Below are 56,882 nucleotides of genomic sequence, written 5' to 3' on the forward strand. Positions count from 1 at the left end.
GTTGCGCAGGGTTCCGGAGGGCAGACGTCCGATGAGCGGGGCGGCCAGTTTATCAAGGCGCGCTTTGCCATCGATGGTGTCAAAGTCGACCTGTTGTTTCAGGTGCTCAAACAGAAACTCCGGCAGGTGCAGCGATTCATTCAGGCGCTTTTCAAATCCTGCTTTGCCTTCCTGACGCACCAGGGTGTCGGGGTCTTCGCCGTCAGGCAGAAACAGGAAGCGCGCCTGTACGCCATCGCTCAGTACGGGCAGAACGGTCTCCATGGCTCGTGCCGCTGCTGTGCGGCCAGCGTCGTCTCCGTCAAAGCAGAAAATCACTTCCGGGACGATTTTGAAGAGGCGTCGCAGATGGTGTTCGCTGGTCGCTGTGCCCAGGGTGGCAACCGCGTAGTGAATGCCGAACTCAGCCAGTGCGACGACGTCCATATAACCTTCGACGATGACGAAGCGAGTCAGTTTCTGGCGGATCTTGCGGGCCTCGTAGAGGCCGTACAGTTCGCGGTTTTTCTGGAATATAGGCGTTTCCGGAGAGTTCAGGTACTTAGGCTTTTCATCACCCAACACCCGACCTCCGAACGCAATATAACGGCCGCGGGCATCACGGATCGGAAACATGATGCGGTCACGGAAACGGTCGTAGGTGCGGCCATCTTCTTTTTCAATCAGCATGCCGCAGCTGACCAGCTCTTTGATGGCGTCTTTATCCTGGCCCAGTGTCTGCTGTAAGCCATCCCAGCCGGGTGGGGCGTAGCCAATACCGAAGAACTTCGCTGCTTTGCCGGAAAGTCCGCGTTTTTTCAGGTAGCGGATGGCCTTGTCTTTCTGCTCGTGCTCGCGCAGTTGCGTTTCGAAAAAGCGGCTGGAGGCTTCCATTCGCCTGAACAGCGCCTGGTGCTGCTGTTCCTGCTGGATCTCACGTTGACTGGCTGCTTCGCGGGGCACGTCCAGGTTGACCTGATCGGCGAGCTTCTCAACGGCATCGGGAAAGCTGAGTCCGTCGAACTCCATTACGAATTTGAGTGCAGTACCGGACGCGCCGCAGCCGAAGCAGTAATAGAACTGCTTGTCAGGGCTGACGGTAAAAGAGGGGGTGTTCTCGTTGTGGAAGGGACAGCAGGCGGAATAGTTTTTGCCGGTTTTCTTCAGTTTTACACGGCTATCCACCACGTCGATCACATCGACACGGGCGAGCAGTTCATCAATAAAGCTCTGTGGAATGCGGCCAGCCATCTGTTATCCAGTCTGAATTCGGATCTATTGTCGCCAGAAACGACAAAAGCGCCAATAACTTTCATTATTGGCGCTCTGTTGCAACTACCCTGGGGAGGTATCAGCCGAGTTGTGATTTCACCAGTTGACTGATTTGTGCCATGTCGGCACGACCTTGCACCTGTGGTTTGAGGATGCCCATTACTTTACCCATGTCCTGCATGCCTGCGGCACCGGACTGTGCAATGGCATCAGCCACCAGTCTGGCTAACTCTTCCTCACTCAGGGCTGCCGGCAGGAACTCGCTGATGACATCAATCTCAGCCTGTTCTTTTGCTGCCAGCTCCTCACGCCCGGCATCCATATACTGTGTAATGGAATCGCGGCGTTGCTTGCACATTTTGTCGAGGATCACGAGTGCACGTGCGTCATCGATCTCGATGCGCTCATCCACTTCGACTTTCTTGAACTCTGCCGTAATCAGACGAAGGGTGCCGAGGCGTTCCTTCTCTTTTGCACGCATCGCAGCCTTAACGGCTTCTTTGATGGTGGCGGTCAGGCTCATAGTACTATCCTCTCAGATGAATCGCTGTATCAGTACAGGCGGGTCATCTTACGCTGTTCACGCTGTACCTTTTTCAGGTGGCGCTTAACAGCAGCAGCGGCTTTACGCTTACGAACCCAGGTTGGCTTCTCGTAGTGTTCACGACGACGTACTTCAGACAGTACACCGGCCTTTTCACAAGCGCGCTTGAAGCGACGCAGAGCAACGTCAAATGGTTCGTTTTCTTTAACTTTTACAGCTGGCATCCAATCACCTACTTTTTAGTCAATTCGTTTCAGGGGAAATCACAGCCCCACTCAGAGGGCGGGCATTCTATAGTCTTTGATCCTGAAATGCAAAACTTAATAGCGCACACCATTGGCTGCCAGAAACCGCGGCGCTGAGCCCCTGAGACTGCGCTGGTCAGGCTGGGGTCACGGCAGTATCATTCGCCAATAGAGCGGTATCCCGGTGTTTCATCGGGAAGATATAACGACAGAGGTAGATATGCTGGTTCTGGGACTCGAAACCTCCTGTGACGAAACAGGAATCGCATTGTACGACACAGAGGCTGGGCTGTTGGCCCACCGGGTGTATTCGCAGATTGCAGTACATGCGGAGTACGGTGGTGTTGTTCCTGAGCTGGCTTCTCGGGATCACGTAAGAAAGAGCCTGCCGCTGATCCGTGAGGTGATGGCTGAAGCAGGTAAGCAACTCAGCGATCTCGATGGTATTGCGTATACCAGGGGCCCGGGTCTGGTCGGCGCCCTGCTCGTAGGCGCATGTCTGGGGCGGACACTGGCCTGGTCTCTGCAGATTCCCGGAGTGGGGGTCCATCATATGGAAGGCCACCTGCTCGCGCCTATGCTCGAAGAAGAAGCACCTGACTTTCCATTCCTGGCTCTGTTGGTCTCCGGTGGTCATACCCAGCTGGTTGAAGTGGATGCGATCGGTGAATATCACCTTCTGGGAGAGTCACTCGATGACGCCGCCGGTGAAGCCTTCGATAAAGCTGCCAAAATGATGGGACTGCCGTACCCCGGAGGTCCGGAACTCAGCCGCATGGCGGCAGAAGGCGACCCTGGTCGCTTTTCCTTCCCGCGTCCCATGACTGATCGCCCCGGTCTGGATTTCAGCTTCAGTGGTCTTAAGACCTTTACCCGTACAACGATTCTGAATTGTGCAGAAGATGGTGTGCTGTCTGAACAGGATAAAAAAGACATTGCGGCAGGTTTTCAGGCCGCTGTCGTGGATACGCTGGCGATCAAATGCAAGCGTGCGATGAAGCAGACAGGCGTTAAGCGACTGATTATTGCTGGCGGTGTAGGGGCTAACGCCTCACTGAGGGCGCGTCTGAAGGCGATGGCCGAAGAGCTGGGCGGGCGGGTGTATTACCCACGTCCCGAGCTCTGCACAGACAACGGCGCCATGATTGCGTATGCCGGTGCTCAGCGGTTGCTTGCGGGGGAAAGCTCCGAGTTGGCTGTTTCCTGTGTGCCGCGCTGGCCGATGACTGAACTCTCGCCGGTGCAGCCGCATGGATAAAGTCTTTATCCGGGGACTCAGAGTCGATGCGGTCATTGGTGTCTATGACTGGGAAAAGCAGGTGCGTCAGCCTCTGGTATTTGATCTCGAAATGGCCTGGGATATCCGTGTCGCAGCGCACACAGACGATCTCATGCATGCGCTGGATTATCAGGCAGTCACTGAGTACATCGAGCGTTTCGTCCGTGAGCAGCACTTTCAGTTACTGGAGTCTCTGCTGGAGCGCCTTGCCGAGGGGCTGCGTAAAGAGTTCGGCATGCCATGGCTGAAAATCCAGGTTGAGAAGCCTGCGGTGGTTCCTCAGGCAAGAGCCGTTGGGCTTTGCATCGAGCGTGGGGATAACTGATGGCGCTCGTGTATCTGGGCATAGGTGCAAACCTGGCTCCGGAACAGAACATATCAAACGGCCTGCAGCGCCTTGCGCAGGACGTCACGCTACTGCGGCTTTCCCCCTGTTATCGTTCTCCCGCCATTGGCTTTGATGGCCCTGACTTTATCAATCTGGTTGCTGAGGTGCGCACGGATAAGTCGGTCGGCGAGTTGTCTGCCAGTCTGAAGGCGCTTGAGCAGGAGTTTGGTCGCTCACCCGATGCGGTGAAATATTCTTCCCGCGCGCTGGATATCGATATTCTGATGGTCGACGAGCTGACTGGCGTGGTGGACAGTATTGAGCTGCCCCGTGCGGATATCTGGCGCTTTGCTTTTGTGCTCCGGCCTTTGCTGGATCTTCTGCCGGATGGTGAGTGCCCGCTTCATAAGCAACCGCTTACACACTACCTGCCTGCGGTTTCCAGCCAGGCGTTGTCCGTGTGTCAGGGGGACTGGCTGGTGTTGCCCGACGGATTACTGAAAGCGGATTAACGCTTCTTTCTTCCATGTGGTCAGGCTGGCCGTTCGCTTTTCTGCCAGCGCGGCCCGGATCGCTGGCCCCTGAACTCCCTCAGCGATGACATTCCGCGCGGTTATTTTCTGGGCTTCTGTCAGTGCCTCACGGACATAATCTGCCTGAGGATACGCGCAGTCTTCAAAGCCTGTGCGCCCCCGTGCGTCCGCGATACAGACCAACAGAAACTCCTCAAAGCGCTCAGGTTTGCGCCACACATCCAGTTGGTCAAAAACCTTCAGTAAGGTCTCGGGTCTCAGTTCAAACGCGCGGTGGATATGCGTGTGAAACTCACTGCTGAGCAGCGCGAGACTGGTCGGTTCGTTCGGACACTTCAGGCGCTGACACAGTTGCCTGATGGGCTTTATTCCCTTTTTTTCGTGGCCAAAATGTCTCGGCCACTCGCTGTCGGGCGTCAGGGCTTTGCCAAGATCGTGAATCAGTGCGGCCCAACGCACGCTGAGAGCAGAGCTCATCGGGACAGAGGCCTCCAGCGACAGGAGGGCGTGGCGACCGCAGTCGATCTCGGGATGGTATTTCTCTGGTTGAGGGACGCCAAACAGGGCATCCAGTTCAGGAAACCAGGCCGCCAGTGCACCGCATTCCCTCAATACCTGAAAATAGACCGCAGGCTGATCTTCCAGCAGCGCCCGTTGGGTCTCGGTCCATACCCGTTCTGCGACCAGATGCTCAAGTTCTCCGGCCTCAACCATGGTTTTCATCAGTGTGAGGGTTTCAGGAGCGACGCTGAAGCCCGCGTCGGCAAAGCGGGCGGCAAAGCGGGCTACCCTGAGTACCCGGAGAGGGTCTTCCTGAAATGCAGGGGATACATGCCTGAGCAGGCGGGCGTCAAGGTCGGCCTGGCCGTTATGCGGATCGATAATGCTTCCGTCATCCGCCTGAGCCATAGCATTGATGGTCAGATCACGACGCAGCAGATCGTCTTCGAGCGTCACCCCGGATGAAAAATCGCAGACAAATCCCTGGTAGCCTTTTCCGCTTTTTCTTTCTGTCCGGGCCAGTGCATATTCTTCGTGCGTTTCCGGGTGGAGGAACACAGGAAAATCTGCCCCGACCTGCTCGTAGCCGAGTTTGATCATGTCTTCGGGGGTGGCACCGGTGACGACCCAGTCATTATCTTTGACGGGGCGGCCGAGCAAGTGATCGCGGACTGCGCCACCAACGAGATATACCTGCATGTCTGTTTCTCCAACGAAAAAAGCCGCAGCGCCTCTTCAGACGCTGCGGCTTCAGTGTACCTGCCAGGGCAGAGGCTTAGAAGTAGAAGCCTGTCTCCAGCGCGATGCCCAGTTCTTTCTCGGGCTTGGAAATATCCATCATGGCGGCAAGATCAAAATGGATGCCAAACGGTGACACACCCGCGCCCAGCGAAACAACATTGCTGTCTGCCGCGAGGTTAGTACGCAGACCCGCGCGGACCTGTGCCCAACCAAAGGCGTCCATTTCACCACCGACTGAGAGGTACTGAGTCGGATCTTCAAAGGCCAGAGCCTCGTTTTCTGTCAGGTCGAGGTCAGCCGCGACGTTATACCAACCGCCTTCATAGGCGATACCTGCGCGGAGTTTCGGTTTGATACTTACTTTACCGCCTTCAGCAATCTGGCCATCAGCATCACCGTCAACTGCAACGGCGGCGTATTCAAAATCTTTGCTGATCAGATCCTGAATGACGACGCCAACGCGCATTTTATGCGCGGCGTCGATGTAGAAGGAGGTGCCGATGTCCATATTGATGTGGTTCTCGGTCAGTTCAGAATCTTCCAGCTCAACTTCCTCGGCATTGTCCTCTTCATTCACCTGGCCAACGTAGTGGTATGTCGCGACCTGCTGCAGTTTCGGAGTAACACCCACTGCAAAGGTTTTGCCTGATACCTGGAATTCACGTGACAGGCTCAGCCCGACTTCGGCAATGCCGATTGCGACGATCTCATACTGAGAATCAAAGACTGGCTCGGAAGCGTCGTTCGAGATCTCACCGTTTTCAAAGATGCTGATGTTACCAGCCGCCGTCTGTACCGGATCTGAGGTGTAGGTGTTTACTTCATCTACGGCAGCTTTGGTGTCACTGAGGTCGGCTGCAGTGGCTGACCCGGCGTCTACTTTGTCTGCCAGTTCATCAACGCTGTCAGTAATACCATTTGAGGTGTCGAGGTAACCTGATGCTGCAGTGCCGTATGCGCTCAGAAGGTTGGCATCATTGCCGCTGAACAGAATACGCCCTGAAGCATTAACATCGGCGCGGAAGCTGACAGCAGCAGCCAGCTGTTTACCCGGAAGTGCGACTGCACCGCCCAGTCCCAGGCGCGCCCGCAACGGGTTACCTGAAATACTCTTCAGGCTGTCGATCATGTCGTCTGTGGCTGAATTAACTTCCTGGAGTTCGGTATTTGCTGTGCTGATGCTGTCGCCGAAAGTGGCATTGTCAGCACGCAGGTCTGCGGCCTTTTGGGAGTTGGTCCGGCCATCGACGTCGTCCATACTTTCAATCTGAGCGCCCAGTTGTTCGGCGGCCGCCGTCATATTTTCTACGGCCTTGTTGAAGTTGACGGGCTCTGATGCGCCGCGGTCTTCGAAGGCAGCGTCAATACGCGGAATAATATCTTCATCCAGCTTTGTGGCCTCGTCTTCCAGGCCTGCCTCGTCTGCCAGGTTGACGCCAAGCTGCGGAAACAACAGAGCGAAGTTATCACCCTTACGTGCCTGCGACAGCAGAGATGGGTTGTAAGCTGGAGCGTGGGCCAGCCTGGCGCTTGCAACACCGGTGTTCCCCATTGCCAGACCGCGGGCATCCATCGGCATGTAAGGGGTTGCGTACGACTGGGCACAGAGGGCAGAGACGGTCGCTGCCAGAAGAGAACGTTTTAACATGTGGGGAATCCTTTGAAACACCATAGGAAGATGTAACTAAGCGTAGTCGGGTTTTTTTTGTTTGTTGTAAAAACCTGCAACCACATGTAATGTCATTTAACTCACATATTCTGAACGCTGGAACTAATGCAAAACGCACAACGTAAACCCATGAACATGATGATGGCGACTGCCCCGGCAGCCGTTCGTTGTGTCGTGCGTGCCCGTGCGATTCGCATCTCTATGCGGCCAGAAGAATGAGATAATCAATTACAGAATTCTCAGGAAAAGGCCGCAACAGCGGCCTTTTTTATTGGCCGCCCGCGGTAAACATGGAGCGGACAATGCAACTTATTTCAGCGTATTTAATGGTGGTGTTGATATGGTCATCAACACCTGTCGCTATTCAGTTCAGCCTGACAGGGCTGGAGTTCTTCACTGCCCTCAGTCTGCGTATGTGGGCCAGTGCAGTTCTCTCTCTGTTGCTGGTGGCCGCTTTCCGTCAGCGCCTGACGCTCAGCCGGCAGGCGCTTGTCAGTTATGTCGCGGGCAGTGTGGGCATCTACGGTGCCATGATGGCGGTGTACTGGGGAGCGGCTTACATTCCTTCCGGACTGATTTCGGTCATCTATGGTCTGGCACCTATGCTGGCGGGCGCTCTGGGTTACGTATGGCTGAAAGAGCGTGAACTGACACCTGCCAGAATTATCGCCTTACTGATCGCGCTATGCGGGCTGGCGGTGGTGGTTTCTGCACGCACTTCTCTGGACGGGCTGGCCTGGCGTGGGATTGCCGGTGCTTTACTGTCCGTGATCTTTTTTGCTGTCAGCGCGGTATGGGTCAAACAGGCGAATGCCGGACTGCATCCGGTCGTTCAGACCAGCGGGACCTTGTGGGTTTCATCCCTGATGTATCTTATTACCGTCCCTGTCTTTGGTTTTCACTGGCCAGAGACCTGGCAGCCGCAGGCCGTCGGTGCCATCAGTTATCTGGTGATCTGTGGATCACTGCTGGCATTTGTTCTTTATTTCTACATTCTCCGGCACTTGCCAACGTCCCGGGTGACACTGATTACTCTGATGGCACCGGCACTGGCAATGTTGTGGGGCTATATTCTGAAAGACGAGCGGCTCCAGCTGTCTACCTTTGCTGGTGCGCTGGTGTTGCTTTCTGGCCTGGCGATGTATCAGTGGCACCATGGGTTTGACCGGTTTCTGCGGAAAATTGCCCGTGGCGTTACAAAGAAAGAACAAAAATCTACGACAGAGTGCCCTTAAATTTTCACAGTATCTGCCGATAGACAGGTTATATCCCTGTCTGTCGGAGTTCAGATATGAAATTCAGAGTAACGTTTGCGGGTGTCAGCCTGCTGTCAGCAGGATTGCTGACCGGTTGTGCCGGCCCGGTACTGGAAGAGCAGAATGCGGCCGAGTCCCCCGAGGCATTTTTTCAGCCCGTCGAGCAGGAAATTGATCCTGTTGCCCCTATGGTTCTGCGCGTCGTGGGTTATGGTGCCGTCGATGTTGAAAGTAAAAAGCCGGAGGTGCAGAAGCGCCTGATGGCCATCCGCGCCTCTAAGATGGATGCTTTCCGGGCCATGGCTGAGCGTGTCTACGGCACCTCAGTGCAGGGCAGCACCACCGTTCGCGATATGGTGGTTCAGAATGACCGTTTCCGCAGCTATGTCGAAACCTATATGCACGGTGCCCGCGTTGTATCGACGGATGTTATGCCGGACGGCAGTGTTGAAACTGTGTTGGAAATGATTATCGACCAGGGCTTCCGCAACTGTCTTCAGACCCAGGATAACCAGCGGTTTAATGTTGACTGCCGGGTGCCGCTGGGTGGACAGAGCACCCGTCATTTTGCCGCGTCGCAGCGCAACCGTGTGAAAGGCGAAGCGGCCATGCCTGAGAGCGGATTCTACTTTATTGAGTGATGGAGGTTGCTATGCGCTGGCTAGCTATTTTCTGCGCCATAACTCTGCCGGTACAGGCAGCGGTTGTTGAAGTCACCGGTCGCGCCGCAATCTCTGGTGCGCCGTCTCTTGCCCGTGAAGAGGCCATGAAAGATGCACTGCATCAGGCAAGCCTGCAGGCGACAGCTCAGGTGAGTGGTATGCAGCTGATGACTGATGGTGTTATCACCGAAGAACAGCTATCGGTTCAGACCCGCGCCAGCGTCAGTGACGTAGAAGTTCTCCATGAAGATATCCATGACGGCGTGTACGAGGTCGCCATCAGGGCTGATGTGCAGGAAGCTGATATGTGTCCGGGCCAGACTCAGGCGTACCGTAAGGCAATCGCCGTCGCCGGGTTCGGTCTGGCTCGCCCTGAGCAGGCAACGTATGGACGCCTTGAAAATGTCGAGCAGGAATTACCACGCTGGCTAGCATCGCAGTTGAATGGGCAGGGCCAGGTACATGCTCTTGATGCGACACGCATCAGCCTTTATCAGGACCCCCGCCGTGCGCCCTCAGCAGAAACCGCACAGCAGCGATTGACCACGTCGGTGGCTCTGGCAACGCAGTTGGGTGCGCAGTATGTTGTCTCGGGCGTGGTTCGTGACATGGCAGTGCATAAGGCAGATGACGGGTTTTCGCTGGCCCGCCTCAGTGGGCTGAGCCGCAAGGGGCAGGCCCGGGATTTCGTGATGGATGTGTTTGTTCATGATGGGCTGAGTGGCGCGATGTTATTTCAGCGCACTTATCGCACAGAAGGTGAATGGGACGCCGGTCGCACGCAGAAAGTCGGATTCGCGACGCCGGATTTCTGGGACACCAGCTATGGTGCACAGGTACAGAAAGTCTTAGCCAGAGCGGCGGGCGACGTGAACGAAGCGCTGCGTTGCCAGCCATTTATGGCGCGCATTGTGAAGGCCCGTGGCAACCGGCTGCACATTGAGGCGAGTGCAGGTGCCGGAATCCGTCCGGGAGATACGTTTAAAGTCTACCGCACAGGGACACTCTATAATCTGGATCTGGAGCCACGCACCGAACTTACTGATATGGCTGCTGAGGCAGTGGTCCGTCAGGTGCAGCCACAGTTTATTATTGCTGACCTGAAAAAGCCGGTTGAGTATCTGGCGATTCAGCGGGATGACATGGTGATTGCCTGGTAAAACAGCCTGTAACAAGTAAAAAGAGAAGCGCCCGGTCCGGGCGCTTTTTTTTACAGATCGACGGAGACGGACGGGCAACTCATGCGACTGAGCATTTTGTCGCCATCCCAGCTTTCGAGATGGACGTCGAAGCCCCAGAGGGTGTGCAGATGTTTCAGTACTTCGTAGGTATCCTGTGATAAGGGCATACTGTTCTGTTGAGTGTGCTTGAGTGTGATCGAGCGGTCTCCTTCGACATCGACATAGGTGACCTGAATATTAGGCTCCCTGACGGACAGGTCATACTGACGTGCAAGTGTTTCCCGCAGTTTCCGGTAACCCTGCTCGTTGTGGATGGCCGTAACCCGGTAGTGATCCTTTTCGTCGTCATCATAAATGCTGAAAAGATGGAATTCGCGCATCAGGTTCGGTGACAGATACTGCTGAATAAAACTTTCGTCTTTAAAATCCCGCATCGCAAAATGCAGGGTTTCAAGCCAGTCTTTTCCGGCGATATCGGGAAACCATTCGCGATCTTCATCGGTGGGGTTTTCGCAGATACGCTTAATATCCCTGAACATGTTAAAGCCCAGAGCGTATGGATTGATGCCACTGAAATACGGTGAGTCGAACCCCGGCTGATATACCACGTTGGTGTGCGAGGTCAGAAACTCCATCATAAAACCTTCATTGACCTTGCCTTCATCGTACAGATGATTGAGCAGGGTGTAGTGCCAGAAGGTTGCCCAGCCTTCATTCATCACCTGTGTCTGACGCTGGGGATAAAAATACTGCGAAATTTTTCGCACGATTCTGACCAGCTCGCGCTGCCAGGGTTCTAGCAGGGGCGCATTTTTCTCGATGAAGTAGAGCAGGTTTTCCTGAGGCTCCGACGGAAACTGGCGACGTCGTTTCGGGGCCTGATCCTTTTTCTTGACGGGTAGGGTGCGCCACAGGTCGTTCAGCTGCTGCTGGCGGATTTCTTCTCGCTCTTCCTGTCGCATACGTTCTTCTGCTGCAGAAATAGGCTTCGGCCGGCGATAGCGGTCAACGCCAAAGTTCTGCAGGGCGTGACAGGCGTCGAGTACCTGTTCGACTTCGTCCTGACCGTAACGCTCTTCGCATTTGCGGACATAGTTTTTGGCGAACACCAGGTAATCGATGATTGATCCGGCATCTGTCCAGGTTCTGAACAGGTAGTTGTTCTTGAAGAAGGAATTGTGTCCGTAGCAGGCATGAGCAATCACCAGCGCCTGCATCGGCAGCGTGTTTTCTTCCATCAGGTAAGCAATACAGGGGTTCGAATTAATGACGATCTCATAGGCCAGCCCCATCTGACCGCGTTGGTAGCCCTTCTGAGTTGCCAGAAACTGTTTACCGTATGACCAGTGGTTATAACCGATAGGCATCCCTACGGATGAATACGCATCCATCATCTGCTCTGCGCTGATGACCTCAATCTGGTTGGGGTAGGTATCCAGCCCGTAGTGGGCTGCGACTCTTGCGATTTCCTGGTCATACTCCTGCAGAAGTTCGAACGTCCAGTCGGAATCGGTGGAGATATACTGACTCATACAGCCTCCTCATACTGCTCTTTCGCAAAGAGTTCGCGGAAGACAGGGAAGATATCCTCAGGTCCACGGATCTGAGCCATCGCAAATTGCTTTTTATAACTGCTTCTGACGGTCTGGTAAGCCTCCCAGAGTGCCTGATGTTGGTTCGGGGTAATTTCGATGTAGGAGAAGTACTGAACCAGTGGCAGTAATTCCTCGGTCAGAATTTTTGAGCACAAAGGTGAGTCGTCATCCCAGTTATCACCGTCGGAAGCCTGAGCTGCGTAAATGTTCCAGTCTCCTTGGTTGTAGCGTTCCGTAACGATCTGATGCATGAGTTTAAGTGCACTGGATACTATGGTTCCGCCGGTTTCACGCGAATAAAAGAATTCCTGCTCGTCCACTTCTTTAGCGCTGGTGTGATGGCGGATAAACACAATTTCAATATGTTCGTAGTTCTTTTCAAGAAACAGATACAGCAGCAGATAGAAGCGTTTCGCAATGTCCTTAACATCCTGCGTCATGGAGCCGGATACATCCATTAAACAGAACATCACCGCTTTGCTGGTGGGGGTCGGGACTTTAACCTGATTACGGTAGCGCAGGTCAATGTCATCCAGAAACGGAATCAGTTTCAGGCGGCGTTCAATATCGGCGATGCTCTCCTGCAGCTCGCTGATCAGACTGGCGTTTCCCGCCGCTTCTGCGTCTGCCAGCTGCGCCTGAAGTTCTTTGAGTTTGCGTCGCTTTCCTGCACCCATGCCGATTCTCCGGGCATGAGCATTGCGCATGGATTTGACTACGGAAAGGTTGTTCGGTGTGCCCTCTGAGACAAAGCCTGCCCGCCGTGTCTTGAAATTCTTAGTCTGTGCCAGAGACTTCTTCACCATGTTAGGAAGTGCGAGGTCATCAAAAATATAATTCAGAAACTCGTCTTTGGTGATATAGAAAGAAAAGTCTTCTTCCCCCTCTCCCTGATTACTGGCTTGTCCGCTGCCCTGACCACCGCCACCCTGTTGAGGTTTTTCCAGTTCATCGCCGGTATCAAATTGCTTATTACCAGGATATACGCGGGTCTGTTTACCGCCAGAGCCGTGGCTGATCCGTGGCTCGTGAGTGTTTTTGGTGGGAATACTGATCTGTTCGCCTCTGTCCATATCTGTGATGGAGCGACGGTTTACTGCATCGGCTACCGCTTCTTTGATATGCGAGCGATAACGACGGAGAAAGCGCTGGCGATTGACCATGCTCTTGTTTTTGCCGTTCAGACGTCGATCTATGATATATGACATCTAAATCCCCCTTGTTGAATCCGGAACGCTGCGCAGGGCAGTGGCGGTTGCCCGCCACTGCATCGTATTACTGCGATTTACGTACGCGCAGATACCACTCGGAAAGCAGTCGGACCTGCTTCTCGGTATATCCACGCTCGGTCATGCGGGCAACGAAATCATCGTGTTTTTTCTGATCTTCGTTGGACGACTTGGCCGAGAAGGAAATGACCGGCAGAAGGTCTTCCGTATTCGAGAACATTTTCTTCTCGATGACAGAGCGCATCTTTTCGTACGACTGCCAGCTGGGGTTATTACCATTATTGTTCGCGCGGGCGCGCAGAACGAAATTAACAATTTCGTTGCGGAAGTCTTTCGGATTACTGATGCCCGCTGATTTTTCGATTTTTTCCAGTTCTTCGTTGATGGAAGCACGATCCAGCATTTCTCCGGTTTCCGGATCACGGTATTCCTGATCCTGAATCCAGAAATCAGCGTACGTCACATAGCGATCAAAGATATTCTGGCCGTACTCGGCATAGGACTCGAGGTAAGCGGTCTGAATTTCTTTGCCGATAAAGTCGACGTACTCTGCTGCCAGATACTCCTTCAGATAATTGAGATAGCGGTTCTGTGTTTCTTCCGGGTATTGTTCCTGCTCAATAGCCTGTTCCAGTACATAAAGCAGGTGCACGGGATTGGCCGCGACCTCCGTCGAGTCGAAGTTGAATACCTTGGACAGAATCTTGAAGGCAAAGCGGGTAGAAATACCATTCATCCCTTCATCTACGCCGGCACTGTCACGGTACTCCTGAATCGACTTGGCCTTCGGATCGGTGTCTTTCAGGTTTTCGCCGTTGTATACCCGCATTTTTGAATAAACGCTGGAGTTTTCAGGGACCTTCAGGCGAGAAAGCACGGTGAATTTCGCCAGCATGGAAAGCGTATCCGGTGCACAGGGCGCTTCGGATAATGAGCTGCCTTGCAGCAGTTTTTCGTAAATGCTGACTTCTTCATTCACCCGCAGACAATAAGGTACTTTAACGATATATACCCGGTCGAGGAATGCCTCGTTGTTTTTGTTGTTGCGGAAGGCCTGCCACTCCGATTCGTTAGAGTGCGCAAGAATGACGCCTTCGAATGGCATGGCGCCCATCCCTTCTGTGCCGTTGTAGTTTCCTTCCTGTGTGGCGGTCAGGAGTGGGTGCAATACCTTGATAGGGGCTTTGAACATTTCCACGAATTCCATCAGGCCCTGGTTTGCACGGCAGAGGGCTCCGGAATAGGAATAGGCGTCGGGATCATCCTGAGCAAAGTCTTCAAGCTTGCGGATATCGACTTTACCGACCAGCGAGGAAATATCCTGGTTGTTTTCGTCGCCCGGCTCCGTTTTGGCAACGCCTATCTGATCAAGTACCGATGGATAAAGCTTCACGACTTCAAACTTGCTGATATCGCCGCCCAGTTCATGCAGGCGTTTTACCGCCCAGGGGGACATCACGCGTCCGAGATAGCGGCGTGGGATTCCATAGTCTTCTTCAAGAATCTCACCATCTTCGGTCGGGTCGAACAGACCCAGGGGCGATTCAAAGACCGGTGAGCCCTTGATGGCGTAGAAAGGAACGGCCTGTATCAGCAGCTTAAGGCGTTCGGCCAATGATGATTTACCACCACCCACGGGCCCCAGCAGATACAGTATCTGCTTGCGCTCTTCCAGTCCCTGAGCGGCGTGACGGAAGTAGGCCACGATATTTTCGACCGCTTCCTCCATGCCGTAAAACTCGGAGAAGGCTGGATAGCGTTTAATGACCTTGTTGGAGAAAATTCTGCTGAGACGCAGGTCTTTCGATGTGTCGATGATTTCTGGTTCGCCGATGGCCGTCAGCATGCGTTCTGCTGCCGAGGCATAGACGGTGGGATCCTGTTTGCACAGATCAAGGTAATCCTGAAGGCTCATTACCTCTTCCTGTGTCTGGCGGTAGCGGTCCTGAAAACGGCTGAATACGCTCATGGTGCACCCCTTATCGATAGTTCCGGTGATCGTTCCTGACTACATAAAACCCTGTGAAATTCTTCTGTTCTGTATGACCAGTATGGCCCCTAATGGTTGCTGTTGACCAGATAGTTTCAATTTAGCTGAAATTCTGACGCCTGTTTAACAGTATGCACGGGTCGTGCCTGCTTGCACTCACAGTCGCTGTCCAATGTGATCAAATCCGCGTTTCTGAAAATAAAAAAGCCCGCACAGTGCGGGCTTTTCATGGGGGCAGACGCGCTCAGGATTCACAAAGCTCAGGTACTGCCATTTTCCACATTTCATAACCCCCATCGAGGCTGTAAACCTCGGTAAAGCCCTGAGCGGCAAAGAACTGTGCCGCCTGTTGGCTGGAGTTGCCGTGATAACAACATACGATCAGGGGGGCATCTTTCTGAGATTCATTAATAAAACTGCCCACAGTGTCGTTATCAACGTTGAGGGCGCCCCGCATACGTCCTGCCTGAAAACTCATGGCATCACGGATGTCTGCGATACGGGTGGCCGGGTTATCGAGCAGGGTTTTCGCTTCGGCTATGTTGATTCTCTGAAACTGCATGCTGAGTCCTCGTTATTCACGTGCGTCGACCTGAAAGCGCTGGCCGTCTTCAAGTCGTAGTGCGGTTAATTTAGCGCCCCAGACGCAACCTGTGTCCAGCGCCCAGACGTTTTCGGTATCGGTCTCACCTTCCAGAGCTGCCCAATGTCCGAACAGCAGGCGTTTATGGCGTGTTTTGCGCGACGGGTGACGGAACCAGGGGAAGAAGCCTTCCGGTGCGGCTCCCGCTCCCTCCTTGGTGACCAGATCAAGCCGGCCAGAGGCATCGATAAAGCGCATCCGGGTCAGATAGTTGACGATAACCCGCAGCCTGTCAGGGCCGGTAAGGGTGTTATCCCAGACGTCTGGCTGATTACCGTACATGTGTTCGAAAAATGACTGGCAGTCGTTCTGCAGGACAGCTTCGACCTCCTGGGCGAGCTTGCGGGCTTTGCGGGCGCTCCACATTGGGGGCACACCGGCATGGCTCATGCACCAATTGAGGGCGGCGTCATAGTGAACCAGAGGCTGATGTCTGAGCCAGTCCATCAATGAGTCGCGGTCAGGCGCTTCCAGTATGTCTGAAATGGTGTCACTCCCCCGGGGACTGGCGTGGCCGAAATGGATCGCCAGCAGGTGCAGGTCATGGTTACCAAGCACTGTCTGGCCACGGTGACCCAGGTCGCGGACGAAACGGAGGCATTCGAGGGATTGCGGGCCACGGTTAACGAGATCGCCACAGAACCAGAGATGATCCTGCGTCGGATCAAACTTCAGTTTACTGAGCAGGCGCTGCAGAGGTTCATAGCAGCCCTGCAGGTCTCCGATCGCATACGTGGCCATGTCAGTTCAGCGCGTTGGGTGCAGCTAACGTGAAGACCGGTATGGTGGCGTGAAAAAGAGTGCCATCGTCAGCCTCCATCACGTAGTAACCGCGCATGCTGCCAACCCGGGTGCTGAGCACTGATCCGGAGGAATATCGATAGGTTTCACCGGGCTCTATGGTGGGTTGTTCACCAACCACGCCTTCGCCTTTTACTTCCTGGACGTCGGCGTTGCCGTTCGCAATAAACCAGTGACGGCTGCGCAGTGTTGCTGCCTGATCGCCGTCGTTACGAATGCGGATGTGGTAAGCAAAAACGAAGCGGTCTTCTTCGGGAATTGACTGCTCGTCAAGGTATTCGGTATCGACGCTGACTACGATGCTGTCATCAAGACTCATTCCGGTTCTCCGCCAGGTTCAGATCGACGACCTTGTCGGCAATACGCACGTAGTCTGCCAGCGTCAGATTTTCGGGGCGCAGACCGGTATCAATACCAATTTCCTGCAATAGCTCAGCGCTGATGAGGTTTTTCAGGGTATTGCGGATCGTCTTCCGTCTCATGTTAAACGCTTCCCGGACGACGCGCTCAAGGGTTTTGTGATCTTTGGCCGGGTGCGGTAACTCATTGTAGGGCACCAGGCGGACGATCGCAGAATCAACTTTCGGAGGTGGATTGAAAGACCCCGGGCCGACGATAAACAGAGGTTCGACCTTACAGAAGTACTGCGCCATGATACTCAGGCGGCCATAGTCACCGCTGCCCGGCGTTGCTGCCAGTCGTTCTACTACCTCTTTCTGCAGCATAAAGTGCATGTCCTGCACCATGGCGTAATGGCTGAGAAAATGAAAAATCAGAGGGGTCGAGATGTTGTAAGGCAGGTTACCGACAATCCGCAGTTGCTGACCTGGCTCGAGTATCGTACTGAAATCGAACTTCAGAGCATCGCCTTCATGAATACGGAAGTCGGGATAGTTGAAGAACTTGGTGCGCAGGATAGGGATGAGGTCCCGGTCGAGTTCTACAACGTCCAGTTTGCCGCTCGCTTCCAGCAGGGGTTCGGTGATGGCACCCATACCCGGGCCGATCTCCACGAGACAGTCGGTTGGCTTAGGGGAGATGGCTTTCACGATTTTGCCGATCACGTACTGATCGTGCAGGAAGTTCTGACCAAAACGTTTACGGGCTTTGTGCCCATGTGCCTTAGGCGTGTGTTTACTCATGCGGATGTCTTCTGTCTGTGGCTGGCCATCTGTTCGGCCACCCGGATAGCGGTGATCAGACTGCCACTGTCGGCTTTTCCCGATCCCGCAAGATCCAGCGCAGTACCGTGGTCGACCGACGTGCGGATCACAGGCATGCCCAGGGTGATGTTTGCAGCGCGCCCGAAGCCATGAAACTTAAGAACGGGCAGCCCCTGGTCATGATACATGGCCAGAGCCGCATCGGCGTGCTGCAGGTGTTTGGGGGTGAACAGGGTGTCTGCAGGCAGAGGACCACTGAGATTGAGCCCCTCTGCTCTCAGTTCTTCCAGCGCTGGAATAATCGTGTCGATTTCTTCCCGCCCGAGGTGGCCGTCTTCACCGGCGTGAGGGTTGAGCCCGGCTACCAGAATGTGTGGCTGAGCGACGCCGAAGTACTGTTTCAGGTCGTTGTTCAGAATACGGCTGACCCGCTTGATCCGGTCGGCGCTGCAGGCGTCTGCAACGTCGCGTAACGGCAGGTGCGTTGTCACCAGAGCCACCCGGAGATCTTCCGTCGCCAGCATCATCACGACTTCCTCTACGCCGCAATGGTCGCGGAAGTATTCGGTATGACCACTGAAGGGAACTCCGGCGTCGTTAATAACGCCCTTATGCACTGGCGCCGTGACAATGGCATCCCAGCGACCGTCCAGCGCGCCCTCGGCAGCAATGCGCAGGGTTTCCAGTACGTAGCGGCCATTTGCTGTATTCAGCTGGCCTGCTAGGGCGGGAGCTTCCAGAGCGACTGGCATCACGGTGAGCGTGCCTGCTGGGGAAGGTGTGCTGGTACGAGCCTGGTCATAGGTGCGCAGTGTCAGGGGCAGTCCCAACTGCTCAGCCCGCGCCGACAGCAGATCCGGGTCGGCTATCACAACGAGTTCAGAAGTCTGTGCCTGTTGCGCAATGGCAACACACAGGTCCGGGCCGATGCCTGCAGGTTCTCCGGCAGTAATCGCCAGCCGCAGGGTCACAGGCTTTCCTTGAGATCGACGTAGGCTTCTGAGCGGATCTTACGCAGCCAGATAGGCAGTTCTTCATCGAAACGACGCGCATACAACATCTGGCGCACCTGATTTCGTTGCACTTCTTCGCCAATGTCTGCGTCACGGCGTTCTGTTACCTGAAGCACGTGCCAGCCGAACTGGCTGCGGATCGGAGAACTGATATCTCCGGTTGCCGTCGTCTGCATCGCATCTTCAAATTCAGGCACCATCTCGCCCGGAGATACCCAGCCGAGATCGCCACCACTGGCACCGCTGCCAGGGTCATCGCTGTATTCTTTTGCAAGGGCGGTGAAATCCGCTCCCGCTGACAGCTGTTCGTACAGCTGGTCGATCAGGGCTTTGGTCTGTTCTTCGTCGCGGACTTCGTTCGGCTGAACCAGAATATGACGTACCTTCGCCTGCTCAATCATCTGTGTGCTGCCGCCGCGTTTATCTTCCAGTTTGATAATGTGGAATCCACTGGCGGTGCGGATTGGCTCAGATATATCACCGATGGCCATTTTTGGGGTCACCTCGGCAAAAATCGAGGGCAACTGACCTTCTTTTCTCCAGCCCATATCGCCACCATTCAGTGCGGTGCGGCCACTGGATTCTGCCATGGCTACCCGGCTGAACTCAGCGCCTTTGCGCAGCTCTGCAACCAGGTCACGGGATTTCTTTTCCGCCGCCTGATAGTCATCAGCGCTGGCTCCTGACGGGACGGTTATCAGAATGTGACGCAGACGATATTCTGCAGCCGAGGCCATACGGCCGATGTCCGAAGCGAGAAAGTAGTCGACGTCCTGGTCCGTGATCTGAATGCGCTCGCCGACCTGGTATTGTTGTACCCGGCTGATGCGCATTTCGTTACGGATCTGTTCACGGGCAAAGTTGAATGAGACGCCTTCTTTCACCATCGCCTGCTGAAACTCGCCCAGCGTCATGTTGTTCTGACCGGCGATGCGGGACATAGCGTCGTTCAGCTGCGATTCGCTGATGCGTATACCGGCGCGGTCAGCCATCTGTAACTGAACACTCTCTGTGATCATGCGCTCCAGCACCTGCTCACGCAGCGCGGCACTGTCGGGCATGTCTTTATCGCGGTTCTGTACCCGGACGCTTTCCATCCGCTGGCTCAGTTCGCTCTCCATGATGATGTCATCGTCAACGATGGCAACCACCCGGTCGAGCAGTTGGGGAGCGGCATTTACCATACCCGTCAGGAGCATGGCGGTGGTCAGGGTCATCAGTCGTTTAAAAATCATGGTAACGGCGTCTTGTATATCCATAGATGCTTTCGCCCAGCAGTTGGTCGGTGCCACTGCCGAGTGTTGTCAGGCCTTTCAGCTGAATACTGAGCATCCAACCGAAGCGTTTTTCTGTTGTGAACTCACCACTGCTGCGCGGTGAGGTTTCCCGATACATAAACTGAGCGCGCCAGCAGCAGCTCTGATATTCGAGCCCTGCGAGCAATTCCAGTACCTGGTCCTCCGGCTGGGGCTCATCATCACTGTAGGATTTCAGATCCCGCAGCTGACGACCGAACAGGGCCCAGTGGTCATTGAGTGCCCAGAATGCACCGGCATCCAGCTGCTTGGTGTTGTAGTCAACATCGGAGTCACTATCGCGATAGTTTACCTCAGTACTGCTGATGCTCAGCATGTGATTGCTGTCATCGCCGTAGCGCACACCGTAGCGCTGTTGTCGTGCATAGTCCTGATATGGGTCCCACTCAATAAAAGAGAAGACAGACCAGTCGGCCATTGGGTTCCACTCTGCTTCGGCGAGGGTGCTGGACGTGGCCCTGCTGAGGAATTCTGTTTCCGTTTCGTTCAGTGTGACGCGGCGGTCTTCGAAATACCAGATACGGCCCGCCGAGGCCCGGAACTGCTCCAGACCGTCGTCCCGGATGAAGCGGGTAGTTACCCCGGCACTGATCTGATTCAGGTCGGCCAGTCTGTCCCCTCCGGTAAAACGATCACCAGTGAACAGACTGGAGAAGGTGACGCTGGTTGCCTTGGTGTCGAAGCCTGGTACATCGTTCTGGCCGCTAACGTAGGGGCTGTGCACGTAAAACAGCCGGGGTTCCAGTGTCTGGGTATAGCCTTGCTGCAGTGCTGTGAACTCCCGTTCGAACACCAGTGTGCCATCAAGGCTCAGCCGTGCGGCGCCAAAGTCGGGTGCGAGGTCGACGCTGTCGACGTCTTCGTCGTAGAGCCGGTAACTGCGGTAGCGGTATTCCGCTTTCGGCGTCAGATTCCCGAACGGCCAGGTCATAGGGTAGGCGATAGCGGTGTCAGACAGCAGCCGGTCGCCGTTCAGTGCCTCAAAGCCGCTGAGAGTTTGTGTTGAACCATTGATCGTTTCTTCGCTCTTGCGGGCAAAGCGGGTGGTCTGTAGCGTTTGGCTGAATGTCCAGGAGTCGCCTGTGTCTGGTGTCAGGCTAATGGTGGCCTGGGGCAGGCGGCGGTAGGGTCGGTTCACTAGCGCGATGGTTTCATCAATCGTCTGATAGCTTTCCGCGAGCGCGGTAAAGCTGACCTGTGACGCCTTGTAGTTTATCTGTGCGCGACTGGGCAGATGCGTGGTGCGGTCAACCGCAGCCGAAGGATTCATATCACTGAAGTAGTCCTCGTCTGACACCCGGTTATAGACCCAGCTATGGCTCCAGCGGCTGCCGAAGGTGCCTGCCTGCTGGTAGTTGATCAGCCAGCGCTCATCCTCCAGCTCTTCGTCATTACCCAGATAACCGTAATTCAGCTCGCCCTCGCCAAGCAGGCGGGTTTTGTGTCGCAGCTGATTCTCCCAGAGCAATCCGTGATCCAGTACGTGGTGGGGAGTGATGGTTGCGTCCAGATTGGGTGCAAGATTCAGATAGAACGGCAGCTGAATGTCTTCGGCCTGTCCCATGCCATTGATCGCAATGGTCGGGTCTAGGAAGCCGGTCAGGCGGCGATCATCAATCGGGAACCGGTAGTACGGAATATAAAACACCGGTACTTCACGTATGCGCAGACGGGTGTGCCAGGCGGTGCCAAACCCGGAATCCTGGTCCAGAGTCAGCTCACTGGCCGCAATGTCCCAGTCGTTTTTTCCTGGCTCACAGAATGTCAGAGTGGCCTGTTGTAGCTCCAGCCTGCCTTCGGCGGGGGTCTGTATCGCGGCTGCCGTACCGCGGAGGTGACGCTCTGCAATCACGTAGGCGCTGTCGCGTATATTCAGCTCGCCGCCGGCCTCATCGAAATCTGCCTGATCTCCGCTCAGAGTCAGGTCCGGAGTGCGGACGACCACATTGCCGCGGAAATTCGCGCGCCGGCTTTCCGCTTCCCAGAAGGCTTCGTCACTGGTCAGAAGCTGCTGCTTCTGCTGGAACTCGACATTCCCGGACAAAGTCATTCCGCCGTTCAGCACCAGTTCGCCTTCGTCGGCGGTTGCTTCGATGCGATCGCTGTCTAAAGGCGTGATGACTGGCGACAGGTAGTCACCCCGGCAGAACGCAGGCAGCCTTTCCTGGTGTTCAGGAGGCAACTGATCGCGAGGGGTCCAGCCCAGAGCTTCATAGTTGAAGCCCGCAGCGGTAGTCACAGGGCTGAAAAAGGCCAGCCCTGAAATCAGTAGCATTGGCCCGCTTCTCAGGCTGATAATCGGGAGTGCTTTCATGAGCAGCGGCAAGCGCGTATCCGGTCTGAATTGTGATTGTGATATTGTAACGCGCATTATACCTGCTGAAAGGTGCGCATGGGCGCACAATTCTAGAACGACTGACACTGAGAGGCCAGCATGGATCAGCGACGGGAGTCCCTCGCGCTTTGGGCCGCAGAAAATATCCTGCGCCTGACCGGTATTGAAGCCGGCAATCAACTGGAAGTGGTATCGGGTGACGCCAGCTTCCGCCGCTATTTCCGCTTACGTCATCAGGACAGGCACTGGATCTGTGTTGATGCCCCGGCAGACAAAGAAGATAACCCAAGGTTTGTGCGCATCGCACAGGCCTGGCGCTCGGGTGGTGTACACGTTCCTGAGGTTCTGGCTACGGACTACGCGCAGGGCTTTATGTTGCTGGAAGACTTTGGTGATTGCCTTCTGTGGCCCGCCTTACACGCCGATGAGAGCAGCGAAGCGACAGTTGCCGAGCTCTACCAGCGAGCCATTCAGGAACTGTTCAGTATCCAGTCGCTGAACGGCGGAGATCTCCCACTGTACGACCGGGCTCTGCTGGAGCAGGAATGTAACCTCTTTATCGACTGGTTATGCGATAAACAGCTGTCGCTTGATCTCAAGGCAGACGACCGTCGTGTGCTGGAAGGTTTCCGGGAAGTGCTGGTGGCTAACGCCCTGTCGCAGCCTCAGGTTGCTGTGCACCGCGATTATCACTCCCGCAATCTTATGTTGTGTGACGATGGACGTATCGGGGTCATTGATTTTCAGGACGCTGTGAAAGGTCCGGCGACTTACGATCTGGTGTCTTTGTTGCGTGACTGTTACGTCCGTTGGCCTGCCCATCTGGTTGAAGAGTTGGCTGTCCGCTATTGGAAACAGGCAAGAAAGCTCGGTATCTGGCCGGGCGATTGGGAAGATTTTCACCGTGCATTTGATTTCATGGGGATGCAGAGGCACATGAAAGCGGCGGGCATTTTCGCGCGACTGAATCTGCGCGATGGCAAGCCGGTGTATCTTGATAGCATACCTAACACCTGTCAGTACCTGCGCGACGTGGCAGGGCGTTATCCGGAACTGGACGAGTTTGTGCGCTGGTACGATCAACGTTTTGCTCCTGCGCTCCCGGGCCTGAATCAATGAAAGCAATGATTCTTGCTGCCGGTCGCGGTACCCGGATGGCTCCCCTGACAGATCATTGTCCTAAACCACTGATCCCACTCTCTGGTAAGCCTTTGATTATTCATCACCTGGAGAAACTCAGCGCAGCTGGCTTTCGCGAGGTTGTGATCAATCATGCTTGGCTCGGAGAACAGATCGAAGAGGCGCTCGGCGACGGCAGTACCTGGGGGCTCAGAATATGTTATTCGGCCGAAACGGAAGCTCTGGAGACCGGCGGGGGAGTGCATAAAGCGTTACCTCTGCTGGGTGATGCTCCCTTTCTTCTTATTAACGGTGATGTCTGGACGGACTGGGATTATCAGTCAGCACTCAATACTGAGCTCGGACACGCACTGGCACACCTCTGGTTAGCGGATAATCCGGATCATAATCCAGAGGGGGATTTTGCCCTCGAAGCCGGGCAGGTTGTTGATCGCCGGGCAATGACGTTCAGTGGCATCAGTGTACTCAGTCCGGAGCTCTGGAAAGGGGCGTCTGCCGGAGCGTATCCTCTGGCGCCTATGCTGCGTCAGGCCATGGCACAAGAACGGGTGACCGGCGAGCCGCTGAATGCGGACTGGGTTGATGTTGGTACGCCTCAGCGTCTGGCGGCGCTTGAGGTGCGGTTACAGGCAGGCTGAAGATGAAACCCTTGTCAGATTCTAACCGTCAGTGGACGGGTAAAGCGGTTGGAGCCGGCCTTGGTTTTCTCGGGGGCGGGCCATTCGGGCTAATCGTTGGAGCTATTGCCGGACACCTGTTCGACAGAGTCATTGAAAAAAGTCGGCAGGGTGAACGTGGCAGTCTGGCGCAGGAGCATATCAGTGCGCTTTTCCGGATCATGGGGCATCTGGCGAAAGCCGACGGGCGGATCTCGGAAGCCGAAATCGAGGCGGCCGGGAAAATAATGGATGGCCTGAACCTGAACGGTGAGCGCCGTCAGATGGCCATTGCGTTGTTTGGTCAGGGAAAGCAGGCCGACTATCGGCTGAAACCTGATGTCGATCGCCTTGAAGCTACCTTGCCGGTAGCGCAGCATGAGGGTTTTATTGAGCTGCTGCTCCAGGTTGCCTATGCAGACGGAAAGCTGCAGCGTGCAGAGAAAAAGATCCTGCGGGCTCTGACTGATGCGTTTGATATCCCCCCTTATCGGTTCTTCTGGCTGAAGCAGAGGGTTAAGGGAGAGAAAGGCTGGAGTGGGCTGGCGCCAAAAACGGAAAAAGCCCGGAAGCAGAAGGTCAGGATGCCTATCATCAGTCGGGATCTCAGACGGGCGTATTCTGTTCTTGGGCTTCAGCCGGAAGCCACTGATGACGAGCTGAAAAAGGCATATCGTCGTCTGATGAGTGAATATCACCCCGACAAGCTTCAGGCGCGGAGGGCTTCTGAAGCAGAAATGAAGAGTGCGAAAGAAAAGGCTCAGCAGATCCAGAACGCCTACAACCTGATCCGCAAACAGCGTGCTAGTGGTCGTTAACCCGGCCACGTAGCGACTTGATCTGACCGCGTTGGGTCTTTGTATCCACCCGTCGCTTCTGAGACGCACGGGTCGGGCGCGTAGCTACCCGGGGCTTATCGCGATGCAGTCCCTGTCGGATAAAGCGAGCCAGACGCAGCAGTGCATCCTCGCGGTTCTTCTCCTGAGTCCTGAACTGTTGGGCTTTTATTACCAGGCAGCCGTCTTTTGTCAGACGCTGGTCGTCGCTGGCGAGCAGCCTTTCCCGTAACTCGTCAGAAATCTGGGGGCAGTTAAGGTTAAAACGGAGGTGAATGGCCGACGATACCTTGTTGACGTTCTGGCCACCGGCGCCCTGAGCCCGGATCGCTTTCAGCTCAATGTATTGCCATGGGATGATCAGTTGGTTGCTGATCCTGAGTCCTGCTTCATTCATCATGAGGCTACCTTAACATCTGCCAGGTAGAAGGCAATTGCGTGAAAATGGCAGTATGCACCGGCAATTACAAATACGTGCCAGATCTCATGAAAACCCACCCAGCGAGGCCAGGGGTTGGGCCATTTGAGCGCGTAGACGACCGCGCCAGCGCTGTAGGCGACACCGCCATAGAAAACCCACTTAAGTGCGCCATACGGTACGTGTTCCATGGCCGGGCTGTAGGCAAACACAATCAGCCAGCCCATCCCGAGATAGATAACAGTGGATAACCATCGAGGAGCGGTTATCCAGAACACCTTCAGAGCCACACCTGCCAGGGCCAGACTCCAGACGCTGGCAAATAAAATCCAGCCGGTCGTACCATGGAGAGGAATCAGGCAGAATGGCGTATAAGTGCCTGCGATCAGAAGAAAAATTGCAATGTGATCGATGCGTTTCAGCCAGAGAATGACCGGCTCAGGAGCATGAATCAGGTGATACAGGCTGCTGGCAGAGAACATCAGCAGCAGTGTTGTACCAAAGATGCTGAAGGCCACCATATGCCAGATATCACCGTGCACGGCGGCCTGAGCGACCAGTATGCAAAGGGCTACGATAGCGAACAGAGCGCCAGCCAGGTGGCTGAGGCCACTGACGGGGTCACGGAAAACTGAGTGCACGTCGGACACCACACAGATAAAACAATACCTTACGCTATGCTTGATACAGAAGAAACCTCAGTTCAGGAGCGGGCGGTGACCCGCTGGTGGCTGTATCTGATTGAGACCCGGCTTGGCCAGCTCTACTGTGGCATTACGACGGATGTTGAGCGCCGGCTGGCAGAGCATAGCGCCGGGCGGGGGGCAAAGTTTCTCCGGGGGAAGAGTCCGTTGAATCTCCGCTTTTCACTGGAGCTGGGAGATAAGAGCACAGCACTGCGCGCAGAGATTCGGGTAAAGCGCCTGACACGGAGAGAGAAAGACCGGCTGATTCGCGGTGATGTGGCCATTTTAAGGAAAATTCAGGCCACATGACCTGAACTGTAACAATTCCCTGTCACATTACTGTCTTACTAACGTCACAGATTGACCATTATTTACGCCACTGGCGGCATCTGCGATTAAAATTTATCCGGGCTGCAGGTATGATGGTCCACCGATACACGGACAGATACTAATAATATGTTGCGCGCTACATGGGCTGCGAAGTGGTACCTCATACTGGGGCTGCTGGCCTTTCTGATTATTCTGCTGGTGAATACTCCGATTCATTTTGTCTGGCAGTACGTTGAACGTTCGGCGTCCGGGCTGCCTGTGCGCATTTCACAACCCGCGGGTACTCTCTGGGATGGACAGGCCCGTCTGATGACTCCTCAGTCCGGAAATATTGATGTTCACTGGACGTTATCTCCTTTGTCTCTTCTGACCGGCACGGCTGCTCTGAATCTGGTTGCGAGTGGAGAACATCTGAACCTGGAAGGTGAAGCCCGCGCAGGTGGGATCTTCTCAGGGGGGCTGCCCGAAACAATCGCCGTATCAGGCCTCTCCGGGTTCCTTGATGGTGAGGGGTTGTCTCCTTACCTGATGTCTGTCCAGACGACTCTGACAGGCGACTTTACGCTGAGTGGCGTGAATGCGGATTTCTCGCTGGCAGACAAATCGCTGAATTCAGCCTCGGGCCAGCTGGTGTATTCAGGTGGGCGTCTTGAAGCGCCGGTTCAGCGTCAACGGATATCGACAGATCTGCCTATGTTGATCGCTGATGTCGTGACCGAAGGTGACAGATTTCTGGTACCCGTTAAAACGGAAGAAGGCCAGCCCCTGGGCGAGTTGTTCCTGCAGAACGATGGATGGGGTGGCGTCAGCGTTCTTAAGCGTGCACTGGATGTCGTAGGCCAGCCTTGGCCGGATAAGCAGGCTACGGCGGATACCGTTGTCTTTGAAGTGTCACAGAAGATTCTATAATCTGAGCGTTTTTTATCAGGACTATTAAGTGAGTGAGCAGACCCCGGTAATCCTGCCCTGGCAGAAGTGGACACTACGTTTAGGCCGCGTTGTATTGACGCTGGTGGTAGCGTGGCTGCTTGCCCACATCGTCTGGATGCTGGTGGCTCCAGAGCCTGTTTACCTGCCCGAACCGGCGCGTGGCGGTAATCAGCCTGCGGCCGTGGCTACTCTGAGCTCCGCCAGCGTTCATCTGTTTGGTGAGGTGGGGGTCGAACCCGTACAGGCCGTTCAGGAAGTTGATGCGCCAGATACCCGGCTGCGCCTGGAACTGCTGGGGGTTATGCAGGCGAGTATTCCTGAGGTGTCGAGTGCGATCATCGCTCAGAAAGGTGGTACAGGCGAGTTTTACCGCGTCGGTGATGTGATTCAGGGGCGTACTAAGCTTGCCAGTGTGTTTGTCGATAAAGTGTTACTGGATACCGCAGGTAAGCTGGAAACACTGAAGTTTGAGGAGTTTTCCAGTCGCGGAGTCGGCGTGTCTGCGTCAGCAAGAGATGAGCCCGACCCACGGGATGTCCGGGATGCAAAAGTTTCGAGCCTGCGCGACAGGTTCAGCCGCATCCGCAGACCGTCTGATTTTATGAGCATCGCCAGTGACGCCGCTCAGCAGAATCCGGAAGAGGTCATCATGGGATTGGGGCTTGAGCCCATTGGTGTTGGTGAAGGTTATGCCGTGACCCCGGGGTCCGTTCTGCTACAGGCAGGAATGAAGCCCGGTGACGTGCTGCTGTCAGTGAACGGACAGTCGCTGGGGGATTCAGGCAGTGATCAGGCGCTTCTGCAGCAGGTCATGTCAGAAGGCCGGGCACAGATCGAAGTACAGCGTGGTAACAGCCGCTTTATGATTAATCAGAGTTTTGGAGCACAGAATTAATGTTGTTCAGACGTTGGATACTGGCGCTGGTACTGACTTTCAGTACGGTAGCGCCGCTGCACGCTGAAGACAGTTGGCAGATTAACCTGAAAGACGCAGATATTGAGGCGTTTATCAGTCAGGTGGCTGACATCACGGGTAAGAGTTTCGTACTGGATCCCCGCGTAAAAGGAAAGGTCAGCGTACTGTCGAGCGAGCCAATGAATCAGGAAGGAGTGTATGAACTCTTCCTGTCCGTGTTGCAGATTCACGGTCTGGCAGCGGTCCCGGCGGGCGATGTCACTCTGATCATTCAGCAGAACGATGTTAAGCAGGCGGGGCGTAGTCTCGACGACAAGGCGGCGATTGACAGTCAGGAGCTGCTGACCAAGGTCATCATGATCAAGAATACGCCAGCGCTGGATCTGGTGCCTATTCTGCGTCCTCTGGTGGCTAAGTACGGTCATCTGGCCGGTGTGAAGTCTGCTAATGCGCTGATCATCTCTGATCACAGCATCAACATTAACCGAATCGAAGAAATCATTGATCGCTTGGACCGCTCTGGCTCAGAAGAGCTTGAGGTCGTGCAACTGAAAGAAGCCTGGGTTGGTAATGTAGTAACTATGCTTCAGAGCCTCGACCCTTCAAAGGTGTCGCAGGGCAATGCCGATGATAACGCTACCTCAGGCAGTATCCGTGTGGTCGCTGACGAGCGCAGTAACCGACTGATTATCAAAGGCGAAAAGACCGCCCGGGAACGTATCCGTAAACTGATTGAGCAGCTCGATCAGCCTTCCTACTTCAGTGGCAGCGCTCAGGTGATCCGTCTGCAGTATGCCAACGCAGAAAAACTTGCCGAGATGCTGAAGAGTCTTATGAGCGAAGGGACTGCGGGCAAAGATGAAGCGCAGGTGAAAGGCAATGTAGGCATCCATGCGGATACCGAGCTGAATGCGCTGGTAGTTCGCGCCGAGCCTTCCGTCATGAAAGAGATTCAGGAGCTTGTTGGCTCACTGGATGTACGTCGTGCACAGGTGCTGATTGAGTCGGCCATTGTCGAAGTGACGGGTGATGTGACGCAGGCCCTGGGGGTTCAGTGGGCGAAGGGTGACCTGGATGCGCCGGTTGCAGGCACGAATTTCAGTAATGCTGGCCCGTCGTTAGCGAGTATTGCAACTGGCGTTGCCAGTGGTGATTACAGCAGCGCAGTAGGGAGCGGTCTCACCCTTGGTGGTTTCGCAGAATCCGGCGGTGACGTCGATTTCGGCGTCGTTATCCAGGCTCTGAAAAGCAACACGGCGACGAATCTGTTATCAACGCCAAGTATCATGACGCTTGATAACCAGGAAGCTGAGATTATTGTGGGTCAGAACGTACCTTTTGTTACGGGCTCCACCGCGTCCAGCAGTAACAGCAACCCCTTCACCACCATTACCCGTGAAGACGTCGGTGTGACACTGAAAGTGATTCCTCACATTCATGACGGTGAGGCGATCCGCCTTGAGGTGGAGGCAACCGCTGAATCTGTGTCATCGACGACAGTGTCCGGAAGTGCTGACCTCATCACCAACAAGCGTTCGATCAAAACGATGATTCTGTCTGAAAACGAAGAAACGATTGTTCTGGGTGGTCTGATCCGGGATGACGTTCGTGAAGTCGTTTCTAAGGTGCCTCTGCTGGGAGATATTCCACTGCTGGGCTGGCTGTTCCGTTCCAAGAGCGTGGAGTCGGTTAAGAGCAACCTGATGGTATTCCTGCGTCCGACGATCGTCAGTGATGCTGGTGTTGCACGTAATCTGACGCAGGAAAAGTTTGACGGTATCTGGGAATTCACTCTCTCGGGCGAGCTGGCTGAAGAAGATAAATCCGTACAGATGAACAACCTGTTTAAGGGACTGCCTCTTAAACGATAAGCTCTGCTTAGCGGGCCAGAAGCAACGGATTCAGGCCCGCTTGTCTCATCAGATCGCACAGCCCGATCAGTGGAAGCCCGATAAGGCTGTTGGCGTCTCTACCTTCCAATGCAGAAAACAGATTGATCCCCAATCCTTCGACTTTGAAACTACCAGCGCAATCTAACGGCTGTTCAATGTTTATGTAGTGTCTCAGTTCTTCATCCGTCAGCGTTCTGAAATGCACATGAAAAGGCTCCACCATCTGGTATTGTGCACCTGTCTGGCTGTTGTACAGGCACAGGCCTGTCAGAAACGTAACACGCCTTCCCTGAACGGATCTGAGTTGCTCTAACGCTTTTTCGCTGGTGCCGGGTTTTCCTGTGATTTTGCCATCGAGCAGACAGGTCTGGTCACTTCCGATGATCCAGTGACTGGGATAAACAGTCGATAGTGCCCGGGCTTTTTCAGCGGCGAGCCGGTTCACGTAGTCTTCGGCGGTTTCTTCCCTGAGTGGGGTTTCGTCAATGTCCGGCGAGGCCTGAGAAAACTCCAGCTGGAGTTGCTTTAACAGGGCCGCGCGATATCGCGAACCTGATGCGAGTACAAGTGGAAGCGTCATAATCTGTATCCATAAAAAAAGGGGCCGGAGCCCCTTTTTCTGACTGAACTGGTCTGAACTTACTTAGCGAAGTTTTCGTTTGCGAAGTCCCAGTTAACCAGTGCCCAGAAACCTTTCAGGTAGTCTGGACGTACGTTGCGGTAATCGATGTAGTAAGCGTGCTCCCACAGATCCACAGTGATCAGAGGAGTCAGGCCTTCAGTGATTGGAGTCGCAGCGTTGGACGTGTTTACGATATCGAGAGTACCGTCAGCTTTCTTAACCAACCAGGTCCAGCTTGAACCGAAGTTGTTCACTGCCATGTCATTGAACTTGGCCTGGAAGTCAGCGAAAGAACCGAAAGCAGCGTTGATGGCATCTGCAACAGCACCAGTAGGCTCGCCACCGCCGTTAGGGCTCAGGCTGTTCCAGTAGAAAGTGTGGTTCCAGATCTGCGCCGCGTTGTTGAACACACCGCCGGAAGAAGTCTTGATGATGTCTTCCAGGCTCTTACCTTCAAATTCGGTACCGCCGATCAGGCCGTTCAGTTTCTGAACGTAGGTGTTGTGGTGCTTGCCGTGGTGGAAATCCAGAGTTTCTGCAGAAATATGTGGTTCCAGTGCATTCTTTTCGTAAGGCAGTGCAGGAAGTTCAAATGCCATGGTCTCTCTCCATTTTTTGGTCGGTGTGCTTCGGTTTCAGAGTGCGGGTTGTTTTCAACCCCTGGGCACTGATATGCGGCCGTTGATCAGAATTTCAAGCCACAAATGTCATATACAGGGTGAAATAAGCGCCCGGTATGCCGGGGATAATAGCACTGGTGGTCCCGGTGGGCTATTGCTCCATAACCTCATGTTTTATCGGGATTTTTCTATTAACAAATCATACAAAAGTGCTAACTGGTAGACATTTTGTGACGGCAGTGGTTCCCTGTCTGCGCCTGGGTGCGTTACTTTCAGGCGCGCGAGCTTGCCAAAAGCGCCATTTCGCTGAACCATAGCGAGTGCAGATTAAAAACAATTAAGGCAGGCAGAATCAGTTTTCCGGGGGGATTATGGAACAGGACCAGCAATTACCAAAGATGAAGCCATCTGAAGAAGACATCGCGATGCGCCAGCAGCAGTTGCGCCGTCAGGCTCAGCAGCGTCTGGCACAGGCCGGAGCTGCACAGAAGGCGACTCAGGGCGCTCAGTCGGTGCCGCCACAGACTCAGTATCAGCCAGCCCCGGCAAAACCTGCAGGTGGAGCAAACAATACGCTCGGAATTCTTGCCTTAGTCGCAGCACTGACCGGCTTGGGTGGTGCCGGATATATGTATACTGAGCTGCAGAAATCAGGACAGGCGTTAGCCCAGGCTCAGACACAGCTTCAGCAACAGGAAACACAGATTAACGCACTGACTGACAAACTCTCTGTAAATGGTGAGAATGCCAACCTGTCGGTGGATGCTCTGAAAGTGCTTCTGCGGGAACAGGACAACGAAATTCGTAAGCTCTGGGATCTGGCTAATAAAAAGAATCGTTCGGATATTGATAAGAACAGCAGTCAGATTGGCAAACTGAATGCCAGCGTGAAGTCGGTCAGTGCGAAAGCGGACGAAGCCGCAGCTCTCTCTGCCACGGTGAGCGCGCTTAAAAGTACTGATACCACTCTGAAAGGTCAGATTACAGAGCTTCAGTCGGCGGTGGATTCAATTCCTGCTCAGACTGAGTTAGCTATTGCACAGAATAAAGAGTCGATTGAACTACTCGATGGCAGTGTTCAGTCTCTTCGTCAGACGGTAGAGAGCATGCGTTCTACAGGCGGTTACGGTGATCTGGCGGATATGAAACTAGAGCTTGAAGATATTCAGATCCGGCTTGATCGTATCCAGAATGCGATGGGTGGCTCTGCTCCATGACAATGCCTGATAGCTGGCTGCAGGCGATTGCGCAGCCAGCGCTTTCAGTGACTTCACCCTTTACCTTGCGCCTCACTCTGGCGCGCCTGATTCGCTCTTCCCAGTCTGCCGGCGCGGCAATTCAGACCGGCCTGCGCGCCGACACGCCGGCCACTGCCTTTCTGGCGGGATATCAGTGTGCTATGCGCTTTATAGATCCGGCACTCGAACCGGAACAGTGGGGGGCTTTCTGTGTATCTGAAAAAGGGCTGGGTTCCCTGAGTAATATGCAGACAACCTACGATCGTGAAACGTCATTGATTACCGGTGTTAAAAGCCATGCGATGCTCGCCAGATCGGTGATTGACTGGTTCTATGTGGTTGCCAGAGACAGCGCTTCCGGCGATCTGGTATGTGTACGTTGCCGCCGCGACGCTCAGGGAACTGAAGCCGGTCCGGATCCGGTTAATCAGGCATTTGTACCTGAGGTTCCTCATAATAGTGTCAGTTTCGGGCAGGTTCGTGCTGATGATGCGTTTCTCGTTGATGATGCGCACAACAGCCTGAACAAGCCGTTCCGTTTTCACGAAGACTACCTGTGTGCCCTTGCTATTGGGGGGTGGATGTTGCGTCAGGTCGTCAATCGGGAAACGGAAGCGGTAAGACACCTTGTTGCTACTCTGAGTGACGCAAAAGCGCTGTACCCTGCGAGGGCTTGTGGTTATACCGCAGAGTTGATGACTATGTTTGATGCGCTGGCTGCTGCAATTACTGGTGCAGCAAAGTTTCTGGCAGGAGAAGCTGCGTTACAGTGGCAACGCGACCGGGTGTTACTGGTGATGGGGGAGAAGGCGAGAGCTGTGCTGCGCCCGCGCCTGTTTCCTGATATCAGCGACTCTGAATCGTAATGTTGACGCCGTTGTAAGTCACTTCTTCCCGCGGGGCAGACTCAATCGGCGTGAAGCTGTTTCCGCGCAGGCGATCATTCAGTATCAGTCCGAAGTCATTCTCTTTCGGTAGTTCCTCACCAGATTCATTGTCTGGTTGTAACTCTTCAGGCTTTCCTGCAGCAGTTGCACCGAGAGAGAGAGTTTCGATGGCCGTGCTTTCCAGTTCATCATTCTGGAGCCGGGGAAACTGTATGCTCTGTGAGGTCGTCCGTTCATAACGGAGAGAATTGCTGTAATCGTAATGATGAGTCCGTGCCCGTGCTTCCTCAACGGCCGCATCCAGATCTTCAGAGTAGTAGTTGTCATTGCGCTTCTGCAGCTCAGACCCGGTCGCTGCCTTGCCATCGTTAGCAAGACAGTTAACGGAGAACAGCAGAGTGACAGGAAGAATCCATTCCTTCATGTGGACCTCAGTTATTAAATTTGGTCGTCACAGTAATGTTGTTGCCACGCACATTCCGGCTGACTGTCTCGCCATTGCTCGTGACGCTGCGGGATTCGCTGACAAAGAATGATCGCTTTTCCTTAACCTTCTCAGGTGCAGAAGGCTGAAGGTTTTCGTCGGTTTCAACGACTTCTTCATCTTCAGTCTGGTTGCCGAGTGCTACCTGGCGTACAGGACGGCTGGCTTCCTCAGCTGCCGCTTCACCGGCTGCGGTTGGTCCCATCGCTCCTTCGATGATCAGATTGTTCATCTCAGTGTTGAGCATTTTCGGTAAAGGGAAACTTTTTGATGTAGTACGGTTATACCACTCGTAGCCGACGTATTCCGCCTGACTAGGAAAGCGCTTCGCAGCCTCCACCGCTGTATCGATTTCGGGAGACATATAGGCGCGATTGGCTTCTTCCTGACTCAGATAGTCGGCCGCAACCGCCGGTGCTGACAGCACTGCAGCAATGAAAGGAATCAGGTACAGACTGCTCTTCATGTTACTCATCCTCTGTTACTGTTTCTTTTTGTTATTATGTGTAGAATAAAGATAGCACGATGGATACTTTCTGTACACTTTAGCCCGCTCAGGGCCTTGCGCCTGAGGCTGTCAGTAGTAACATTAACGATCCGGCGTTTTCCCGATATCCATCTCTGGGTGGCAGGACCATAATAATGATAAAAAGAGCGATCAAAATTCTGACTGGTGTTGCAGCCGCTGCAGTGATTGCAGGGTGCAGCAGTCTGCATATCTCAACTTTCGATAACTTCGGTTCGTACCCTAAGTGGCTGTTTGCTCCTAAGGGACAGTACTACAAGTCTGTAGGCTACCGCTGGGATTACGAAAAATATGCCCTTATCTACGTTTACCGTCCAGCGACAGAGTGGTCCATGGATGAAGTCGAAGCACCGAGCTTCAACGTCAACGGTGAGCGTCTGTTTAACTTCAAAGGCGGTGCGTACACCTGGTACGAAATGGAGCCGGGTACCTACGATATCGTTGTGCGCCGGGGCATCTTTGGTCTTGAGGGTATCGGCGACTTCGTGATCCGTAAGTACAGCGATTTCAGCCTGAATGTCGAGGCTGGCAAGGTGTACTACCTTCGTTACTCCGAAGTGGATCCTCAGAGCATGATTGTTAACTCTGATGGCAGTACCGCAGGCGATGGTCCTTTGCAGCTGGTTGGGCACAGTCTTGCCGTGAGCGAAATGACAGACACCAAACTGCATCACCACGGTCGTGAACTGATCCATGCCCGCAAAGAGAAGAAGAAAGATAAGCAGGACGATGAGACTGTTGTGGCTACTAAGGCCAGCAGTAACACTCAGGCTTCTGAGAAAGAGCCTGTACCTGAAGTCTTTTACGTGCCTGCAGACGAAGCAGAGGCGACAGAGGCTCCGGATGGCCTGAAAGCCAAGCCTCGTTCCCGCGAAGAAGAGTGGTGGCCGTTTTAACAAGCCGCCCGCTTGCGCTACAATCCGGTTATACCGTCAACGCCCACTGATGTGGGCGTTTTTACAACCGCTGCAGGCGAATTCACAGAGAGAAACCACCATGACCGTGATCAAGCAAGACGATCTTATCCAGAGCGTCGCTGATGCGTTGCAGTACATTTCGTACTATCACCCAAAAGACTTTATCGATGCCGTTCACGACGCTTACCAGCGTGAAGAATCTAAGGCAGCGAAAGACGCCATGGCTCAGATTCTGATCAACTCCCGTATGTGTGCCATGGGCCACCGTCCTATCTGTCAGGACACCGGGATCGTGACTGTCTTCCTGACCATCGGTATGGATGTGAAGTTTGAAGGCGATATGAGTGTCGAAGACATGTGTAACGAAGGTGTTCGTCGCGCATACACTCATCCTGACAACGTTCTGCGTGCCTCTGTTCTCGCAGACCCGGACGGTAAACGGGCCAACACCAAAGACAACACACCTGCCATTATTCATATGAAACTGGTTCCGGGGAACACAGTGGATGTTCACGTGGCTGCAAAAGGTGGTGGCTCTGAAGCGAAGTCGAAATTCGCGATGCTGAACCCATCCGACTCCATCGTCGACTGGGTACTTGAGCAGGTGCCTAAGATGGGTGCTGGATGGTGCCCACCAGGCATGCTGGGTATAGGCATCGGCGGTACCGCAGAAAAAGCGATGATGCTGGCTAAAGAAGCACTGCTCGAGCCGATCAACATTCAGGAACTGCAGGAACGCGGTGCTCAGAATCGTTCTGAAGAACTGCGTCTTGAGCTGTTCGAAAAGGTCAATAAGCTGGGTATCGGTGCCCAGGGCCTGGGTGGTCTGACTACTGTGCTTGACATTAAAGTCGCTGATTACCCAACTCACGCGGCCAATAAACCTGTGGCTATCATCCCTAACTGTGCCGCGACCCGTCATACGCACTTTGTGCTGGATGGTTCTGGTCCAGCAGCGTTGAAAGCGCCGAAGGTTGAAGACTGGCCAGAGATTACCTGGGAAGTGGGAGACAGTGTACGTCGCGTGAATCTGGATACCGTAACGCCAGAAGACGTTAAAGACTGGAAGACCGGTGAAACCATCCTGCTGTCAGGCAAAATGCTGACGGGCCGTGACGCCGCACACAAGCGTATGGTCGATATGATTTCCAAGGGCGAAGAGCTGCCGGTGGATCTCAAAGGGCGCTTTATCTACTACGTAGGTCCGGTAGATCCGGTACGTGAAGAGGTTGTGGGTCCGGCAGGTCCGACCACCGCTACCCGTATGGATAAGTTCACCCGTACGGTACTGGAAGAAACTGGTCTGCTTGGCATGATTGGTAAGTCCGAGCGCGGAGACATTGCGATTGAAGCGATCAAGGACAACGAAGCTGTTTACCTGATGGCAGTTGGTGGCGCGGCTTATCTGGTGTCGCAGGCGATCAAAGGTGCGAAAGTTGTCGGCTTTGATGATCTCGGTATGGAAGCGATCTACGAGTTCGAAGTTGAGGATATGCCTGTTACCGTGGCCGTGGATACCAAAGGCGAATCAGTCCACAAGACGGGGCCGCAGACCTGGTACGCTAAGATCAACGCGACTGAAGTGTGATCGATTGAACAGAAAGGGGCTCAGGCCCCTTTTTTTGTGTCGGTAGGTTGTTTCTGACCATCCGTTATCTGGGGGAGAAGACATGGCTGTTTTGACTGGTGATAGTTTAACGGGGGCGCTGGCGTCGTTACATTCCGACTGGAAACCTGTTCAGGTTGACGGCTGCGACGCCTTGCAGAGGCAGTGGAGCTTTAAGGATTTCAGTTCAGCGTTCGCTCTGGCGACCCGTATAGCATTGTTGTCTGAAGCGAATGATCACCACCCTCTGATTGAGGTGGCTTGGGGTAGCCTCTCTGTTTCCTGGTGGACCCACTCTGAGGGAGGAGTCACGCAGGCTGATATCGCAATGGCGGCAAAATGCGACAAGTTTTGATTTGGGAGGATATTACTATCTGACACAAAAAACCGCCTCTCTGACGCTCCACGTAGTGTTTAGCGTCATTAATACTGAGATCAAACGTTCATTTTATTTTTTGTCCCGATTCATTCCTTTTTGTGTCAGCTTGCTGGCATTTATTTTCTTATAAACGAAATATTTTTGACGTCTCCTTTCGCCGCTCTCTTTTACTCTTCCTGATTCCGCTTCTCAGTTATCCCGTCGCCGGGTAAAGGGCGCTGGCTGATCTATGCTCTGTGTATTGATTTTTATCGTCATTACAGGGTTTTTCACATGCGGCGTTTGCTGATTTTATTTTCGATTTTTGCCTCGAGCGTACAGGCGAGTGGTGATGAAGAGCTTCCAGGGCTGCAGGCGCCGGAAGAGCGCTCATCCATGTATACCGGCTTCACTCAGCTACTGGATGACGATAAAACCCTGGTGAAAGAAGAGTTGATTGATCTTCCTGAAGAAATCAGCCGCCTTGCGCTTTATCACAACGGTGATCGTCTGCATCGTCAGATACCTAAGCAGGTTCATATGATGATCGAGAACAAGATCATGAACCGGATACTTGAGAGCGGGCGCTTTGAGGTCATTCAATGTCTGGAATGCCGTAAAACTCAGGTAGCGATGAAGGCTGATCAGCTGAAAATATCTCACGTCGCGGAAGACAACCAGGCGTTGCGCTCTCTGGGCAAGAAAGTCCGGGCTGACGCCTTTCTGTTCTGGAATGCTTCAGTACACCAGAATAAATTCACAATTAATCTTCAGCTCGTTGATGCAAAAGACAACAAACTTCTCTGGCTGAAAGAGTATTCGAAACGCACGACGCTTGAAGAAGAAGTTGAAGGCTTTGACAGTGTGACGTACGAACTTACTGTCGGCGCCTGGGGCGTTAGCGCAGAGCGGGCAAGCACCACCGAAGCTGCAGATGAAGATGTCCGGGGAATTACCGTCTTTGGCCTTCGCCGTCGCGAGACGACCAGCCTGGATGACAGCATTGAATACACCCTGGCATTTGAGTACTTCACGAACTTTTCGAATCGCGATTATTTTGACGTATCCGGGGTAAATCTCGAAGGGCGGATTATTGCTGACATCCCAAGCATGGATAAGTTGATTGATACCAAGGTCTATCTCGGGCTTGGTCAGGCGTTTTACAACGACACCAACTCTTTAATTTTCCGTTTCGGTTTTGAATTTCCATTCTTTAAAGACGGCTTTGTGGATTACGGCGTCACATATATTCCTGAGAGTACAGCGCGCTGGCTGGACGCTGAAGGGTATGAAAATACCGGTAAATTCGGTGGGTCGAGCTATGACCTGACACTTGGTCTGCGTTTCTAGGAGTGGTTATGAAGCAGCGTATCGTACTTATTTCAGTTCTCGCAGCGATGGTCGTCACTACTGGCTGCAGTCATGTCAGAGAGAACCGCATGGTCAAAGGCTATAACGGCAGCGCATGGGTCGATCCGGGCACTCCCAAAGTGGCCGATGACATTCCTGATGTTACAGAGTCTCCCCTCGAGCGGATTGCTGAGCAGGCTAAGAAGCAGCATGGCCTGATGCATATCCACCGCTACGGGGAAGGCTACGACATCCTGTTGACTCTGGATGCCGGTGACAGTGATGTTCAGTTTGTAATGGACCTCCCCCGCAGTGCAGCAGAACAGGCGGACGATGCACAGCCTGTGTCTGAGGAAGGTCCCTCCGCTGAAGACGTAGCAGCAGAGGAACAGGGCGAAGCCAGTGGTCGTATTTCTGATAAAGAGGTCGCGAAACTGGGGAAAGTCGAAAGCATGACCAAGCATGTTCTGAACGCTCAGAGTCTGTTCTATAAAAAGCAATACTGGGAGGCTCTGGACGAAACGAATGAAGCCATTCTCAAAGTTCCGGACAGTGCTCAGGCACATGCTCTTAAAGGCAGTATCTACTACAAAATGGGGCTGTTACCGGAAGCTAAAGCGAGCTGGGAAGAAGCCTTACGTCTTGATCCCGAGTTGGATCAGGTGAAAGCCAGCCTGGCACGCCTGCGTTGAGGGAGATGACTATGAAGTGGACAGTGTTGTTACTCTCTTTACTTGCGGCGTTTGCGCAGGCACAGGAGACGTTTGAAGTTCCTGTGAAAAAGGACGAAGTTGAAGAAGCCAGATTCAAAAGCGATATTGAAGCGCGACTGCGACAGGATATCGAATCTTATCTGGGTAATAATCGCTTTATTATCCAGGTCGACGCAGAAATTGAGCGTGCCCGTACAGTCGTTCGTGAAGAAGGTAAGCCTGCTGCCCCGGCGCAGAAGCCTGCCAGTCTCCCTCAGGCTCCACAGGTCAGCTCCCGGATTCAGGTGCCCGAACTTGCGCAGACAGAGCTGGATGGTTTTGAAGAATTGCCTGGCCTGCCGGTCAGTGAACTGCCATTGCTGAAAGAAAATCAGGAAAAGCTCAGACTCCTGCAATCACAGATGCGTCAGCTGGAGCAGGAACGTCAGGCGATTATCACTTACGCCGATGAATTAAAAAACGTTGCCCAGCAGCAACAGCAGCAGGGCGGAAGTGCGGCGAAAGATCCGGTCGAAAAAACGATCGGCTACCGGAACATCATTAAGAAATTGTCCATCACGTTGGTCGTGGATAAAACCCTTAAGGATGAGCAGACAGAATTTCTCCGTAATCTGGTGACCCGAAAAGCGCAGATTAATGAACTTCGGGGAGATACCCTGAGTATCGTCCGCACCGAGTTCAGTCATCTCAAAGACAAAGAGACACCGCTTACCTTCTGGGATGAATATAGCCCATGGTTATGGTTACTCTCCCTGCTACTGATCTGCCTGGTAATTATTCTTGCGTTTGTGGCTTTGTGGCGTCGCCTCAATCAGGCTGCGGCTCCTGCTGAGACATCCATGAAGAGCGCTGCAGTGGATGGTGGCAGCAGTAGCGTGTCCCATAACCTGGCCGAGAGTGAGCAGGCAGCACTTCGCTTCCGTATTAATGAATCCCGACAGAAACTGGTCAGTCGCGGCCTGTCTCAACCTCGCCGTTTTCAACAGGCGGTATCACAGGCTCTGGGCAGCGCTCAGGCCTTTGAGGTGGCTGCTTTGTCGGCCACGATGGGCAAAAGCCTGTTTGCCAGCCTGGCACCACACCTGACTCCTGCTGACTGGCAGCAGATTGATGACCTTCTGCGTGAAGGTCAGTGGGACGAAGCTCAGCTGTTTGAAGGGATGGAACAGTTTTCCCAGCGTCTGGAAAAACAACAGGATGACGCCAGCAATACGGCGCCTTTTGCTTTCCTGAATAAGCTCAACGATTCACAGGTTCTCTATCTGATCAAAGATGAAGACATCCGTATCAAAGCGCTTGTGATGTCGCAGTTACCTGCACAGCGTTCAGCCGACATTATTCTTCGCCTGGATGAAAAAGAACTCGCTGAAATTGCCTATGAAATCGGTCAGTTTGAGAGTCTCCCGGTGTCAGCATTTAAAGATGTGGCAGACCGGCTGGCTCGTGCGTCCCTGACTGTACCCTCCTTCGAAAATATTTCAGCCGACGGTCTGTCGGTTCTGATACGTATGCTCGACCGGATGACCACCAGTGAAGAGACACGGATGCTGAAGACACTCAAGGCAGAAAAACCCGAGACCTATTACCGGTTACGCCAGGTGTATTTTACCTTCGCAGATCTTATGCGAACGCCGGAGCGTATTATCTCAAACGAACTGCGTGAACTTGATCGTCAGGTACTGGTATGCGCATTGAGTAACACAGCCATTGAATTCAAGCGCTATATACTGAGTGCCCTGCCGCAGAAACTGCGTGCGGGTATCATCAGCGAACTCAAGGTGACAGAGGCCGATGTTTCGGTTGATCAGGTAGAAGAAGCGCGAAGGAAGGTTATACAGACCATGCGCGAAGTGATCCGTGCGGGACGCTTTTCAATGGATGAACTGACAGAAATCAAGCAGGGGTAAGTTGTCTATGTTCCGCTTTTCGTTCAGTACGTTGATTGGCTTCTGTGCCGGTATTGGTCTGTTCGCTTTTGCGATTGTCAGCTCGACAGAGAATCACGCAATTTTTATCAGCCTTTCAAGTTTTGCTCTGGTGTTTGGCAGCACGCTGGCTGCTTCTCTGATCAGCTACAACACGATGGATGTTCTGCGCGCAGTGCGCAGTATGGTGCATACATTTCTTCATCCGCCGACGTCTCAGCGCCATCTGAAAACACTGGTGCGCCGTTTCACAGACTGGACCGCACTGTATCGTCAGGGAGGCATTGCGGCACTGGAAGAAAACATGACGGCGGAAGAAAAAAAGGATGAGTTTTTCCGCGCGGGCGTTGAACTGATCAGCTCGGGATATAAGGGGCAGGATATCCGGATTATGCTCACCGACCAGATGGATGCGACCTGGCAACGTCACACACTTGAGTCGAAAGTGCTGAATACGATGGCGATCTACTCGCCGGGGTTCGGTATGGTCGGTACGATTGTTGGTCTGATCATTATGCTGGATAACCTCAACGGTGACATGGCAGGCCTGGGTAAAGGGCTGGCACTCGCGTTAATTACCACGCTCTACGGTGTTGTATTATCCAATCTGTTTTTTAAACCGGCTGCAAACCAGGTGACAGAGAAACAGGAAACCATGTATTTCCGCCATCAGCTGATTTCGGAAGGGTTTGTATTACTCGCTGAGAAGTGCGATGCCCTGTATATGCAGGACCGTCTGAATGCCTTCCTCAAGCCATCGGCACGCGAGCAGATGTTGTCGGAGGAAATCTGATGACTCATACCGTCCGCACCCGGGGGATACGTCGTCGCCGTCCCAACTACGATGACTCCTCCAGCTCCTGGCTGGTCACCTATTCAGACGCTATTACCCTGTTGCTGGCGTTTTTTGTGATGATTCTGTCTGTGTCTGATCTCAATCAGGGCAAAATCGAATCGTTAAAAGAAGGGCTCGCGGAAGTGATCTCTTCAGAGCGTCCATCAACGCCGTTCACTGATATCAAGCAGGGCCTCGACGACTACGTCGAACAGCATGGCTTACAGAATCAGGTGTCTGTGACACTGGACCCTAAGGGGATCTCTGTCGAATTTGCAAATGTTGCTCTCTACGATTCCGGCTCTGCGGATCTTAAGCCGGAATCGACACCACTCCTTCAGGAGCTGTCACGCGTTATCCGCGATGTCAGTAACGGTGCTCACATGATTGAAGTGGAAGGACACACTGATGATCTGCCAATTCACAATGAAAAGTTTCCCTCTAACTGGGAGCTGTCGGCGGCACGGGCAACCGGCATAGTGAAGTATCTGCTGGATTCCGGCATCGAAAAAGAACGTCTCAAAGCGTCTGGTTATGCCGACAGCCGCCCGAAAGAAGATATTGCGGAACTGCCGGTGAAAGAGCAGCGCGAAGCTAACCGGCGTGTTGTTGTGAGTGTGCGGCGGTACTGAATATCGATATAAATTACTACTTTTTGTCTTGGCCTGAATGAACCCTGTGAGCATGGGGTATCTGCCATCTGATTTTATGATTAATACTTAAGTATATGATTTTAAATTGTTTTTTAGTTTCTATCTGTATTTTAAATGCACTGGAATATTCATCTTATTGTCACTTTAAATTGTTATCTTTTTTGTAATGATATAACAATTCACAAACGTAATTGACATGTATCCTTAAGATAACTGTCATTTTTTACTCCTAGTCTCACCCCTCGATTAATTCCCGGATTTCACAATCTGAATAACGACAGGTGAGCTATGACCACTAACATTAAACTACTCGCTGCTGCGATTGCTTCCGCTGCAGTCAGCTCTGCAGCGTTAGCTGCTCCGGCTGTTCCAGAGCATCAGGCCTCTAACGCCTGGTTCACTGGTGCACAGACCTCTATCAATGATAAAGCTGCTTTGGTTACTCCTTCAGCAAACGCTAAGAATGTAATTCTTTTTGTTGGTGATGGGATGGGAATCTCTACGTTAACCGCAGCACGGATTCTCCAGGGGCAGAAAGAAGGCATGGATGGAGAGGAAGGCTTTCTTTCCTTCGAAACCTTTCCTTATTCTGCGCTCGTTAAGACATACAACGTCGATGCTCAGACTCCGGACTCCGCAGGTACCATGACGGCGATGATGTCTGGTGTTAAAACCGACGTCGGTACCATCGGTGTCGATGAAGATGTGATTCGTAACGACTGTTACAGCGTTGCTGGCAACGAAGTTGTTACTGCGTTGGAACTGGCAGAAATTAAAGGCCTTTCTACTGGTGTTGTTTCAACGGCGCGTATCACTCATGCGACCCCTGCAGCTACATACGCGCATGCAGCAGATCGTAACTGGGAAGATAATTCTGATATGCCAGCTTCTGCTTCAGCATGTGAAGACATCGCTTCTCAGCTGGTAAATCTTGAAAGCAATCTGGAAGATCGTTATCCGGGTGCAGACGTTGACGGTATTGAAGTCGCAATGGGAGGCGGTCGTCGACACTTCCTGCCAAAAGATGCGGCATTCAACTCTGCTGACGCAGTAAGCAGTATTGAAGGCGATCGCACTGATGGTCGCGACCTGACTGCCGAGTGGTCAACTACCTATCCAAATGGTGTCTACGTTACGGATCAGGCTGGTTTTGATGCGATCGACACTGAATCAACCGAACGTGTGCTGGGTCTTTTCAACGAGTCTCATATGCAATACGAAGCGGATCGCGCAAATGATATCGCGGGTGAGCCTTCCATTGCTGAAATGACTGAGAAAGCAATCGATATCCTCGATAACAACGAGAAAGGCTTCTTCCTGATGGTTGAATCCGGTCGTATTGACCATGCTCACCACGCTGGCAACGCTGCGGGCGCTCTGGAAGACACTCTGGCATTCGCAGAAGCAGTTCAGGCTGCAGTGGATAATACGAACCCAGATGAAACTCTGATTCTGGTCACCGCTGACCACAGCCATGTATTTACTATCGCTGGTTATCCGAAGCGTGGTAATCCGATTCTGGGCAAAGTGGTTCCCGTTGGTGGCACTGAGCCAACGCTGGCATCTGATGGCATGCCATACACCACTGTTGGTTACACCAACGGTCGAGGCTTCATGGACCTTGGCGCCGAAACTGACTCAGACGCTGGCTACAACGAAGCGATTAGTGCGGGTCGTCACGACACAAGCGGTATTGATACAACCACACCGGGTTACCACCAGGAAGCTCTGGTTCCAATGTCTTCCGAAACCCATGCAGGTGAAGACATTACTCTCCACGCGACCGGTCCTGGCGCGCAACTGGCACAGGGTGTTATCGAACAGAACCTGATCTTCCAGATTATTGGTCGTTCACTGAATCTGCTGGCCGATTAATACTGAGGGAAAACTCATGAAACTGAATATTATTTATACCGCAGTACTGGCGGCGACTATGACCCTCGCAGGCTGCGGTGGTGAAGATGGTAAAAACGGCAAGGATGGCGTCAATGGTACTGACGGCACGAACGGTACCAATGGGATAGATGGCAGTAACGGTGCGGAAGGTGCGCCGGGTCTGGATGCTCCGGCCCCTGCTGTAAAACTCTCGGATGTCCTGAGCAATACTAAAAATAACGATTGGTTTATTCAGGCGTCTGAGAAAGTTGCTGATACCCAGAAAGCAGTTGACAGCATAATTGCAGAAGCGGGATCAGCGAAAAATATCATCCTGTTTGTTGGCGATGGTATGGGTGTTTCTACCGTAACTGCATCCCGTATTCTGGAAGGCCAGACCAGGGGGATGAGCGGCGAGGAAAACAGCCTGAGCTTCGATAAGTTCCCATTCGCTGGTTTGTCTAAAACCTACAACGTTGATGCACAGACTCCCGACTCTGCGGGCACAATGACTGCCATGATGTCTGGTGCGAAGACTGACGTAGGCACCATCGGTGTTGATGAAGATATCGCTCGCGGTGACTGCGCATCTGTCGCTGGCAATGAACTGGCGACTGCGTTGGAACTGGCTGAAATTGCTGGTATGTCTACCGGTATTATTTCTACTGCTCGTATCACTCACGCGACGCCTGCTGCAACTTATGCCAAGTCAGCAGACCGTAACTGGGAAGATAACTCCGATATGCCTGAGACGGGTGCAGACGCGTGTGAAGATATCGCTTCTCAGCTTGTTAACTTCGAAGCCAACCTGGAAGCTCGCCACGCTGGTGCCACTCTGGATGTTGACGGTATCGAAGTGGTAATGGGTGGTGGTCGTCGTCACTTCCTGCCGAAAGACGCTGCAGCGAATTCTCCTGATGCTGTAAGCAGCACGGAAGGTGATCGTACTGACGGTCGTAACCTCGTGACTGAGTGGACAACCACTTATTCAACAGAGAGCGACTTCTATGTTTACGACCAGGCTGGTTTCGACGCTATTGATACTGAAGCGACCACCCATCTGTTCGGTCTTTTCAACGAATCACATATGCAGTATGAAGCTGACCGTGCTAACGATATCGCGGGTGAACCTTCTCTGGCCGAAATGACAGAGAAAGCGATTAAAATCCTCGATAACAATGAAAACGGTTTCTTCCTGATGGTTGAATCAGGTCGTATCGACCACGCTCACCATGCAGGTAATGCATACAATGCTCTGCAGGACACCATTGAGCTGTCTGAAGCTGTTGCTATCGCTGATGAGCTGACTAATAACCGCGATACCCTGATTATCGTGACTGCTGACCACGGTCATGTATTCACGATCGCGGGCTATCCGAAACGCGGTAACCCAATCCTGGGTAAAGTTGTTGCTGTGGGGGCAGATGAACCTTCATTGGCTTCTGATGGTATGCCATACACCACTGTTAACTACATGAATGGTCGTGGCCATGTTGCTGTTGACCCTTCTGAAACAGACGCAGATGCGGGCTACAGTGCCGCTATCAACACTGGCCGTGTTGATCTGACAAGTGTTGATACCACGGCACCTGGCTTCCACCAGGAAGCATTGGTCCCCCTGAGTTCTGAAACCCACTCAGGTGAAGATGTGGGTATCTACGCGAAGGGCCCGGGCGCACACCTGGTGACTGGTACCAACGAGCAGAGCATTATTTTCCACGTGATGAATCACGCGGGTGATCTTGCAGCTCGTGCAAATTCCGTTGTTAACCCAGACTGATTAGTCCGACTGATAAAGGGGCCTGAAGAGGCCCCTTTTGTCGTTTGTTTTGCGATGAAATTAAAAGATTGAGTATTATGAAAAAACTGACTTCGTACACTATTGCATTGTTCTCCGCATTTGCGGTTCATACAGCTTTTGCCGAATCCTGCGTTCAGCCCGTTTCTCTTACCTATGATGTGTCGTTGAAGGAGAAAAAGGGACAGATTGCCATTCACCGTAATGGCCGCGAAATGCTTCGTGAAAATCTTCAGACTGGCGTTGTCGAATACTGGTATCACTCACCAGCTGGCCCACTGAAATTGATTCGTTACGTCGATTCAGAAAAGCACGGCATTGAATACCAGGCAGAAGATTTTCGTGGTAATGAAAGCGAAGTCTGGAAAGACATCACTCTGGCAGTGCCAACAGACAGCATGAAAACCATGACCCTGATGTCGGAAGAGGGAAGCGGTTGTGATGTGAAGGAAATATACACTTCTGAGGGTGGTAAAGAGCTTGTATGGCTCCCGGAGAAGAATATCCTGATCAGCTACAAAGCCCCTGGTGTTTCATGGCAGATTAAAGATCAGAACGAGTCGGTATTTAAAGAGCGCCTTGCCGTTCGTGACAACTATATCCTGATTGATTATGCAGATATTGGTGATTCGGAAGAAGATCCATTTGTTAAAAAAATGATCCGATGGGGCTTTGTTGAACATGGTGCCAGCGGATTTTACGACGAGCATGGTCATGCGATTCAAGGGCACGGTCATTCGCACTGAGTCAACAGTTGGAGATAGTGGCATGTGACTGCACTTTATAACGCATGCCATTGTATCTGCCTATTACTCCATGCATTATCCAACTTCACTTTCTGTTTAGATGTCCTGACATGTATCGCTACTTCGGTGCTCTTTGCGTCAGTCTTTCGATTGTCGCCTGCCAGTCTGAATATACCCCTGTTTCAAGCGATGGCCGTTTTATTCCGTCCGGTAATGCCTGGTACAGCGAAGGCGAGCGGAGTATTCGTGATCAGCAGGCCTACCTGGCGCAGACAGGAGTCAGGCCATCGCAGGCAAAAAATGTCATCCTCTTTGTGGGTGATGGAATGAGCCTGGGAACGATCGCTGCCGCCCGGATTCTCGATGGGCAGCGACAGGGAATGACTGGCGAAGAGCATCAGCTCAGTTTTGAACAGTTTCCTTTTACCGGATTATCCAAGACGTACAACGTCGATGCTCAGACGCCCGATTCTTCAGGCACGATGACGGCGATGACGACCGGCGTTAAGACTGACATGGGGATCGTTGCTCAGACGGAAGCTGCCGTGCGTGGTGTCTGCGATGCCGCAGGCAAGGCGGATGTGCCGACGTTGCTGGAGCTTGCGGAAATTGCGGGGCTGTCTTCAGGGATAGTGACAACGGCGCGGTTAACGCATGCGACTCCGGCTGCAACGTATGCCCATGCCCCAGACAGAAACTGGGAAGATATTTCTGATCTTCCGGAAGAGGCAGTGGCCGCCGGTTGCCGTGATATCGCCGCTCAGTTTGTTGGTTTTGCCGACAATATCAGCAAGAAATACGGCGTCTCGGTTGATGGCCCTGAAGTCGCCTTTGGTGGTGGGCGTCGCCACTTCCTACCGGCGGATTCTCAATTTAATTCGCCAGATGCACAAAGCAGCATTGAAGGCGACAGAACCGATGGTCGCCACCTCATTGACGAATGGAAGCTTGCTTACCCATCAGGAACCTATGTGATGGATACGGCAGGATTTGCGTCTGTTTCTGCTAAATCTGGCACGCCGGTACTTGGACTGTTTTCTGAATCGCACATGCGATATGAGTCTGACCGCCCGAATGACCCCTCGGGTGAACCTGATCTGATCGCAATGACTGAGAAGGCGATTCAGCTGCTGAGCCGTAACGAAAAAGGTTTTTTCCTGATGATTGAAGCAGGGCGCATAGATCACGCACATCATGCGGGAAATGCTTATAACGCACTGAACGAAACTGTCATGCTGTCAGAGGCGGTACGCCGGGCGCAGGAGTTGACGAATCCGCAGGACACCCTGATCATCGTGACTTCTGATCACGGTCATGTGATGACCTTCGCAGGCTATCCTAAGCGGGGTAATCCTATTCTCGGAAAAGTGATCAGTCCGGGAGAAGAAACTCTGGCGGAAGCGGCTGATGGTCTTCCTTACACTACGCTCAGTTACGCAAACGGTATGGGGATGTCAGAAACAGACAGTGATGACCCGGATAACCGGTATAATCTGGCGCTGAATACCGGCCGTCATGATATTTCGGAGATGGATACAGAATCGCCGCACTATCACCAGGAAGCACTTGTACCGCTGTATTCAGAAACCCACAGCGGTGAGGATGTCGCAATCTACGGAAATGGGCCGGGCTCAGAATTCGTGACTGGCGTACACGAGCAGAACGATATTTTTCATATAATTAATGCCAGTCTCCGGTTAACGGAGAAAGCCTCAGCAAGACTTCCTCCGCGAACGGACATCAGTCAGTAATAATCTGATAGCAGGGCTGGTATTCGCCGCTGATTTTCATCCGGCCATGCTCCACCATAGCCCGCAGGAGACGGTCCATACCGGCGAGAATATCTTTGTCGCCATGGATCTCGTATGGACCATGTTTCCGTACCCGCTGAACACCGTCTGCTTTGACGTTGCCAGCGACAATACCGGAAAATGCGCGACGCAGATTGGCCGCCAGTTCGTGGCCCGGAAGCGCACGTGAAATGGACAGCTGCTTCATATTTTCGTGCGTGGGATCGAAAGGCATCTGAAAATCGTGGTCAATTTTCAGCGACCAGTTGAAGAAAAACGCATCGTTATGCTGGCGACGGAATTTTTCTACTTTGCGCATACCGTCTTTCATCAGTTTTGCCACTGCCACCGGATCTTCAATGACCAGCTCGTACTTGCGCTGAGCGTCGCTGCCAAGCGTGTCACCGATAAAACGATCCAGATCACGCAGGTAGGCTTCAGATTCTTTCGGGCCGGTAATGACCAGTGGGAAGGGCAGGGCCTTGTTGTCCGGGTGTGACAGCACACCGAGAATGTACAACAGCTCTTCGGCCGTGCCGGGTCCGCCCGGGAAGATAATGATGCCATGCGCCAGGCGTACGAATGCTTCCAGTCGTTTTTCAATGTCCGGCAATATCACCAGCTCATTAACGATAGGATTCGGAGCTTCGGCTGCAATAATGCCAGGTTCGGTAATGCCGATGTAGCGACCATTGCGGATATGTTGTTTGGCGTGTCCGATGGTTGCTCCCTTCATCGGACCTTTCATCGCTCCCGGGCCGCAGCCCGTGCCGATATCCAGTCCGCGCAGTCCGAGCTGATAACCCACTTCTTTGGTGTATTGATACTCATGAGGTGGGATTGAATGTCCACCCCAGCAGACAATCAGGTTGGGGGGCAGATCGGGTTGCAGAATATTGGCGTTGCGCAGCAGGTGAAATACCGCATTGGTAATGCCGTCGGTGTTGCTCAGATCGAACCGGTGAGCGGCAAGTATGCTCTCCTGCGAATATAGAATGTCTCTCAGTACTGAGAAAAGCTGTTCGCGGACACCGCGGATAATTTCATTATCGACAAAAGCAGACGCGGGGGCGCCGGTCAGTTGTAATACCAGGCCGCGATCTTCCTGCTCGACGGAAATATTAAAGCCACGATAGCCTTCTTCCAGCCGGGTGTAATCGTCTTCCTGGCTTCCCGCGGACATGACGGCAAAGGCGCAGCGTCTGAGAAGTTCGTGCGTAGCGGTACCAATATCCGTCAGTTGTTTGATTTCCTGACGGGAGAGTACCCGCAGGTGAGTTTTCGGGTGAATCAGTTCATATTGCTTCACAAATAGCTCCTAAGCCCAGAGTTCAAGTGGGCCGTAGTGGCTGATCAGTTGCAGAAGATCAGCTTTGGTAATAATGCCGGTAAGTGCCTGATGTTCATTAAGAACCGGCAATGCGCCTATGTGGTAATCACAGAGTAGTCTGGCGGTCTGGCGGATGTCTGTGCTCTCCTGCACACAAAACACCGGCCGGCTGGCCAGGTTGATCACTTGTCTGGCCGGTGTTCTCAGCCCGGCAAGTGCTTTCAGTAAATCACGGTCAGATATGATGGCGCTGAGGTCCCCCTGATCTGTCACCAGAGGCAGGTGATGTATTCCGTGAGACAGCATCGTCTCGTAGGCCTTCTCGGGAGTTTCGTTCAGTGGCAGGCTGCGCACGGGTGTCGACATGATATCCCGGGCGAAGGCGACGCTCTGGGGCGCATGTTCCTGTTGCGACGTGCCGGAAAAAGAACCGTAGCTGTCTGCCAGCAGAGCCTCGCTGTGTTCAGCCGTAACTTTGCTGCTCGCGGAGGCCGGGGTAGCCTTGCGGGTTCTCAGACGGGGCGGAGTGACCGGAGTTTCAATCCTGCGCCCCATGTCGAATACGATCAGTCCCATTCCTGTGGGGTACCTATACAGCTCCTGTTACAGATCAGTATAGCAACACCCGGGATCAGATGAAGGTTTCGAGCTGGTCAATACGTCCCAGAATGGTGTCGGTGTAGCGCATGACCAGGAAGGGCACCAGACGCGCTTCATCGTTGGTTGCAGCCGTTTCGATGAACAGCCACTGACTGCGGATTTTGTTAAGAATCGTGCGGGCTTCAGGCGCTGCCAGCTTACCTGTCAGTTCTTCAATACCACGGTCAAACTGCTTACACAGAACGCCAATATCCACCTCATCAATGGTGAGCGGGGCCCCCATGGAGGATGCGGCGCGCTCGATATAGCGCTCGACCACAGTCAGCATCAGATTCTTCTGAGTGCGCTGCCAGTCTTCAAACTGGGAGATGTGAGTTTCGTTGTCCGAAAGAATGGCGTCTGAGAGGCGCTCAAGCTCTGACAGCATTCCACGCTGGGCTTCGCGCATCAGAGTCACGACCTGAAGTTCAGGGTAGTTGCTCTCACGGATCTCGTTGATGTTCTGATCAAGGAGCGCATCGAAGCTGGTCCAGTGTTCGCCAATGTTCTGGCGATAGGCCGAATAGCGCTGATCAAGCTGTGCCGTCAGTCTGGCCTGATCACGGGCGACTTCTTCACGCTTCTGCAGCAGTTCAGCGATGCGTTGTGTGTTCCCCTCGTCAGCCTGTACATGGTAATACTTCAACAGAAGGGTTTTGACGTCTACCGAGAGTTCAAACACACTGTCCTCAAGCGCGATAACTGACGCGTGAGCCGGCAGGGAGACAAACAGGGTGAGTAAAATAGCTCTGAAGAGTAACATAGGTCCTTCTCTGTCAATGCTCTTAGACATAGGATTTTCTGCAAAGCAGTTGACCATGTAAAGCCAAGTGGTGCAAGGTCCTGCCAAGCCTTTATTGAGTGTTTGTTAAATTATGGAACGTGTTTATCGTTTAACGATCTCTTGCCCCGATCGGGTCGGAATCGTTGCTAAAGTAGGCCAGTTTTTCTCCGGCCATGGTGGCTGGATTGTGCAGGCAAACCACTACTCAGATCCCGTCAGTGGACGCTTCTTTATGCGTCACTGCATCCGTGCCGATTCGCTGCCTTTCGATGTTGATGGCCTTAAAGAAGCTTTTGCTCCGATTGCCGAAGAGTTTGGTATGGACTGGCAGGTGTCAGACAGTGGTCAGCCCAAGAAGGTCATCCTTATGGCCAGTAAGCAGAGCCATTGCCTGGTCGATCTTCTGCACCGCTGGCACAGCAAAGAGCTGGCTTGTGATATTCCTTGTGTGATCTCAAACCACGATGATCTGCGCTCGCTGGTCGAGTGGCATGGCATCCCGTTTTTCCACGTGCCCGTTGATGCTCAGAACAAAGCAGAGCACTTCCGTCGCGTCACCGCGATTGTAGAGGAGCATAACGCCGATACCATTGTTCTGGCGCGATATATGCAAATTCTCCCTCCAGAGTTATGTGAGCAATACCTGGGTCAGGTGATCAATATCCATCACAGTTTCCTGCCGTCGTTTGTTGGCGCGAAACCCTACCATCAGGCGGCAGAGCGTGGCGTAAAACTGATTGGTGCGACCTGTCATTATGTAACCCAGGAGCTGGATGCCGGTCCGATCATTGATCAGGACGTCATCCGCATCAGTCATAACGATACCGTTGACGATATGGTGCGTCTGGGGAAAGACGTAGAGAAGATGGTGCTGGCGCGTGGGGTGCGGAGTCACCTGGAAGATAGAGTGTTACTTCACGGTAACAAGACCATCGTATTTTAAAGCTAGCTGCGTTGTCACAGCGGTGTTAAAAACCTTCTCGAAATGCTCATTTACAACTGTAAACTCCGCTTTCTCGAAGGTTTTTGCCTTGCTGTGACGGCCTCGCTGACGCTTTAACCGATTGGATGGCTCTGTTTCTTTGGCCGATGTTTGCCTCGCTATGACTTCTTCGCCGACGGCTCAGTGTTAAAGCTAGCTGCCTAGCTGACGCTTTAACCGATTGGATAGCTCGGTTTTAAGGCAATAAAAAAGCCGGCGTTATGCCGGCTTCTTTATGTGCGTTGCTGTGATCAGATCATTTCGATCGCGACAGCAACGGCTTCGCCGCCACCGATACACAGTGCAGCGATACCTTTCTTACCACCGGTGTTTTTCAGAGCGTTCATCAGGGTCACGATCAGGCGTGAACCAGTAGAACCCACTGGGTGGCCCTGCGCACACGCGCCGCCGTAGATGTTTACTTTCTCAGCATCCAGATTGAATGCGTCGATAGGCATCATGGCCACCATGGCGAAGGCTTCGTTGATTTCCCACAGATCCACTTCGTCTTTGTTCCAGCCAGTTTTCGCCAGCAGAGTTTCGATGGCACCACATGGCGCGATGGTGAACTCAGAAGGGTGCTGAGAGTGAGTGCTGTGTGCAACGATGCGCGCAACTGGCGTCAGGCCTTTTGCTGCCGCAACTGATTCACGAGCCAGAACCAGAGCAGAAGCGCCGTCAGAGATTGACGAAGCGTTTGCTGCCGTGATGGTGCCGTCTTTACGGAACGCAGGGCGCAGGCTTGGGATCTTCTCGATGTTAGCGTTGAACGGCTGCTCATCCTGATCAACAACTGTGTCACCACGACGTGAAGTCACAGTGACAGGAACGATTTCAGCCGTGTTGTGGCCAGCTTCGATAGCCGCCTTGGCACGGTTCAGAGAGCGGATAGCGTATTCGTCCATCTGCTCACGGCTGTAGCCTTTGCCATCAGCAGTTTCCTGAGCGAATGCCCCCATCAGCTTACCGGTTTCCGCGTCTTCCAGACCGTCGAAGAACATATGGTCTTTTGCCTGATCCCCATGGCCCATGCGGTAGCCACCACGAGCGTTTTCGAGGATGTAAGGCGCCTTAGACATTGACTCCATACCGCCAGCAACAGCAATGTCTACAGACCCTGCTTTGATCGCGTCGTGCGCCATCATGGTGGCTTTCATGCCGGAGCCGCACAGTTTGTTAATCGTGGTCGCGCCGGTGTTGTCTGGCAGACCAGCCTTACGCATCGCCTGGCGGGCAGGCCCCTGACGCAGACCCGCAGACAATACGTTGCCCATGATGACTTCCTGAACGTCAGTAGCGGCAATTCCCGCACGCTTAACGGCTTCAGCAATGGCGACTGCACCCAGTTCAGGCGCGGATACGCTGCTCAGGCTGCCCTGGAAGCCACCCATAGGGGTACGGGCGCCAGCGACGATAACAACAGAATCCTGATTAGACATGCGGATCTCCTGTGAAAGAGGTTGGTTAATAAGGCCGGCTATTCTAAGCCAAGGAGTATGTAAATCACAGTACGGCGGTTTGGTAGGTTGGCAGATCTGAACTAGGCTTGCTTACGATCAGATACAAAATGACGCCGGGAACCTGACGGAATCATACTTTCGAGTGATGAGGGTGAGATCAGGCCGGATTATAGTCGGGTCATCTCTCTGTGTGGGGCGGGACGCCCGCGCACAAGTGACTGACTTGATAACCATAACAACTCATAACAGGTAACAGTATGGTGAAGAAGACCCTCCTCGGCCTGGCCATCGCTGCATCAGCAGTAGGTCTCAGTGGCTGTAAGACTGGCGGTGACTCATCCGTCGATCAGACTGCGATTACCGCAGGCAGCACCAACCCTGAAACAGTAACTCCCGTATTTAACGTCGCTCGTAGAAATCTGCCATTGGCAACAGACTTCCTGTTCAGTGGTTCAACAGATGGCACGGTTGTCTATGCATCCGGTGATGTGGAAATCTTCCTGGCGGACGGTACGCGTAACCCTGATTACAACCCAGTCTTCGATGCGATCAGCGATCTGGATGGTTTCTCCACTGTTGCTCCTCTTTACCTGAAGTTCAGCGGTGAGCTGGCAGCGGGAACGGCACCGGCCGGTTCGGTTTACCTGATTCCAATGAATTACACAGATGGCCCTAAGCTTGGGACGCTGGATACTGCCAATCCGTTTGATCTGGCGAATATTGCTGCTGTCAAAGCTGAGGTGATTTCCTACACCGACAGCACCAAAACCGACAACGTTCTGCGCATCAGTCCAACGACGCCACTGCAGAATGACACCCGCTATCTGGTGGTTCTGACAGACCGACTGAAGGACTCTGACGGTGAAGCAACGAAGCTTCCAAACCAGTACAAGTACCTGATTAGTGATGATGATCTGCTTAACCCTGCTCTTGCGCCTGCGCGCGCGGCAATGAAGGGATGGTATCAGCTGGCGACCGGCTTCCTGGCCAGCGCAGATGCATCTGCCAATGTGACTCTGGCGTACACCTTCACTACCGGTGGTACGACTGAAGTGCTGAATGTGATGGCTGCCGCTAAGAACGCTGATGACGCTCTGGAAAACCCATTCCCGGCGAGTGTTCAACTGGTAGTGAATTCTAACGATGCGGCGACTGCTGTGGGCATCCTCACGGCAGCACCTTTTAACCTTCCGCTTGCAAATGCACAGGCTGCAGTCCTGTACGGTACACTGCCGTCACCGTCACCGCGTGAGTCTGATTTCTCTGCGGCAGTGCCTACGGCCATGGCTAAGATTCTGTCAGGTACAACGACGCCAGAGTCTACTTTCCTGACCGGTACTATCAAACTACCGTACTACTCTCAGGCACCGGCAGGTGCATTTGCTGATGATGGTATCGACCCATCCGCCACTCCAGACAGTGCCTACACCTGTACGACTTCTACAGTTGAATGTCTGACGTCAAAAGGCAGTGCTGCAGGCGTTGTTGCTGGCCAGTGGGAAGCTGACGAAGAGCTGATTTACGACTTCCAGCTTGCTGGTGGAGCGTCTGAGGCTGAGGCTGAAGCTTTCCTGGCACCTTCAGAGAACGTTACCAATCTGTTCCCGTTTGCAAAAGAACAGGGGCTGGTAGAGGTTCCTGTGATGGTTGTTGAGCCTAACCCGTCTGGTACTAATACCTGTACCAAACCGGGTAGCGGATGGCCGGTTGTGATTTACCAGCACGGTATCACCTCAAACCGCATGTCTATCATTCCCTTGGCGGAACAGCTGGCATATAACTGTTTCGCGACTGTTGCCATTGACCTGCCAATGCACGGTCTGATGCCAACCGACCTGGTGACGTCTGGTGCCTATGGCGGCAGCGGTACTGTGCCCATGATGGCTGCGGTAATTGAAAGTGCTGGAGGTGTCGATGTGACTACCTTTGGTGGTAGTTTGACGCCTGAACAACAGGCGGGCCTTATCTCATTGGAGACGCTGAAACAACGTCATTTCGCGTTGACAGCGGGTGCGGACGGTGCAACTCCAACGGCAGTAGCTGGTGCAGCGACTGATAAATCAGGTTCTCTGTATATCTCGTTCCTGCATTTCCAGACAACCCGTGACAATAACCGTCAGGCAGTGATGGATCTACTGAATCTGAATGCGTCATTGAGCTCAATGGACATCGATAACGATTCAGGCACCACCGACTTTGATACGTCGAAGGTCTACTTCGCGGGCATCTCGCTGGGCTCTATCACAGGTATGCAGTTCGTAGCTGTGAATAACGCCAACGTTGCTAACAACAGCGTGCTGAATCCGATCCAGAAAGCCGTATTCGGTGTGCCAGGCGGTGGCCTGCCAAAGCTGCTTGAGAATTCTCAGACCTTTGGCCCGACTATCGTTGGAGCGCTTACCAACCCAGATAGCTTCAACCTGACTCAGGGTGGTGAGAGCTACGAGTCTCTGCAGTACGTCTATCAGGCGACGGTTGATTCTGCTGACGCTATTAACTTTGCAGCTCAGCTGAAAGCGACTGCGACTCCGTTCACTCTCATTGAATCTGTTGGCGATACTGTAATCCCTAACAATGTAGCGTCTGCGCCACTGGCGGGTACCGATCCTCTGATTGCGGTAACGGGTGCTACTCAGATTGATACTTCATCTACCTTCTCGGCAAC

The 56,882-nt window shown here is 53.4% G+C and carries 54 protein-coding genes (1 of these 54 running past the window's edge); 29 read left to right on the top strand and 25 right to left on the bottom strand.

Going from position 1 to position 56,882, the window contains the following annotated elements:
* The 3 genes from dnaG to rpsU form a co-directional block, all read right to left on the bottom strand.
* On the bottom strand, positions 1 to 1,230 hold a 1,230-nt coding region (gene dnaG / locus Q1L85_RS08420; RefSeq protein WP_300432849.1), incomplete at its 3' end, for a DNA primase.
* 100 nt (positions 1,231 to 1,330) lie between these two features.
* Positions 1,331 to 1,774, bottom strand: a complete 444-nt coding sequence (locus Q1L85_RS08425; RefSeq protein ID WP_300427938.1) for a GatB/YqeY domain-containing protein — start codon at positions 1,772 to 1,774, stop codon at positions 1,331 to 1,333.
* A 29-nt stretch (positions 1,775 to 1,803) separates the two neighbouring features.
* Positions 1,804 to 2,019 (bottom strand): 30S ribosomal protein S21, encoded by a 216-nt coding sequence (gene rpsU / locus Q1L85_RS08430; protein WP_300427940.1) that lies wholly within the window; start codon positions 2,017 to 2,019, stop codon positions 1,804 to 1,806.
* 241 nt (positions 2,020 to 2,260) lie between these two features.
* On the opposite strand from rpsU, the gene tsaD reads away from it, so the two are divergent.
* Genes tsaD through folK form a run of 3 tightly spaced genes read left to right on the top strand, consistent with a single transcriptional unit; the run spans position 2,261 to position 4,159 of the window.
* On the top strand, positions 2,261 to 3,298 hold the full coding sequence (tsaD, locus tag Q1L85_RS08435; RefSeq protein ID WP_300432851.1) for a tRNA (adenosine(37)-N6)-threonylcarbamoyltransferase complex transferase subunit TsaD: 1,038 nt from the start codon (positions 2,261 to 2,263) through the stop codon (positions 3,296 to 3,298).
* A complete protein-coding gene (folB, locus tag Q1L85_RS08440) occupies positions 3,291 to 3,644 on the top strand; it encodes a dihydroneopterin aldolase (RefSeq protein WP_300425498.1) in 354 nt (117 codons plus the stop codon). Before tsaD ends, folB begins: the two co-directional genes overlap by 8 nt.
* Positions 3,644 to 4,159 carry a 2-amino-4-hydroxy-6-hydroxymethyldihydropteridine diphosphokinase gene (gene folK, locus Q1L85_RS08445; RefSeq protein WP_300425499.1) on the top strand — a complete coding sequence of 172 codons (516 nt, stop codon included), beginning with the start codon at positions 3,644 to 3,646 and terminating at the stop codon, positions 4,157 to 4,159. The genes folB and folK overlap by 1 nt, the downstream gene beginning before the upstream one ends.
* Here the strand turns inward: folK and Q1L85_RS08450 are convergent.
* Both Q1L85_RS08450 and traF read right to left on the bottom strand, forming a co-directional pair.
* Positions 4,142 to 5,380, bottom strand: coding sequence for a multifunctional CCA addition/repair protein (locus Q1L85_RS08450; RefSeq protein WP_300425500.1), 1,239 nt, complete (start codon positions 5,378 to 5,380; stop codon positions 4,142 to 4,144). The two genes, folK and Q1L85_RS08450, sit on opposite strands and share 18 nt — an antisense overlap.
* Positions 5,381 to 5,456: 76 nt before the next feature.
* Positions 5,457 to 7,070: a conjugal transfer protein TraF gene (traF, locus tag Q1L85_RS08455; protein ID WP_300432854.1), complete on the bottom strand. Its 1,614-nt coding sequence runs from the start codon at positions 7,068 to 7,070 to the stop codon at positions 5,457 to 5,459.
* 323 nt (positions 7,071 to 7,393) lie between these two features.
* Between traF and Q1L85_RS08460 the strand changes: the two genes are divergently transcribed.
* Genes Q1L85_RS08460 through Q1L85_RS08470 form a run of 3 tightly spaced genes read left to right on the top strand, consistent with a single transcriptional unit; the run spans position 7,394 to position 10,169 of the window.
* Positions 7,394 to 8,326 carry a DMT family transporter gene (locus Q1L85_RS08460; protein ID WP_300425502.1) on the top strand — a complete coding sequence of 311 codons (933 nt, stop codon included), beginning with the start codon at positions 7,394 to 7,396 and terminating at the stop codon, positions 8,324 to 8,326.
* Positions 8,327 to 8,382: 56 nt separating this feature from the next.
* A complete protein-coding gene (locus tag Q1L85_RS08465) occupies positions 8,383 to 8,988 on the top strand; it encodes an LPP20 family lipoprotein (RefSeq protein WP_300425503.1) in 606 nt (201 codons plus the stop codon).
* 11 nt (positions 8,989 to 8,999) lie between these two features.
* On the top strand, positions 9,000 to 10,169 hold the full coding sequence (locus Q1L85_RS08470; protein WP_300425504.1) for a flagellar assembly protein FlgT: 1,170 nt from the start codon (positions 9,000 to 9,002) through the stop codon (positions 10,167 to 10,169).
* 50 nt (positions 10,170 to 10,219) lie between these two features.
* Here Q1L85_RS08470 and Q1L85_RS08475 read toward each other — a convergent pair whose 3' ends face one another.
* The 10 genes from Q1L85_RS08475 to Q1L85_RS08520 form a co-directional block, all read right to left on the bottom strand.
* Positions 10,220 to 11,722: a SpoVR family protein gene (locus Q1L85_RS08475; protein WP_300425505.1), complete on the bottom strand. Its 1,503-nt coding sequence runs from the start codon at positions 11,720 to 11,722 to the stop codon at positions 10,220 to 10,222.
* The gene (locus Q1L85_RS08480; protein ID WP_300425506.1) at positions 11,719 to 12,993 is read right to left on the bottom strand and encodes a YeaH/YhbH family protein; all 1,275 of its coding nucleotides are present in this window, start codon (positions 12,991 to 12,993) and stop codon (positions 11,719 to 11,721) included. The genes Q1L85_RS08475 and Q1L85_RS08480 overlap by 4 nt, the downstream gene beginning before the upstream one ends.
* 67 nt (positions 12,994 to 13,060) lie before the next feature.
* Positions 13,061 to 14,983, bottom strand: a complete 1,923-nt coding sequence (locus Q1L85_RS08485) for a PrkA family serine protein kinase (protein WP_300425507.1) — start codon at positions 14,981 to 14,983, stop codon at positions 13,061 to 13,063.
* Between the two features lie 265 nt (positions 14,984 to 15,248).
* The gene (glpE, locus tag Q1L85_RS08490; protein WP_300425508.1) at positions 15,249 to 15,566 is read right to left on the bottom strand and encodes a thiosulfate sulfurtransferase GlpE; all 318 of its coding nucleotides are present in this window, start codon (positions 15,564 to 15,566) and stop codon (positions 15,249 to 15,251) included.
* Positions 15,567 to 15,578: 12 nt separating this feature from the next.
* Complete coding sequence (locus Q1L85_RS08495; RefSeq protein ID WP_300425509.1) at positions 15,579 to 16,388, bottom strand: symmetrical bis(5'-nucleosyl)-tetraphosphatase; 810 nt, start codon at positions 16,386 to 16,388, stop codon at positions 15,579 to 15,581.
* A 1-nt stretch (position 16,389) separates the two neighbouring features.
* Positions 16,390 to 16,767 (bottom strand): Co2+/Mg2+ efflux protein ApaG, encoded by a 378-nt coding sequence (gene apaG / locus Q1L85_RS08500; RefSeq protein WP_300425511.1) that lies wholly within the window; start codon positions 16,765 to 16,767, stop codon positions 16,390 to 16,392.
* Entirely contained in the window at positions 16,757 to 17,590 is an 834-nt protein-coding gene (gene rsmA, locus Q1L85_RS08505; RefSeq protein ID WP_300425512.1) for a 16S rRNA (adenine(1518)-N(6)/adenine(1519)-N(6))-dimethyltransferase RsmA, read from the bottom strand. The genes apaG and rsmA overlap by 11 nt, the downstream gene beginning before the upstream one ends.
* Complete coding sequence (gene pdxA, locus Q1L85_RS08510) at positions 17,587 to 18,582, bottom strand: 4-hydroxythreonine-4-phosphate dehydrogenase PdxA (RefSeq protein WP_300425513.1); 996 nt, start codon at positions 18,580 to 18,582, stop codon at positions 17,587 to 17,589. Before pdxA ends, rsmA begins: the two co-directional genes overlap by 4 nt.
* Positions 18,579 to 19,883: a peptidylprolyl isomerase gene (locus tag Q1L85_RS08515; RefSeq protein WP_300425515.1), complete on the bottom strand. Its 1,305-nt coding sequence runs from the start codon at positions 19,881 to 19,883 to the stop codon at positions 18,579 to 18,581. The genes pdxA and Q1L85_RS08515 overlap by 4 nt, the downstream gene beginning before the upstream one ends.
* On the bottom strand, positions 19,849 to 22,215 hold the full coding sequence (locus tag Q1L85_RS08520; RefSeq protein WP_300425517.1) for an LPS-assembly protein LptD: 2,367 nt from the start codon (positions 22,213 to 22,215) through the stop codon (positions 19,849 to 19,851). Before Q1L85_RS08520 ends, Q1L85_RS08515 begins: the two co-directional genes overlap by 35 nt.
* Before the next feature lie 159 nt (positions 22,216 to 22,374).
* On the opposite strand from Q1L85_RS08520, the gene Q1L85_RS08525 reads away from it, so the two are divergent.
* From Q1L85_RS08525 to djlA, 3 genes are read left to right on the top strand one after another with little or no spacing between them, the layout of a single operon-like run.
* On the top strand, positions 22,375 to 23,394 hold the full coding sequence (locus Q1L85_RS08525) for an aminoglycoside phosphotransferase family protein (protein ID WP_300425519.1): 1,020 nt from the start codon (positions 22,375 to 22,377) through the stop codon (positions 23,392 to 23,394).
* Positions 23,391 to 24,053, top strand: coding sequence for an N-acetylmuramate alpha-1-phosphate uridylyltransferase MurU (gene murU / locus Q1L85_RS08530; RefSeq protein ID WP_300432861.1), 663 nt, complete (start codon positions 23,391 to 23,393; stop codon positions 24,051 to 24,053). The genes Q1L85_RS08525 and murU overlap by 4 nt, the downstream gene beginning before the upstream one ends.
* Positions 24,054 to 24,055: 2 nt before the next feature.
* The gene (djlA, locus tag Q1L85_RS08535; RefSeq protein ID WP_300425522.1) at positions 24,056 to 24,889 is read left to right on the top strand and encodes a co-chaperone DjlA; all 834 of its coding nucleotides are present in this window, start codon (positions 24,056 to 24,058) and stop codon (positions 24,887 to 24,889) included.
* Here the strand turns inward: djlA and arfB are convergent.
* Complete coding sequence (gene arfB / locus Q1L85_RS08540; protein WP_300425524.1) at positions 24,876 to 25,307, bottom strand: alternative ribosome rescue aminoacyl-tRNA hydrolase ArfB; 432 nt, start codon at positions 25,305 to 25,307, stop codon at positions 24,876 to 24,878. The two genes, djlA and arfB, sit on opposite strands and share 14 nt — an antisense overlap.
* Positions 25,304 to 25,966, bottom strand: a complete 663-nt coding sequence (locus Q1L85_RS08545) for a hemolysin III family protein (protein WP_300425525.1) — start codon at positions 25,964 to 25,966, stop codon at positions 25,304 to 25,306. Before Q1L85_RS08545 ends, arfB begins: the two co-directional genes overlap by 4 nt.
* Between Q1L85_RS08545 and Q1L85_RS08550 the strand changes: the two genes are divergently transcribed.
* The 4 genes from Q1L85_RS08550 to gspD all read left to right on the top strand — a co-directional run bounded on the left by Q1L85_RS08550 (position 25,961) and on the right by gspD (position 30,058).
* Positions 25,961 to 26,320, top strand: coding sequence for a GIY-YIG nuclease family protein (locus Q1L85_RS08550; protein ID WP_300425527.1), 360 nt, complete (start codon positions 25,961 to 25,963; stop codon positions 26,318 to 26,320). The two genes, Q1L85_RS08545 and Q1L85_RS08550, sit on opposite strands and share 6 nt — an antisense overlap.
* A gap of 147 nt (positions 26,321 to 26,467) precedes the next feature.
* Positions 26,468 to 27,250, top strand: a complete 783-nt coding sequence (gspN, locus tag Q1L85_RS08555; protein WP_300425529.1) for a type II secretion system protein N — start codon at positions 26,468 to 26,470, stop codon at positions 27,248 to 27,250.
* Positions 27,251 to 27,278: 28 nt separating this feature from the next.
* Positions 27,279 to 28,166 (top strand): type II secretion system protein N, encoded by an 888-nt coding sequence (locus tag Q1L85_RS08560; protein ID WP_300425530.1) that lies wholly within the window; start codon positions 27,279 to 27,281, stop codon positions 28,164 to 28,166.
* Positions 28,166 to 30,058, top strand: coding sequence for a type II secretion system secretin GspD (gene gspD / locus Q1L85_RS08565; protein ID WP_300425532.1), 1,893 nt, complete (start codon positions 28,166 to 28,168; stop codon positions 30,056 to 30,058). Before Q1L85_RS08560 ends, gspD begins: the two co-directional genes overlap by 1 nt.
* 7 nt (positions 30,059 to 30,065) lie before the next feature.
* Here gspD and Q1L85_RS08570 read toward each other — a convergent pair whose 3' ends face one another.
* On the bottom strand, positions 30,066 to 30,659 hold the full coding sequence (locus tag Q1L85_RS08570; RefSeq protein ID WP_300425534.1) for a nucleoside triphosphate pyrophosphatase: 594 nt from the start codon (positions 30,657 to 30,659) through the stop codon (positions 30,066 to 30,068).
* Between the two features lie 59 nt (positions 30,660 to 30,718).
* The gene (gene sodB / locus Q1L85_RS08575) at positions 30,719 to 31,300 is read right to left on the bottom strand and encodes a superoxide dismutase [Fe] (protein WP_300425536.1); all 582 of its coding nucleotides are present in this window, start codon (positions 31,298 to 31,300) and stop codon (positions 30,719 to 30,721) included.
* 392 nt (positions 31,301 to 31,692) lie between these two features.
* Here sodB and Q1L85_RS08580 point away from each other — a divergent pair, with 392 nt between their 5' ends.
* Positions 31,693 to 32,538, top strand: a complete 846-nt coding sequence (locus tag Q1L85_RS08580; protein ID WP_300425538.1) for a hypothetical protein — start codon at positions 31,693 to 31,695, stop codon at positions 32,536 to 32,538.
* Complete coding sequence (locus Q1L85_RS08585) at positions 32,535 to 33,425, top strand: hypothetical protein (protein WP_300425540.1); 891 nt, start codon at positions 32,535 to 32,537, stop codon at positions 33,423 to 33,425. Before Q1L85_RS08580 ends, Q1L85_RS08585 begins: the two co-directional genes overlap by 4 nt.
* Here the strand turns inward: Q1L85_RS08585 and Q1L85_RS08590 are convergent.
* On the bottom strand, positions 33,406 to 33,870 hold the full coding sequence (locus tag Q1L85_RS08590) for a hypothetical protein (RefSeq protein ID WP_300425541.1): 465 nt from the start codon (positions 33,868 to 33,870) through the stop codon (positions 33,406 to 33,408). The two genes, Q1L85_RS08585 and Q1L85_RS08590, sit on opposite strands and share 20 nt — an antisense overlap.
* 7 nt (positions 33,871 to 33,877) lie before the next feature.
* Complete coding sequence (locus Q1L85_RS08595; protein WP_300425542.1) at positions 33,878 to 34,396, bottom strand: hypothetical protein; 519 nt, start codon at positions 34,394 to 34,396, stop codon at positions 33,878 to 33,880.
* Positions 34,397 to 34,572: 176 nt separating this feature from the next.
* Here Q1L85_RS08595 and Q1L85_RS08600 point away from each other — a divergent pair, with 176 nt between their 5' ends.
* The 12 genes from Q1L85_RS08600 (at position 34,573) to Q1L85_RS08655 (ending at position 48,983) form a co-directional block, all read left to right on the top strand.
* Complete coding sequence (locus Q1L85_RS08600; protein WP_300425543.1) at positions 34,573 to 35,352, top strand: DUF2846 domain-containing protein; 780 nt, start codon at positions 34,573 to 34,575, stop codon at positions 35,350 to 35,352.
* A 100-nt stretch (positions 35,353 to 35,452) separates the two neighbouring features.
* Complete coding sequence (locus Q1L85_RS08605) at positions 35,453 to 36,961, top strand: fumarate hydratase (protein ID WP_300425545.1); 1,509 nt, start codon at positions 35,453 to 35,455, stop codon at positions 36,959 to 36,961.
* An 82-nt stretch (positions 36,962 to 37,043) separates the two neighbouring features.
* On the top strand, positions 37,044 to 37,334 hold the full coding sequence (locus Q1L85_RS08610; protein ID WP_300425547.1) for a 4a-hydroxytetrahydrobiopterin dehydratase: 291 nt from the start codon (positions 37,044 to 37,046) through the stop codon (positions 37,332 to 37,334).
* 297 nt (positions 37,335 to 37,631) lie between these two features.
* Positions 37,632 to 38,687 (top strand): hypothetical protein, encoded by a 1,056-nt coding sequence (locus tag Q1L85_RS08615; RefSeq protein ID WP_300425548.1) that lies wholly within the window; start codon positions 37,632 to 37,634, stop codon positions 38,685 to 38,687.
* 8 nt (positions 38,688 to 38,695) lie between these two features.
* On the top strand, positions 38,696 to 39,379 hold the full coding sequence (locus Q1L85_RS08620; protein WP_300425549.1) for a tetratricopeptide repeat protein: 684 nt from the start codon (positions 38,696 to 38,698) through the stop codon (positions 39,377 to 39,379).
* Between the two features lie 11 nt (positions 39,380 to 39,390).
* Positions 39,391 to 41,307, top strand: a complete 1,917-nt coding sequence (locus Q1L85_RS08625) for a FliG C-terminal domain-containing protein (RefSeq protein WP_300425551.1) — start codon at positions 39,391 to 39,393, stop codon at positions 41,305 to 41,307.
* A 7-nt stretch (positions 41,308 to 41,314) separates the two neighbouring features.
* Complete coding sequence (locus Q1L85_RS08630) at positions 41,315 to 42,118, top strand: motility protein A (RefSeq protein ID WP_300425553.1); 804 nt, start codon at positions 41,315 to 41,317, stop codon at positions 42,116 to 42,118.
* Positions 42,118 to 42,792, top strand: coding sequence for an OmpA family protein (locus Q1L85_RS08635; protein ID WP_300425554.1), 675 nt, complete (start codon positions 42,118 to 42,120; stop codon positions 42,790 to 42,792). The genes Q1L85_RS08630 and Q1L85_RS08635 overlap by 1 nt, the downstream gene beginning before the upstream one ends.
* A gap of 309 nt (positions 42,793 to 43,101) precedes the next feature.
* Positions 43,102 to 44,688, top strand: coding sequence for an alkaline phosphatase (locus Q1L85_RS08640; RefSeq protein ID WP_300432869.1), 1,587 nt, complete (start codon positions 43,102 to 43,104; stop codon positions 44,686 to 44,688).
* Between the two features lie 16 nt (positions 44,689 to 44,704).
* A complete protein-coding gene (locus Q1L85_RS08645; RefSeq protein ID WP_300428330.1) occupies positions 44,705 to 46,468 on the top strand; it encodes an alkaline phosphatase in 1,764 nt (587 codons plus the stop codon).
* 77 nt (positions 46,469 to 46,545) lie between these two features.
* On the top strand, positions 46,546 to 47,232 hold the full coding sequence (locus tag Q1L85_RS08650) for a hypothetical protein (protein ID WP_300428329.1): 687 nt from the start codon (positions 46,546 to 46,548) through the stop codon (positions 47,230 to 47,232).
* A 110-nt stretch (positions 47,233 to 47,342) separates the two neighbouring features.
* A complete protein-coding gene (locus Q1L85_RS08655; RefSeq protein WP_300428328.1) occupies positions 47,343 to 48,983 on the top strand; it encodes an alkaline phosphatase in 1,641 nt (546 codons plus the stop codon).
* On the opposite strand, the gene ppnN is transcribed toward Q1L85_RS08655, so the two are convergent.
* Genes ppnN through Q1L85_RS08670 form a run of 3 tightly spaced genes read right to left on the bottom strand, consistent with a single transcriptional unit; the run spans position 48,973 to position 51,784 of the window.
* The gene (gene ppnN / locus Q1L85_RS08660; RefSeq protein ID WP_300428327.1) at positions 48,973 to 50,331 is read right to left on the bottom strand and encodes a nucleotide 5'-monophosphate nucleosidase PpnN; all 1,359 of its coding nucleotides are present in this window, start codon (positions 50,329 to 50,331) and stop codon (positions 48,973 to 48,975) included. The two genes, Q1L85_RS08655 and ppnN, sit on opposite strands and share 11 nt — an antisense overlap.
* Before the next feature lie 9 nt (positions 50,332 to 50,340).
* Positions 50,341 to 50,928: an HPP family protein gene (locus tag Q1L85_RS08665; RefSeq protein ID WP_300428326.1), complete on the bottom strand. Its 588-nt coding sequence runs from the start codon at positions 50,926 to 50,928 to the stop codon at positions 50,341 to 50,343.
* A 55-nt stretch (positions 50,929 to 50,983) separates the two neighbouring features.
* Positions 50,984 to 51,784 carry a hypothetical protein gene (locus Q1L85_RS08670; protein WP_300432873.1) on the bottom strand — a complete coding sequence of 267 codons (801 nt, stop codon included), beginning with the start codon at positions 51,782 to 51,784 and terminating at the stop codon, positions 50,984 to 50,986.
* A gap of 82 nt (positions 51,785 to 51,866) precedes the next feature.
* Here Q1L85_RS08670 and purU point away from each other — a divergent pair, with 82 nt between their 5' ends.
* Positions 51,867 to 52,718, top strand: coding sequence for a formyltetrahydrofolate deformylase (gene purU, locus Q1L85_RS08675; RefSeq protein WP_300426680.1), 852 nt, complete (start codon positions 51,867 to 51,869; stop codon positions 52,716 to 52,718).
* 290 nt (positions 52,719 to 53,008) lie between these two features.
* Here purU and Q1L85_RS08680 read toward each other — a convergent pair whose 3' ends face one another.
* Positions 53,009 to 54,196, bottom strand: coding sequence for an acetyl-CoA C-acyltransferase (locus Q1L85_RS08680; protein ID WP_300426679.1), 1,188 nt, complete (start codon positions 54,194 to 54,196; stop codon positions 53,009 to 53,011).
* 278 nt (positions 54,197 to 54,474) lie between these two features.
* On the opposite strand from Q1L85_RS08680, the gene Q1L85_RS08685 reads away from it, so the two are divergent.
* Positions 54,475 to 56,882, top strand: partial view of a hypothetical protein gene (locus tag Q1L85_RS08685; protein WP_300426678.1) — the 5' portion only. The gene runs 199 nt beyond the window's last position; only the first 2,408 of its 2,607 coding nucleotides appear in the window; it begins with the start codon at positions 54,475 to 54,477; its stop codon lies beyond the right edge, outside the window.

Source organism: uncultured Thalassolituus sp., assembly GCF_950066645.1.
Taxonomy (GTDB): Bacteria; Pseudomonadota; Gammaproteobacteria; order Pseudomonadales; family Oceanobacteraceae; genus Thalassolituus.

Bases quoted from the DNA above. Each gene is read 5' to 3' on its own strand.
- Q1L85_RS08425 (WP_300427938.1), bottom strand. From the start codon at position 1,774: ATGAGCCTGACCGCCACCATCAAAGAAGCCGTTAAGGCTGCGATGCGT.
- rpsU (WP_300427940.1), bottom strand. From the start codon at position 2,019: ATGCCAGCTGTAAAAGTTAAAGAAAACGAACCATTTGACGTTGCTCTG.
- tsaD (WP_300432851.1), top strand. From the start codon at position 2,261: ATGCTGGTTCTGGGACTCGAAACCTCCTGTGACGAAACAGGAATCGCA.
- folB (WP_300425498.1), top strand. From the start codon at position 3,291: ATGGATAAAGTCTTTATCCGGGGACTCAGAGTCGATGCGGTCATTGGT.
- folK (WP_300425499.1), top strand. From the start codon at position 3,644: ATGGCGCTCGTGTATCTGGGCATAGGTGCAAACCTGGCTCCGGAACAG.
- Q1L85_RS08450 (WP_300425500.1), bottom strand. From the start codon at position 5,380: ATGCAGGTATATCTCGTTGGTGGCGCAGTCCGCGATCACTTGCTCGGC.
- traF (WP_300432854.1), bottom strand. From the start codon at position 7,070: ATGTTAAAACGTTCTCTTCTGGCAGCGACCGTCTCTGCCCTCTGTGCC.
- Q1L85_RS08460 (WP_300425502.1), top strand. From the start codon at position 7,394: ATGCAACTTATTTCAGCGTATTTAATGGTGGTGTTGATATGGTCATCA.
- Q1L85_RS08465 (WP_300425503.1), top strand. From the start codon at position 8,383: ATGAAATTCAGAGTAACGTTTGCGGGTGTCAGCCTGCTGTCAGCAGGA.
- Q1L85_RS08470 (WP_300425504.1), top strand. From the start codon at position 9,000: ATGCGCTGGCTAGCTATTTTCTGCGCCATAACTCTGCCGGTACAGGCA.
- Q1L85_RS08475 (WP_300425505.1), bottom strand. From the start codon at position 11,722: ATGAGTCAGTATATCTCCACCGATTCCGACTGGACGTTCGAACTTCTG.
- Q1L85_RS08480 (WP_300425506.1), bottom strand. From the start codon at position 12,993: ATGTCATATATCATAGATCGACGTCTGAACGGCAAAAACAAGAGCATG.
- Q1L85_RS08485 (WP_300425507.1), bottom strand. From the start codon at position 14,983: ATGAGCGTATTCAGCCGTTTTCAGGACCGCTACCGCCAGACACAGGAA.
- glpE (WP_300425508.1), bottom strand. From the start codon at position 15,566: ATGCAGTTTCAGAGAATCAACATAGCCGAAGCGAAAACCCTGCTCGAT.
- Q1L85_RS08495 (WP_300425509.1), bottom strand. From the start codon at position 16,388: ATGGCCACGTATGCGATCGGAGACCTGCAGGGCTGCTATGAACCTCTG.
- apaG (WP_300425511.1), bottom strand. From the start codon at position 16,767: ATGAGTCTTGATGACAGCATCGTAGTCAGCGTCGATACCGAATACCTT.
- rsmA (WP_300425512.1), bottom strand. From the start codon at position 17,590: ATGAGTAAACACACGCCTAAGGCACATGGGCACAAAGCCCGTAAACGT.
- Q1L85_RS08515 (WP_300425515.1), bottom strand. From the start codon at position 19,883: ATGGATATACAAGACGCCGTTACCATGATTTTTAAACGACTGATGACC.
- Q1L85_RS08520 (WP_300425517.1), bottom strand. From the start codon at position 22,215: ATGCTACTGATTTCAGGGCTGGCCTTTTTCAGCCCTGTGACTACCGCT.
- Q1L85_RS08525 (WP_300425519.1), top strand. From the start codon at position 22,375: ATGGATCAGCGACGGGAGTCCCTCGCGCTTTGGGCCGCAGAAAATATC.
- murU (WP_300432861.1), top strand. From the start codon at position 23,391: ATGAAAGCAATGATTCTTGCTGCCGGTCGCGGTACCCGGATGGCTCCC.
- djlA (WP_300425522.1), top strand. From the start codon at position 24,056: ATGAAACCCTTGTCAGATTCTAACCGTCAGTGGACGGGTAAAGCGGTT.
- arfB (WP_300425524.1), bottom strand. From the start codon at position 25,307: ATGATGAATGAAGCAGGACTCAGGATCAGCAACCAACTGATCATCCCA.
- gspN (WP_300425529.1), top strand. From the start codon at position 26,468: ATGTTGCGCGCTACATGGGCTGCGAAGTGGTACCTCATACTGGGGCTG.
- gspD (WP_300425532.1), top strand. From the start codon at position 28,166: ATGTTGTTCAGACGTTGGATACTGGCGCTGGTACTGACTTTCAGTACG.
- Q1L85_RS08570 (WP_300425534.1), bottom strand. From the start codon at position 30,659: ATGACGCTTCCACTTGTACTCGCATCAGGTTCGCGATATCGCGCGGCC.
- sodB (WP_300425536.1), bottom strand. From the start codon at position 31,300: ATGGCATTTGAACTTCCTGCACTGCCTTACGAAAAGAATGCACTGGAA.
- Q1L85_RS08580 (WP_300425538.1), top strand. From the start codon at position 31,693: ATGGAACAGGACCAGCAATTACCAAAGATGAAGCCATCTGAAGAAGAC.
- Q1L85_RS08585 (WP_300425540.1), top strand. From the start codon at position 32,535: ATGACAATGCCTGATAGCTGGCTGCAGGCGATTGCGCAGCCAGCGCTT.
- Q1L85_RS08590 (WP_300425541.1), bottom strand. From the start codon at position 33,870: ATGAAGGAATGGATTCTTCCTGTCACTCTGCTGTTCTCCGTTAACTGT.
- Q1L85_RS08595 (WP_300425542.1), bottom strand. From the start codon at position 34,396: ATGAAGAGCAGTCTGTACCTGATTCCTTTCATTGCTGCAGTGCTGTCA.
- Q1L85_RS08600 (WP_300425543.1), top strand. From the start codon at position 34,573: ATGATAAAAAGAGCGATCAAAATTCTGACTGGTGTTGCAGCCGCTGCA.
- Q1L85_RS08605 (WP_300425545.1), top strand. From the start codon at position 35,453: ATGACCGTGATCAAGCAAGACGATCTTATCCAGAGCGTCGCTGATGCG.
- Q1L85_RS08610 (WP_300425547.1), top strand. From the start codon at position 37,044: ATGGCTGTTTTGACTGGTGATAGTTTAACGGGGGCGCTGGCGTCGTTA.
- Q1L85_RS08615 (WP_300425548.1), top strand. From the start codon at position 37,632: ATGCGGCGTTTGCTGATTTTATTTTCGATTTTTGCCTCGAGCGTACAG.
- Q1L85_RS08620 (WP_300425549.1), top strand. From the start codon at position 38,696: ATGAAGCAGCGTATCGTACTTATTTCAGTTCTCGCAGCGATGGTCGTC.
- Q1L85_RS08625 (WP_300425551.1), top strand. From the start codon at position 39,391: ATGAAGTGGACAGTGTTGTTACTCTCTTTACTTGCGGCGTTTGCGCAG.
- Q1L85_RS08630 (WP_300425553.1), top strand. From the start codon at position 41,315: ATGTTCCGCTTTTCGTTCAGTACGTTGATTGGCTTCTGTGCCGGTATT.
- Q1L85_RS08635 (WP_300425554.1), top strand. From the start codon at position 42,118: ATGACTCATACCGTCCGCACCCGGGGGATACGTCGTCGCCGTCCCAAC.
- Q1L85_RS08640 (WP_300432869.1), top strand. From the start codon at position 43,102: ATGACCACTAACATTAAACTACTCGCTGCTGCGATTGCTTCCGCTGCA.
- Q1L85_RS08645 (WP_300428330.1), top strand. From the start codon at position 44,705: ATGAAACTGAATATTATTTATACCGCAGTACTGGCGGCGACTATGACC.
- Q1L85_RS08650 (WP_300428329.1), top strand. From the start codon at position 46,546: ATGAAAAAACTGACTTCGTACACTATTGCATTGTTCTCCGCATTTGCG.
- Q1L85_RS08655 (WP_300428328.1), top strand. From the start codon at position 47,343: ATGTATCGCTACTTCGGTGCTCTTTGCGTCAGTCTTTCGATTGTCGCC.
- Q1L85_RS08665 (WP_300428326.1), bottom strand. From the start codon at position 50,928: ATGGGACTGATCGTATTCGACATGGGGCGCAGGATTGAAACTCCGGTC.
- Q1L85_RS08670 (WP_300432873.1), bottom strand. From the start codon at position 51,784: ATGTCTAAGAGCATTGACAGAGAAGGACCTATGTTACTCTTCAGAGCT.
- purU (WP_300426680.1), top strand. From the start codon at position 51,867: ATGGAACGTGTTTATCGTTTAACGATCTCTTGCCCCGATCGGGTCGGA.
- Q1L85_RS08680 (WP_300426679.1), bottom strand. From the start codon at position 54,196: ATGTCTAATCAGGATTCTGTTGTTATCGTCGCTGGCGCCCGTACCCCT.